Below are 57,671 nucleotides of genomic sequence, written 5' to 3' on the forward strand. Positions count from 1 at the left end.
GAAGGAGAACAGTGCGTAGGTGATGCCTTCAGTCCGGACACCGGTTTTCCATTCGCCGTACTCCACAGTGTCTGCTTCCAAGGCCCACACCACGATGTTGACGGCCATCACGCCAAGCATGCTCAGGAGCAGACCCGCGAATCCAACCCAGACGAGGGTGGCCGGAGCGAAGAAGACGATTGCGCCGCCGATGATAGCGAGGAAACCGGCAGCCACGTAGATGGTCTTCTTGCCGAAGTTTCGGACCAACCTCGGCATGAGCGGAGCGAGGGCAAAGGTCACCACAAGCTGGACGATGGAGAGGACAGCGTAAAGATCCAGCCTGCCGAGGACGTCGCGCAAGTAGTACAGCTGCACCGAAGACAGTGCCATGTAGCCGGTCAGGAAGAGGAAGGAGCTGAGGCACAGCATGAGCAGGGGACGGTTTGTCTTGAGCGTCGCCATGCTTTGCTTGAAGGAAACTTTGGGTACCGCACGGTGCACCCGCTCCTTGGCGGTCAGGAACGTGAAGAAGTACAGAGCCGCGCCGATCGCGACGAAGGCCAGAGTAATGATGGTGAACGTGGACTGCAGGTTGGCGCCGGGCTTGATCAGCGGAGCTACGAAGATGCCCAACGCGGAACTGACCAAAAGGGCGCCGACCATGCGGGCGGATCCGAGCTTGGCTCGCTCCCCCGGCTCCTGGGTCATCGCGCCCGCTAGCGAACCGTACGGGATGTTGACCAGCGAGTAGGCCAGGCCCAGCGCCGCATATGTCACGTAGGCATAGAGCAACATCCCTGTTTCGCCGACCTGTGGAATGGAGAAGGCCGCGACACTCAAAAGCAGCAATGGGATGGAGCCGAACATGATGAACGGGCGGAATTTTCCGAAGCGCTTGCTGTAGGCGCGGTCAACCAATCGTCCGGCGAAGACATCGGCGAAAGCGTCGAAGATCCTGACCGTAAGCAACAGGGTGCCGGCGGCCGCCGCGGATATGCCAGCGACGTCGGTGTAGTAGACAAGCAGGAACATGGTGGCGGTAGTGAAGGCAAGGTTGTTGGCGGCGTCGCCAGCCCCATAGCCTAGGATGCTGAGTTTGCTGAGCTTATTCATTGCGGGCTCCTTTACCCTTGCCGGTACCCCATGCCCCGGCTTGCGATGATGGAAAAGCTTCGGCCGACTAGGCCAGAAATTGTTGAAGCTTGATGTAATTCTAATCACCCTGGCAATCATTCGGCAAGCGGTTGCCAAATGTTTCCATAGAAACTTTCCAACTTCTGAACACATTCAAGATGTGAGCGAGCGATGCCGAAAAGGCCGTCAAAGATGAGCGAGCGTCAGGGGAAAGTGCCACATATCCGAGCGAGCGTCAGTTCCGGCGAACGCCCGCTCACATATGACCCGACTCCGGCGAACGCCCGCTCACATATGCCGGGCCAACGACGACGGCGCCCGTCGCCTTCACGGGGAAGGCAACGGGCGCCGTCGAAAGTACCTGGCGGATTAGCTGAGGTTGCCGGCAGCCGCGAAGGACTCGGCCAAACCCTCAACAAGGTCCACGATCGCCCTGTCTTCAACCAAGTCCGGATCCACGAGGCCGAGCAAAGCCTCGAGCCGGGCACGGCCAGTGAGGAGGTTCGCGGCGGCGATCCCTGCCGCCTGCGGGTCCTGGAGACCTGTTGCCGTGGCAGTGTAGGCGGTCCAGGCCGCGATCATCCGCGCAGCGGCCTGGCCGCTGCGGCCGGCTGCGCGCTCGGCGCGGAGCACAGGCACTGCCCGCATGCGCAGCTTGGTGCTGCCGTCCATGGCGATCTGGGCCAGGTGGTGGGCGATCCGGGAGTTCCCGAAGCGTTCCAGCAGGGCGGCCCGGTACTCGGGGATTCGCAAGTCCTCACCAGGCAGGTTGGAGGCGGCCTCGTCCCAAAAGTCCTCCACGGCCCGTCGGCAGGAATCATCAGCGAGGGCTTCGGCCACTGTCTTGTGTCCACGCAGCTGCCCGGCATAGGCGAGCAGCGAGTGGGCGCCATTGAGGAGCCACAGCTTGCGGTTCTCGTACGGCTCGATCTCGTCCACGAAAACGGCACCCGCGTCCTCCCAGTGCGGTCGCCCAGCGGGAAAGTCCCCGCTCAGGACCCAGTTGAGGAACGGCTCGGCGACCACGGGCGATTCGTCGCGGTATCCGCAGGCGGAAGCGACGGCGTCGATGTCGGCGTCCGTGGTCCGCGGCGTGATGCGGTCAACGGAAGTACTGACGAAACTGACATTGGCGTCGATCCAAGCGGCGAGCCCGGCGTCGAAGGCCTTGGCCATCCCCATCACGGCGCTTCTGGCGACGGTCCCGTTGTTGGAGAGATTGTCGCAGCAGACGACGGCGAGTGGGCCGGCGTCGGCATCGCGCCGTGCGGCGAGGCCCACCACCAGGCGGCCCAGCGGCGTCGTCGGCTTGCCGGAGGCAGAAGCATCAGCGAGCACGGCGAGGTCCGCGACGACGTCGGGCGCTTGGCTGTCCAGCTTGCCGTCGGCCCCAAGCCGGTAGGCGGCTTCGGTGATGGTGAGCGTGATGAGCGAGGTCAGCGGCGCCGAGACAAGCTCGACAAAACGCTCGACGTCGGCACCGTCGACAGCTTCGACGATGCTGCCAACAACCTCGAAAGAATCACCGGCGTCCGAACGCTCCACCACCGTGTACAAGCCGTCCTGGGCGGCCAGGACCTCCGCGGCATCCGGGCGGCGGCCCGTGAAGGAGGCAATGCCCCACTCGGCCGCGTCGCCTGCATGCTGGGTGTACCACGCCTGGTGGGAGCGGTGGAAGGCCCCCAGTCCCATGTGCACAATGCGTACCGGGGCCTTGGCGATGGGCCTGACGGAGCGGCTCAAGCGGGGAAGCTCCGCAGTTCGCTCGGGTTCGTTGCTCACAGCTTGAAGACCCTTCGGGGTGAGGAGTCGACGACGTCGACGATGATTTCGTGGGCTCGGTCCTCGCTGACACGATGTTCGGCGACGAGGCGCGCAAGGAAGGATGCTTCGATCCGGCGGGAAGCGTCGTGCCGGGCCGGGATCGAGCAGAACGCGCGGGTGTCGTCGATGAACCCCGATGACCGGGAGAAGCCGGTGGTCTCGGTGACGGCGGAGCGGAACCGCAGCATGGCGTCCGGTGCATCGAGGAACCACCAGGGAGCGCCGAGGTACACGGAGGGGTAGAACCCTGCCAGGGGCGCCAGCTCGCGGGAAAACACGGTCTCGTCGAGGGTGAACAGCACCAAGTGGAAGTCCTTGGCCGTGCCGAAGTCCTGGAGCAGGGGGCGGATGGCTTCGGTGTAGTTGGTGGCGAACGGGATGTCGTGTCCAGTGTCCGCTCCGTAGGCCGCGAAGGTGGGCTGGTGGTGGTTGCGGAAGGAACCCGGGTGGATGGTCATGACCAAACCGTCTTCCACCGACATCCTGGCCATCTGGTACATCATGTGGGCTTCGAACGTGTTGCGGTCCTCGGCCGTGGCCTTGCCGGCACGCGCCAGTTCGAAGATCCGCTCGGCTTCGGCCCGGTCCAGCTTGAGCGTCGCCGGGGTGAGGACGCCGTGGTCCGCGGAGACCGCGCCATGGTCCACGAAATAACGACGGCGGTTTTCCAGGGCTTTGATGTAGCCGGTGTAGCCGCTAGCGCCGTCGGCGGCGGATTCGACAAGCCGCTCGACGTTGGCACCCCATGCCGGGTGCGCGATGTTCAGGTAGGCATCCGGACGGAAGGTCGGCAGCACGCGGCCGTTGAAGGAGGGGTCCTCGGCGATCGCCTTGTGGCTGGCGAGACTGTCCAGGGGATCGTCCGTGGTGGCCAGGACCTCGATGTTGAAGTCCTTGAAGAGCTGGCGGGGACGGAAATCGGGCTCCACGAGCTTGGCGGCAATGGCGTCGTAGCTGGCATCTGCGGACATCTCGCCAAGGTCCGCGCCGAGCTTGAACACGCTGTCGAACTGCGTGCGCAGCCAGTACCCGGACGCCGTGCCTTCGAAGAGGGGCCACGCTTGGACGAACGTCCGCCAGATCTCCCGCGATTCGGACGCGTTGGCGCCTCCCGAGAGCAACTTGTCCATGGGGACTCCGCTGGCGTGGATCAGCCTCGTGACGTAGTGGTCCGGGCTGACCAGGAGCGCGGCCGGATCGGGGAACGGCGTGTTGTGCTCGATGACGGCGGCGTCAACGTGGCCGTGCGGAGAGATGATGGGCAGGTCCTGGACGCGCTCCAGTAGGGAGCGCGCAATGCTGCGCGTCCCGGGATCCGCGGGCAGGAGCCGGTCAGGATTGGCTGCGATCGACTGTGACATAGGTCAATTTTCGGCCGGAAGAATCAATCTGTCAACCGGTTGCCAACTATTGCCACCGCGTTGCATCTTCCACCGAAGATCACTTGAAACTACGCGATCAGCCGCCCGCTGGAACCGCGCACCACGAGCTCCGTGTCCACCCGGACGGCTTCCGCGGGCCCTTCCTGGCCTAGCAACATGTCCAGCAGGAGGGCGGCAGCGCGGGAACCGCACTCCCCCAGCGGCGACCTCACGGTGGTAAGCGCCGGCGTCGTGAAGTCTGCCCCGAAGATGTCGTCGAAGCCCACGATGCTGATCTGGTCCGGAACGTGCATTCCGGCGGCCTGGAGCTCCTGCATGAGGCCTATGGCAAGGAGATCGTTGTAGGTGATCACCGCCGTCGCACCGCTCGCCAGGACGTCGCGCGCTACTTGGCGGCCGCCGTCGACGGTTGGCTTGGACGATTCCAAGCGGACGGCTCCCAACTTGTACCAATCGCAGGCAGCTTGGACGCCTTCCCAGCGGCGGCGCGACATCCAGGACTGCGGCGGCCCCGCCACATAGGCGAGCTGCTGGTGGCCGTTGGCGGCTAGGCTCCGCACGGCCTGGCCAATCCCCTTGTTGACGTCCGGGACTACGCACGGCACGCCCTCTATTTCGCGATTGATCACGACTACCGGCTTGTCCGCAGCCAAAGCCCGGATCTTTTCGTCGTCCATGCGGGGGCTCGCCAGTATGAGGCCGTCCACCGTGCCCAGCATCCTGCGGGCCGCAATCAGTTCGGTGTCAGGCGACTCCGCAGACTCGGCCAACACCAGGGTGTAGTCCCGGGCCGAACCGGTGGTTTCCGCACCGCGGATAATGTCGAAGAACGTCGGGTTGGTGATATCCGCGACGATCAGTCCGATCGTCTGGGTACGGCCGGTGGGAAGCGCCCGGGCGAAGGGGTTCACCTGGTAATTCAGCTGCTCGGCGGCATCCTCGATGATTTTCTGGGTCTTGGCACTGACCCTGCCCGGCTTGCTCAGCGCGCGCGAAACCGTGGAAGGGTTGACTCCCGCAAGCCTCGCGATGTCGTAGATGGTGGGCGAGGATTTCTCCCCGCGTCCGCGCCTGGCGGGGGAAGTTACTGCTCCGGAGTTCGTCGCTTCAGTCACGGCTCAATCGTAATCTGGCTTGGCAACAAAAGCAGGACGGTTGCCAAACCATTCGGCCGGCGACCGCCCTGCTTAAGTGCCCTACTCACGCGCCCTGCGAGCTAGGAGCGCTCGGCGAACTTGCCTTCTTCGCTGATGCGCTTGTTGAGCTCGCGCATGTACTCCTCCTCGTCGAAGTCCAGGGAGACTTCCTTGCCGGTCCAGCTCGACAGGTGGATGGCGTTGGCCAGCCGGACGCCTTTGATGCCGTCCGAACCGGGTGCCAACAACGGAGTGCCGTCGAGGATGTTGGCCGCGAAGTTCTCCAGGACGCCGGCGTGTTGGCCGCCCCAGGCCGACTCGAACTCGATCACCTCGGTGGTGTAGTAGTCCTCGGCTTTCAATTCGCCCATGAAGAGCTTGCGGACATCGTCCATGTCCATGCCGTCGCTGAGTTCGCGCTCGGGTTTGACCAGGCGGGTGACCGTGGCGGTCTTGCTGTTTTCCACCACGATCTTGCCCTGGTCACCCAGGATCTCGAAGCGGTCCGTGCCCACAAGGTCGTGCGTGGCCGTGACGAAAACTCCGGTGGCACCGTTGCCGTAATCCACGACGGCGGTGACCTCGTCTTCCACGGCGATGTCCCGGCGGAATCCGTACGCCACCTTGGAGTAGACGGACTTCGGCACGCCGCAGATCCACTGCCACAGGTCGAGCTGGTGGGGTGCCTGGTTGACCAGGACGCCGCCGCCTTCGCCGCCCCACGTGGCGCGCCATTCGCTGGAGTTGTAGTAGCCCTGCGGGCGCCACCAGTTGGTGATGATCCAGTTGGTGCGCCGGATGGCCCCGATCTCGCCGTTGTCTACGATCTCCTTGAGCTTCTTGTACAGGGGGTTGTTGCGCTGGTTGAACATGATCCCGAAGGAAAGCTCGGGCTTGGAAGCCGCGAACTCATTGAGCCGCTTGACTTGCTTGGTGTAGACACCAGCGGGCTTCTCGACGAGGGCGTGGATGTTGCGCTTGAGCGATTCGATGCCCATTTCCGGGTGCAGGTAGTGGGGCACGCACGTGACGATCGCATCGACGTCGCCGCTTTCCAGCATCGCGATGTAGTCGTCGTAGAACGGCGCACCTGGGTACAGGGAGGCTGCCAGTTCCTTCTTTGCAGGATCGGTGTCGCAGATAGCGCCGATCACCATGTTCGGAACCAATCCGTCAGTGATGAACTTGGCGTACGTGCCGCCCTGCTGGCCCAGGCCGATGATGCCAAGGCGTACTTTCTTGCTCATGAGTAGATCTCCGTTGTAGTGGGATTAGAAGAGGTCGGCGTGACCCATGGCCACCAGGTTGTCGTATGAAGTCTGCAGGGCTTCCCACACCGTTCGGCCATAGAGCTCGTCCTGCTCCACGAGCAAGTACTCCGCGCCGGCAGCCTGGGCCGCGTGAATGATGGACGGGAAGTCAAGGTTGCCTTCGCCCACTTCGGCAAACTGGATCACGTTCTTGAACTCGGCCATGAAGCCCGCGAGGTCCCCCGTTTCCAGGAGCCCGAAGGCCGATTCCGGCAACTCCCCTATCCGGTAGTCCTTCAGATGCACCATGGCCGTGCGTCCGGCGTATTTGGCCAGGGTCCGGACGGGATCCAGGCCGCCGCGCTGCACCCAGTGCACGTCGATCTCCATGCCCATGGCCGGGGAGTTTTCGGCGATGATGTCCAGCATGTATGTGCCGTCGAACTTCGCGAACTCGATGTGATGGTTGTGGTAGTACAAGCCGATGCCGTGTTCACGGAGGCTTTCGGCGTATTCGTTGGCTTGCTTCGCGAAGTCCACCACGGCGTCGATCGACTTCATCGCCGGGAAGGGCATCATGCCAATCCGCAGGAGGTGGGTGTCCAGCCGCTTTGCGTCGTCAACGATCTTGTCGAAGTGGTCCTTAAGTGAGTCGCCGGGCATGCCCTTGGGCGTCTCCATGGCGACCGAAAGCGCCGCGATGTCCATGCCCAGTTCGCTCCGGGAGCGATCCAGTTCGGCAACGTTTTCCGGCGTCATCGGGATCTGCGAAATCTCGACGGCGTTGTACCCGATCGCGGTGACCTTGCGGAGCGTTTCAAACGCCCCGGCTTCGGCAAAACTACCCTTCAGCATCATTGCCTGTACGCCGATTTTTGCCACTTTTGTCCTCCGTTGGTTCCGGGCCTTTATGGGCCGCGTGGTTAGCCCACTTGCCCGGAAATGTCCGGGTAGCTTTGGGCGTAGATGTCTTTGACGATCCTGAGTGATTTTTCGGCTTCCGCAGGGCTGATCCAGAAGGGAGCAGGATCCCCGAGCTTGGCATAGAAATCCTTGATCAGGAGTTCGTGGGATACGCCCCAATACGCGCGCCCACCCGATTCCAAGGCACGTTCCGCGATGGTTTCCACGGTGCCGTCGGCATAGCTGACAACAAGGTCGCCCCGGAGGCTGAGCGTGGCCTTTTCGGTCACGATGTCCAGCGTCACCGGTGCGTTGGTGGCATTGGCCAAGGTGGCGTAGAAGACGCTGGTGGCACCGTTTGCGTGCCCGGCGATGAATTCCGCCGTATCCTCCACCTCGATCACGCCGCCAAGCGAGCGCGTGGAGGCGTGGCCCTCCACCTTGGTCACGTCGCCTACCAGCCACTGGAGCAGGTCCACCGTGTGGATGGCCTGGTTCATCATGAGGCCGCCGCCTCCTTCGGCCCAGGTACCGCGCCACGGCCTGTCACGGTAGTACTCGGCCGTCCGGTGCCACATCACGGTTGCCGAGGCGCCGAGAACCTGGCCCAGCCCGCCGTCGTCGAGCAGTCTCCGCATGGCCTGCGACGTCGCGTTGTAGCGGTTCTGGAAACATACGGCGATCTTCGCCGTACTCCGTTCGGCCGCCTCAACCAGCCGGCGTCCCTCTTCCAGGGTGTGGGCGAGCGGCTTCTCGACAATCACGCTGACGCCGCGCTCAAGGCACTCCGCGGCCAGCGAGGCATGCAGGTGGTGCGGAGTGCAGATATGCACGACGTCGGGCCTCACCGATTCGAGCATCTCCAGGTAGTCCGCGTAACCCGGCACACCGTAGGCGGCCGTTGCCGCCTGGAGGCGACCGGCGTCGGTGTCGCAGACCGCCACGAGTTCAACGTCGTCCATTTTGGCGATTGCTCCGAGGTGCACACTCGATACATCGCCGCAACCGATGACTGCTGCTGTAGGCATTCTTCTCCCTCGAAAGATGTTTTCCTTTGAACCTACAGGCCCTCAGGCGAGGGCAACACCGTTCTTGGCTGCGAGTGCCGCAAAGGCGCGCGCTGCGGCGCCGAAGGCGACGGGTCCGGAGAATCCGCCCAATTCGTGTGTGCTTGCAAGGTGGGGTTCGAGCGAAACGAAGCCGGCAAAGCCATCGGCCTTGAGCGCGGCAATAGTGGCGTCCAATTCGCCGTCGCCTTCGCCTGCAGGCACCACTTCACCTGTCCCGCTGATTGCATCCTTGATCTGGAAGTACTCCAAGTAGGGGCGCAGCACGGCATAAGCCTCGGTGTACGGCTTGACGCCCACCTGGACAAAGTTGGCGCTGTCCCAGGCAACGCGCAGCGCGGGTGAATCGACAGTCTCCATGATGTCCAGGACGCGCTCGGGCGTGTCGCCGTAGATGCCCTTTTCGTTTTCGTGCAGGAGGACGACGCCGGACGCTGCCGCCTCGTTGCTAAGTGCGGTCAGGCGCTCCATGACTGAGTCGCGGATGTCTTCCGGGCTCTGCCCTTCGGCCCGGTAGAAGGAGAAGATGCGGATGTATTTGGTGTCGAGCACCTTGGCCACCGAAATGATCTGGCGCAGCCGGGCGAGCTCATGTTCCACCGGAACACCGACGTCAACCTTGCCGATGGGGCTCGCGACGGCGGAAACCTTCAGGCCCTTCGCGTCCAGGATCGCCTTGAGCCGCCCGACCTCTTCCGGTTCGAATTCCGAAACGTTGGTGCCCCACGCGCTGCGCACTTCGATATGGCCGGCACCGAGCGCCAGCAGGACTGCGGCCTGGACCGCGGGATCGGGATCCACTTCGTCGCCGAAACCGGACAGGCTCCACACGGCATTGGTTTCAGTCACGGAATTCTCCTTTGGATCCGTTCGCCCGCATGGCGACAAATGGCACCAAATCGTAGTTCACGGGCATGCGTTCGCCTCGAGTCTAGCCACCTTGGTGTCGGATTGACAACCGATTGCCATATATTGGCAACTTGTGGATGCGCATCGGCCGGACTAAAACGGGACGCCTGGTTTGTTTTCCGGAAGCAGTGTCCGTATCCCCTCAAGCTTTCCTGGTGTCGGGCTTGACCGGGCCTTGCCGCTTCTGTCCGAGATCGTACAACGCCCCGAATGAGCCGTCGTCAGGCCTGCGCCCCCGGGGCCCGGCCGCCAGGAGATCCACTGCGATTCCCTATGGCACTGAGGCCCACGTGCTGCCAAGATGGGCACCATGGACCCTCTGGACATGGCGACGACCCCTCTGTCCGAACCCGTTGTGCTGGTTGTCATGGGTGTTTCCGGCTCAGGGAAATCCACGGTTGCCGCACTCCTGGCGGGGCGGCTTGGCTGGGCCTTCGAGGAAGGGGATGCCTTGCATCCCCAAACAAACATCGACAAGATGGCAGCGGGGCATCCGCTGACGGATGAGGACAGATATCCCTGGCTGGAGAAGGTCGCCGAGTGGGTCGACCAGAGGCTGGATCACGGGGAAAACGGCGTCATCACGTGTTCGGCGCTCAAACGGTCCTATCGAAGCATTATTAATCGCCGAGGTTCAGGCGTCGTCTTCGTTTTTCTGTCCGGGACGCCCGAGACTATCAGCGCACGGCTGGCCGAACGCCACGGTCATTTCATGCCCGCCAGTATGTTGGGGAGTCAGTTCGCGGATCTTGAAGAGCTGTCTCCGGGTGAGCCCGGAATCCGGATCGACGTTGGCCCGGCTCCAGGAGTGATTGCCCAACAAATCATGGACAAGTTCGGCCTGCGGCCGAGCGGAACAGGACGAGAACCATGAACGGAATCTCCATCCTCAGCAGGCCCCTCGCCGGGGTAGCCACGGACGCCACTACGGATGCGATGCATCAACCTTGGACCGGCCACGACACCCAAGTACTTGTTGTGGCGGCCATCGGCATCGCGATAGTCGTCTTGCTGATCGTCTGGGCAAAGATGCATGCTTTCCTGGCATTGAGCATCGGCGCCCTCTTCGTCGGCATTGCTTCGGGCATTTCCTTGGACAAGGTGACAACCTCCTACGAAAATGGCGTCGGCGGCGTGCTGGGCTACGTGGGTGTGCTCATCGCCTTGGGAGCCATGCTGGGCAAGCTGCTGGCTGATTCCGGCGGCGCGGACAAGATCGTGGACACGCTCCTCCATGGCCGGCCTGCAACGCTGCCCTGGAAGATGGCGCTCATCGCCGGCATCATCGGCATACCCATGTTCTTCGAGATCGGGCTCGTGCTGCTCATTCCCGTGGTGATGCTCGCTGTGCACCGCTCCAAGGGCCCGGCAATGCGTCTTGGCATTCCGGCCTTGGCCGGTTTGTCGGTCCTCCACGGTTTCATCCCGCCGCACCCGGGCCCGTTGGCCGCGATCGGCATCCTGCACGCCAATGTCGGTGTGACCCTCGCGTTTGGACTACTCATAGCCATTCCGACCGTAATCATCGCAGGTCCCCTCTTTGGTCGTCTCGCCGCACGGATCGTGCCGATCGGAGCCGCCGGCGCTGGCCTCGCCGTTACCGTTGGAGCCGGCGAGAACGCCGAGACGGCCAGATCGCAAGGCCCCGGCGCGAAGGCCGCCAGTTCGCGCGGCGACGCGCCCGTCGGCAAGGCGCAGGATCCGCAAGCAACGCGCAGCCCGTCCTTTGGCTGGACCTTGGTGACCCTGCTGTCACCGTTGGTGCTCATGCTGATCAAAGCCGGGGCAGACATTTGGATGGACAAGAACGCGCCGCTCCGGCCTCTGCTGGACTTCATCGGCGACCCGGTCTTTGCCCTGCTCGTGGCGGTGCTTTTGGCAATGGTGACTTTCGGTACGAGGGTCGGCTTCTCAGCCTCCATCTTGACGAAGAAGATCGGCGAGAGCCTGTTGCCGATCGTCGGGGTCATGCTTATCGTCGGCGCGGGCGGCGGCTTCAAACAAGTACTCGTCGACGGCGGCACCGGAACCGCGATCGCCAAGATCGCGGTCGCTGCCAGCCTGTCGGCACTGGTGCTGGGTTGGATCATCGCAGTGCTGATTCGTCTTGCCACCGGCTCGGCGACTGTTGCCACAGTGACGGCCGCAGGAATCATCGCACCGCTGGCAACCGGCTTGTCCCCGGCTCAGCTGGCGCTGGTTGTGCTCGCCATCGGTGCCGGATCGCTGTTCTTCTCCCATGTCAATGACGCCGGCTTCTGGCTGGTCAAGGAATACTTCGGACTGACGGTAGGCCAGACGATCAAGACCTGGTCAGTCATGGAAACGATAATTTCCGTCGTCGGATTCGGATTCACGCTGCTGCTATCCGTTTTCGTCTAGTCAGGACCGGCACAACGAAGGCTCTCCGAACCTGCGATTCCGCAGTTCGGAGGGCCTTCGCTTCGTCCCGCCGCCGCGATCTGCTCTAGAGGGAGGCACGCGCCTCATCGGCGTTCAAAAGCCTTCCACCAAGCCCGCCATTCTGGTGAAGATCGCCTCGCATCAACTCGAGCCTGCCGGCCGCCTCGATTCCGCCGGCTTTGACCGGGTCAAAGCCAGCGACACGAATGAGCCGCTCCACCGTTTCGGCCGCAGCGTCGTCGTCGGTTGCGTAAAACAGAACTGCCCGCCCGGATGGCCGGTTGGCTGCCGAACCCAGCGCGTCGGCACCCAATGTGCCGAAGGCCTTCACGAAATGCGCGCCATCAGGGTGAAGGTCTGCCACGATCGATGCTGCTGATTGGCCCTCCGGCAGCGTCGTGGTGTAGCCGCCGTGGCCATCAGGCCCGATCGGGTTGGTCGGGTCGATGACGACCTTGCCGACCAGGGCGTCTGACAGTTGGGAGATGAGTTCCTTCTCGGTGTCCAGCCACACGGCCATCACGACAGCTTCAGCCTGTGACACGGCATCGCCGACGCTCGCCGAACTCGCCAATGCACCGAGCTCAGCGGCCAACGATTCAGCATGGGATTGATCGGGGGCCGCCAAGACCACCGGCTCGCCGCCTTGAACAAGATGGCGGGCGACACTGGACCCGATGGTGCCGGTTCCAATAATTGCAGTTGTCACGTCAACCTCCAGATCATGGTTATCGAGAATTGCCCTGTTCTGATCGTACGCGCGGCGCAAATTGCCAACCATAGGCTGCTTGTCTGCGAGATGAGTCGGCACCCTCTGCTGTTCTCACCGGGCGGGGATCCGACGTCGGTCAGCTGCGGGCCTACGGCGTCTCCGGCACGTCTGCGGGCCGGACGCTGCGCCGGATGATGCCCAGCTGCTCGAGCTGGGCCGACATCCCTGCACCGTCCGGAGAGTAAATCCAGGGAATCCCCGGCGTGGGCTGAGCCGCGGACTTTGACCGCCCGCCCGCGAGCACCGCTTCCCCGACGGAAAGCTGGCGGATCGCGATTGCCCTGACGTTCTGCGGATGGCGTTGGGCGAACTCGGCGTAGATCGCTTCGTCGTGCTGTCCGTCGTCACCTACCAGCAGCCACTTGACGCCGGGGAACTCCGCCGCGAGACGTTCCAACGAACTCCTCTTGTGCTCCTGTCCGCTGCGGAACCAGTGGTCCGGGGTGGGGCCCCAGTCGGTCAGGAGCTTGGGACCGGCGGGATATAAATTGCGGGACAGGAAGCGTGACAGTGTCGGAGCGACGTTCCACGCTCCGGTCGACAGGTACACCACGGGGGCCGACGGCGCCGTCCTCACGATCCGCTCGTACAGCACAGCCATGCCCGGCGTCGGGGTCCTCGCGTGTTCGTCGAGTACGAAGGTGTTCCAGGCGGCTAGGAATGGACGGGGCAGCGCCGTGACCATCACGGTATCGTCAATGTCGGAGACGACACCGAAGTCTGCGTCGTCCGCGACGATTTGCACAGGGGCTTCCACGATCCTGGATCCGCCGGATTGCACGGTGATCGTATGCCAGCCGACGTCGAGGGCTGCCGGGATTTGGGTGTCGACGACACCTCCGCGGTCGGCTTCGACGTCGTGGTCGATGCCCGCAATCGTCACCCGCACGGTGGCATGTGCCACGGGCGCGCTCGTGAAATTGCGCCAACCGCGCATGCCATCTTTCAGCGGTTTGAGCTTACCTGCCTGGGTGCCGCTCCCGCCGTCCCGTGGTTCACTGCGGACAATGCGCGCCAAAACCCGGACCCATGAGGTGGTGCCGTAACCGGTGTAAGGGATGACGGTCTCCACCCGACCGCGCCGGATCGCGAGACGCGTCTGGAACCTGAGCCAGGCATCGTCGATCCTCAGGGCCAGGTGGCGGCCTGCACCGCTCGACGACGTCGGGCCCACGCTCTCAACGCTGTTGGACAGAGCGCGCGGCTTCACAGGGAGGGGACACATGCGTCCAGTCTGACATGGCGCTCCCCAAGCCTACGCACGGGCCGTGCCGGCCAATCCGCTGGTTTGCGCACACGGAGCCGGGCCGCCGACCTGGATCCCTGCCCGTACACCGTGCCAGCCGCGCGCCGGACTCTTTCTCCCAACGTGAATCCGCCGTAAAGTCCCCGGTAGGCTCCGTCCTGGACCGCGCAAACGAACACTTGGAGGTTTTTCTCATGTCGCGCATCATGCGGTTCGACCACGTCGGCGTCACTGTTCAGGACCTCGACCACGTGGCGGCGTTCTTCGTGGGACTCGGGCTCGAGATCGAGGGCCGGACCTTTGTGGAGGGCGAGTTCATTGATACGGTCACAGCGATCCCGGACTCCCGCACCGAGATCGTCATGTTGCGGACACCAGGCGGAGGAACCGGGGTGGAGCTATCCAGCTTCGTCAGGCCAGATCCGCAGCCGGGATCGCCCGCCGCCATGGCCAACGAACTCGGGCTGCGCAGCTTGTCTTTCGAAGTCGACGATCTTCAAGCGAGGGTCGACCGGTTGGCTTCGGAGGGGTACGGGTTGGTCGGTGGCATCGGCCAGTACGAGGGAGCCTGGCGCATGGCGTACGTTCGAGGTCCAGAGGGGATCATTGTGTCCCTGGCTGAGCGGATGAGCTAAGGATCGGCACGACCAAGGCCCTCCACCCCTACGTTTCCGCAGGTCAAAGGGCCTTCACTGTGGAGCTAAGGAGATTCGAACTCCTGACCTCTTCTCATGGGACGGCACATTTCGTTGTCTGCCAAGGGTTGCCCTCTCCAAACGCGCGAATGCTGCATCTTCGTCTTCGGCGCCGTCCTTCCGACGCAGATCGTCTACCCCCGATGGACCCCTCAGTGGCTCGGATCCGAGGAACACGAGTATCATGGCAAAAAGTTCACCAAATTCACCCGGATACCCAAATTCACCAAATTCACCCAAATTCACTTGAGGAACGTGGCGTGCTCAACATGGACAACCCGTTCCGGCCTACGGCCGGAGCCACCCCACCGGAAGTCATCGGCCGCTCCGGACTCCTGGATGAATTCGAATATGGCCTTCAGCTCGGTTCCGGAGCCCCTGGACTCCTGTCCATCTTCACCGGTGCCCGCGGCATCGGCAAGACGGTCATGCTGGGAGCTGCCCATGACCTTGCCCAGGAGCACGGATGGGCAGTGGTGGCCGAGACCGCGACCGGAACCTTCATGGGTCGGATCGGCGAAAAGATGCGCCGACTCATCCAGGAGCTTGACGACCAACCCGAATCCAGCCGTCGTATCACAGGGATTTCGATTGCCGGGTTCAGTGTCACGTCCCAACTTTCGCCCGAACGCCAGGTGGACTGGTGGGAACTGGGGGAAACACTCCTGAAGCTCCTCGACGAACGCGGGACCGGGCTCCTCATCACCGTCGACGAGATCCATGCCGCCGACCGAGCCGAACTGGCCCAGCTGGCGGCCAACGTCCAGCACTTCATCCAAGACCGGCTGCCCATCGCACTGATCTTTGCAGGCCTTCCCTCTGCCGTATCGGATCTCCTGAACGAGGGCGTGGCAACATTCCTTCGCAGAGCCGACAAGATCGATCTCCATGCCGCCGCGGTACGCGATGTCGAGACATCCTTCACGGAAACCTTCGCCGCCGCCGGGATCACCATCGACCCGGACCTGGTGCACAAGGCAGCGACAACCACCGGAGGCTACCCCTTCCTCATCCAACTGGTCGGCTACTTCCTCTGGCGCGAGGCCGAGAATAACAACGGCGGCCTCTCCTCCGCCGCCGTCGACCGGGCAATTGCCGCCGCCATCCGACGCAACGAACGCGTCGTCATTGAAGCCGCCCTCGCCGCGGCATCCGCCAAAGACCAGGAGATCCTGCACGCAATGGCCATCGACGATGGACCCTCCACGGCCGGGGACATCGTCCGGCGGACCGGTTCACGGCCCACTCTCGTGGCCAAATACCGGACCAGACTCCTCGCCGCAGGCCTCATCGAATCAACCGGCCACGGAAAAACCGACTTCGCCATCCCCGGACTGCGGGAATACCTCCGCAAAAATCAGCCACACTGACCGCTGCCGGTCGGCGACGGACCTCCTCCACCCACCCGGCAGAGACTTCCAGCAAGCGGGGCTCAGACCCGCTCGAGTTTGCGGAGGCGCTCTCCCGCAAACGGCATGACCGAGAGCGTTAAACAGGTTCTCGCTGTGGTGCCGGGGCCAGGAGGATATGGCCGTCGGGTAGGTTCAAGACTCGCTACGAGAAAGGCCCTCCACCCCTACGTTTCCGCAGGTCAAAGGGCCTTCACTGTGGAGCTAAGGAGATTCGAACTCCTGACCTCTTCGATGCGAACGAAGCGCTCTACCAACTGAGCTATAGCCCCTGGTCAACTGTGCATTGCCAGTGTCCCTAGGCTACAAACTATCTTCGCGCTTTGCCAACCACGACTCGAACGTGTCTGTCCCGGTCCGCTGGCTTGGCACCAAATTCAGTCCGTTCCGAAGATATTTGCCCATCGCTCCGGGCAACGGCACCTCTACGATCCGTCCAGAACGCCCGGTCGCCTTGAGCCAGATCTCAGCGAGTTCACGCACGGTCCGGATGTCCGGTCCGCCGATGGTTCGTGTCCGGTGTCGCTCAGCGGAAGGTTCCCCCATGGCCTCGGCAAGCAACTCCGACGCCACGTCCAAGGGCGAAATCGTTTGAAAGCGGGCACCCTTGAAGACCGGGATGAGGCGAATTTTCGCCGCGGCCTGGAAAACCGCCGTCAGGAGGCTGTGGAACTGGGTGGCCCGCACAACAACCGTCTCAAGCGCAGAATTCGCGTAGACCCGTTCTTTGTCTGCCTTGGAGACATAAAACGCCGCGTTGCTCTGGTCGCAGTTGATGATCGAGAGGACAACAGCCTTGCGGACACCGGCACCGGAGGCCGCGGCGAGCAGGCGCGCGCCGCCGTCGGCGAAATTCTTGAGGGCTTTCCCGAACTGCCCTTCCAAGCAATCGATCACGACGTCGGCCCCGTGCAGGGCTTCTGCCAGCCCGGCCCCTGTGGTGACGTCAGCCTGAAAGTAGCGGGCGCCGTCGTGATGGGCTGGCGACGTGCCCGACGGCGGCCGGCGGCTCAGCACCGTCACGTCGAGTCCGGCGTCGAGCGCCAAGCGGACGACTTCACGGCCCACCTGTCCCGTGCCACCTGCGACGCAGACGGTAGTCAAGGGAGGCTATGCCCGGCGGCGCTGCAAAACGTCGTCGAGGTTGCTGAGGGCACTCTGGGGCTTGCCGTGCTGTACCTGGACCGACGGACCCTCGGACGGCGCGCTGGCCGGCTTCAACGTCGGCTTGCCGAGCGGCTTGGGGGCCTCAGGCAAGTCGAGGGGTTCGGGCGCCGGTCGAGGCGCCTTGGCGGCGTCGACGTATGTTGGTTTGGGTACGTCCACCGGCCGCCATTCAGACTCTTTGGATTCCGCCGTAAACCGGACTGTGTTGTCGCCGGCGGCGACGGCAACGTTAAGGGCGGCCTGACGGAGCTCGACGGCGGTCAGTCGGGTGGCCTCACGGGCGTGGGCTTCGGCGTCGAAGATCTTGGTCGCAGGCCGGTCCGACGCCGGCGCACTTTCTCGGGGGCTTTCGACCGCGGGACCCATTGCATTGCGGAAGGCCCTGTTCATCTTCGCCCGGCGGTCCCTGATGGCGAGCCGGCGAAGCAGGAAAACGGTCCCGACCACACCGACGATGGATGCCAGCGGCAGCCAACCCGAAACGAGGCCAAGAATGCGAAGAACGCCTGAAACGGCCGCCGTGAGCAGCAGGAGGAGACCGCCGAGTGCAAGGGCGCAGCGCCCGTATCTGACTTTGAAGACCGCCGCATCCGATGCAGCATCACGCCGTTCGCCGGCGCCGGCCGATACCTCGGGCAATGCGGTTGCGGTGCTCTGCATGGTTTCCATTGCTTTCTCCTGCCGAGGGGTGATTGACAGAACCACCCCGGCTTGCAGTTCATGAGCGTCTTCGTCGATGACATCTGCCGGGATGTCACCGGCCATTTGGACGTGGTTGTGACGATTCCGCAGTATGTATGGCGCAACCCAAACAATCCACAGCGCGACAGCAATGACCAGTATCACCGAGCTGCTGAGAGGGAAGTCCACAATCAAAACCGTAGAAGGAAATGCGCAGAGGCCGCCGCATTGCCCACGGTGTGTCGTCGGAGAGTCGGCAAATCAATGGATTTACCGGCTCTCATCCGCCTGGACGGACTAGTTGGCTCCGCGTCTCAGCCAAGCGGCCAGCAAACCGCCGGGGACCTCTTCCGAGGTCAACGCAAAGCTTCGGTGGTCAGCCCATTCCCCGTTGATGTGGAGGAAACGCTCACGGCGGCCTTCGTCACGGAATCCCAGCTTCTCAACGACGCGTAGGCTCGGCCCGTTCTCGGGCCTGATGTTGATCTCCATCCGGTGCAGGCCCAGAGCCTCAAAGCAATGGTCGGTGGCCATGGCAACCGCGGTGGGAGCTATTCCGCGGCCGGCCCGCGCCTGGTCGACCCAATAACCAAGCGTGGCCGTCATCGCCGACCCCCACATTATCGAGGAGACCGTGAGCTGCCCGACGATCCTGGGCTCCGGGAACCCGGGAATGCGCTCCGTGATCACGAACGGAAGGGCACTCGCTTGCCGAGCCTGGGAGTTGAGGGAAGCCACCATCTGCCGATAATTCGGCAGGCGACCGCCAGGGGCCGGGTTGGAGGCCTCCCAAGGCGCCAGCCAATCACTGTTGCGTGAGCGGACCTCGGTCCATTCCTTCTTGTCCCGGTAGTGAATGGGACGCAAGATGAGGTCGCCACTCTCCAACGTCACCGGCCAAATGGCCGATCCCCACACGATGAGCTACTTGCTGAGGCCGGCGGCGAAGCCGGGCAACCACTCACGCAGACCGGGACCGAGGTCTTCGCTGTCGCACGCCAGCTGGACGCAGGCTTTGAGGTAGCTCAGCTTGTCCCCGGTGTCGTATCGACGGCCACGGAAGACCACTCCATACACGCCGCGGCCTTCGCCCTCCTCGGCGGCCAGGACCTGGAGGGCATCCGTCAGTTGGATTTCCCCGCCGCGTCCCGGCTCGGTGTGCTCAAGGACGTCAAATACGGCGGGGTGAAGCACGTAGCGGCCAATCACGGCCAGGTTTGATGGAGCTTCATCTGCGGCTGGCTTTTCCACAAGCTGCTTGATCCGGACGTAGCCGTCTTCGCCGATATCCTCGATGTCAGCGCAGCCATAGGAACTGATCTGGGAGGGTTCCACCTCAATGAGGGCTACGACGGATCCGCCGGTCTTCTGCTGGACCTCAATCATGTCGCTGAGGAGAGTGTCCCGGGCGTCGATCAGATCGTCACCGAGAAGAACCGCGAACGGCTCATAGCCGACGTGCTGCTTGGCACGCAGCACCGCATGGCCCAAGCCCTTGGGGTCGCCTTGGCGAACATAGTGGATGTCGCCCAGGCCGCTCGTGGCCTGTACAGCGTCCAATTTGGTGATGTCTCCCTTGGCCTCAAGGGTCGCTTCAAGCGCCGGGACACGGTCAAAGTGGTCTTCCAATGCGCGTTTGTTGCGTCCCGTGATCATCAGGATGTCGTTGAGGCCGACGCCCACGGCTTCCTCAACCACGTATTGGATGGCCGGCTTATCGACAACCGGCAGCATTTCCTTGGGCATGGCCTTTGTAGCCGGCAGGAATCTGGTACCGAGCCCGGCAACTGGGATCACGGCCTTGCGGACGGCGCAGCTATTGGAAGTCACCGGACTAATCTAACGGAAGGAGCTGGACATTGGGCAAAAGAGTCCCGGGGCGCACAGCGGTGAAGCTCCCTTTCCTGCCCATCCCCGGGCCGCACAGCAGCAAGAACTGGAGCAAAGATGACTTTGAAGGACGATATCCGCCGGGACAACCGCAAGCGCAGGCTCACCTTGACCGCGCAACAGCGTGCTGACGCTGGAACGGGGATTGCCCGCCATGGCCTCCTGTGGGCGGATGCGGTTACCCAAGGGAATCCGTCGACTTTCGCGGCTTATGTCGGCGTGGCTGCCGAGCCGCCGACAATGCCCTTGCTCGCTTCGCTCCACGCCGCCGGGCACCGGGTCCTCCTTCCCGTCTGTGAACCGGAACGGCATCTGAGCTGGGTCTATTGGACACCGGAAACGTCTTTTGTCCGCTCGAACTACGCCCCGATTGACGAGCCCATTGGCGAACGATTCGACAGTGGCGTCATCAAGGATGCGGCTGGAATCTTCCTTCCGGCCACCGCGGTCGATGAAAGCGGAAACCGTATCGGGCAAGGGGGCGGTTACTACGACCGGCTCCTCGACAAGCTCGACGCCGACGGGCAGCGTCCGCCGACTGTCGCCGTCGTATATGACCACGAAGTGCTGCCCGCGGGGACGATCCCCGCACAATCGTTCGACAAGCCCGTGGCCGAGGCACTTACCCCTTACCGGGTTGTACGCCTGGTTGCGGCGGCTTGACCGAGTTTGAGGTCTGTCTACTCCGCCACATTCCGTAGTAGCGGCCTCGACTCCGGATGATAGAATTGGCACTCAGGCCCTGCGACTGCTAATGGACGGAACAATCCGCCTTGGCAGCACAGGACCTGCAGTTCGTCCCGGAGGAGGATCACCAGTGCCCACATATGCCTATGCCTGCAAAGACTGCGGACATGCCTTTGACATCGTTCAGGCTTTCACGGACAGCTCGCTGTCCGACTGCCCTGAATGCCAAGGGTCGTTGCGTAAGAAGTTCAACAGCGTGGGCGTCGTCTTCAAGGGATCGGGCTTCTACCGCACCGACTCCCGGGATTCCAAGGGAAGCACCGTTTCGGCCGCTCCCGCCGCACCAGCTGCGTCTCCGGCTCCGGCGTCGGTTCCGGCGGCTGCCGCGAGCTGATAGCCGTTTCCGGCTGCCCCCGGTTTTCCACATAGCTCAATAGGGCCCTGCCACGGGACCTGCGTGCCCCGTTAGCGTGGCACCATGCCAAAAATCCCGAACGTATCCCCGGGCCCTGTGCCTGCCGGATCTTCGTCGCTCCCGCGCGATAGGATCCCGTCGCCGATGAGCATGGCCCGTACGCGTCGCCTTCAGGTTCTTCCTTTCAGGGCGGGCGGGCGCCTCGGCGCTCCCACGCGACAATCCGGGCATCGACGCTTCGCTGGCTGGCTAAACCACAACCGCCGCCTCGTGGTGGCCCTTCTGCTATGCGTGGCCGCCGGGATCGCGGTCCACCAACTGACTCCCCCTTCGGAGCAGCGAGTCACGGTCCTGGCCGCCGCGCGGGATCTTCCTGCCGGGTCCACTTTGATGGATTCCGACCTCAAACCCCTCGAAGTCCTTCCAGATGGAGTACCCGCGGGGGCGCTCTCCCCCAAAACCGGATACGGCGGGAAGCAGCTTGCCTCGCCCCTGCGAAAGGGGCAGATCCCCACGGACGCCCAACTCCTGGGACCGGGCCTGCTCACCGGCACCGCACCCGCGACGGCGGCCGTTCCACTTCGCATGGCCGATCCCGCTTCAATCCAGCTCATCTCGCCGGGCCAGGTGGTCGACGTTGTGCTCACCGCAGCAGATGGGCCTGAAGGGCCCGGCAAGAAATCCGAACTCCTGGCATCTGCGGTCCCGGTCTTGTGGACGTCCGGGCAGGGAGGCAAAGCCACCCAATGGTTGGGCACGAACGAGGCGGACGGCCTTGTGGTTGTCGCCGCCAATCCGCAACAGGCCGAAATCCTCGCCGGAGCTTCCACGCGAGGGAAACTGTTCTTTGTCCTCGTCAATCCCTCTGACAACCGGCAATCCCGAGCCCCGGCCGGATAACCACGAGCAAATGGAGGGTTCAGCCCCAGTGCGGGGGCCTTTGCTCCTTCAGCCAGGCGTCGTGGTCATAGCCAGGCTCATCGCCCCAACGGCGTGGATCATCCTCGGAGGCTTTCTTGGGCAGAATACTCTCTCCTGCCGGCTTCCGCTCCGGTGCGGGCTTCACTTTTGTTTTCTCCTGCTCGTCCAACTCCGCGTCAGGGCCCAGCGCATCGGCACTGGTGTCCGCAGCGCGCTTGGATTGAGTGCTTTTGCTTTCCGCCATTGCGCTTCCTTAGGGGATCGCCGGTCCCGAGCCAGTGCCTTGCGTACCGCGGGGGCCTTGCCTACCATCAGGCCCGGCCGTGGCCTGGTCCGCCTGACTGTTCAGTTCCAATTGTTCAACATCAACATCCAGGAATCCATCCTGGACGGCACCATACGAGGGTGCCGTCGGCTTCTCCAGCCCCAGATAGGAACCGATGCGGTCGGCGCAGGACGAAGGATCCGTGAATACTTCAATGGTCCACAAGGACATGTAACGCCAACCCAGGCGTTCCAGAAGTTGGGGCCGGAGCCTGCTGCGCTCCCTGACGCTCATGCGGCGGTACCGTTCCGTGCCATCCGATTCAATGGCCACCGGGGTGGGCATTTCGGTGTCATCGCGACCTATGGTGTGCACGGGATCGGCTGCCGCGGCAATGTCCAAGGCTCCATCGTAGTGGTGCCACACCCGGGCTCCGCGTGCACGGAGCCGCTCGCCCAGATCCGCCACCAACGGATCCTCACCGAGCGCCTGCTCGCTGGCAGCAGCCCTGGTGGCGGGCGTCCCCAGGTCCGAATTCCCGGACAATTCACGGTCCAGGAGTTCATGGAAATCAACGGCGCCGTGAGCCAACCTGTCCAGGTCGAGGTCCTCCGGACGGAAGCAGCTCAGGACGTGCAACGACCTCCGGGATCGGGTCATTGCCAAGGCAAACTTGTTTCGCCCGCCTTCGACGGAGAGCGGTCCGAAACTGTGCAGAGCCCGGCCATGCGGGGTGCGCCCAAAGCCCAGGGAGAAGATGATGTGGTCGCGGACCAGTCCTTGTGCGCGCTCCAAATCCACCACGCGGAAGGACTCCGCTCCGGCATTGAAGAAACCCGACAACAGCGGATAGTTGGGGAGCTGGAGCCTGATGGCCTCGCCGATCCTTGCCGCATGGCGCAGGCTTGCGGTGACCACGGCGAGCGAGGTCCGCGGCCTAAGACTGGCGTGTTGAAACACCAGGTCAACCACACGGTTCACTTCGGCGGCGACCGATTCGACACCTTCGTGATCCGCCCCGGGAAGGCCAGTACCATCCGGGATGTACTCAACTACCACCGAGCGGTCCAACCCGGTTACGGACTGCCCGTCCGGCAGCCGGCGAAGGCCACCGTTGTAGTAGTTCTTGCTCAACTGCAGCACGAGATCTTCGTCGACCGCGCGGTACACCCAGTTCAACTGCCAGGTGGGCAGGACCCGGGCCAGGGCATTGAATGCACTGTCCACCGTGTCTTGGCTTGCGGCTCCGGCCATGGGTGGCTCCACGGCGACGCTGAAAGTACGGGCATTGGCGATCTTCGCGTCGCCAAAGGCAACCACTTGCTGGGCCCGGGCAATGGCCGGCAGGACGGCCTGCAACGATGTGCTCTCGGCATCGAGAATCACCACCGCGTCGAATTTTTGTTCTGCGGGCAAGAGGCTCGTCAGCAGGTACGGACTGATGGACCACACCGGAACCAAGCGGGACACAAGGGCGGGCGCCTGGGCACTGAGCGCGGAGAGGGTAACGCGGCCGTCTTTGATCAGGTTCCGCAGGAGCTCCGATTGGCGGGGGTGTTCGGCGATTCCAGCCCGCCACATTTCGGCAAGTTTCCATCGCAGGCGCGCGGCCCCGCTGGCAATGTGCGCGTGGTCCGCCAGGCGGTACTCCGCTTCGAGGCGGCGAAGGGAATCGCCGTCGGACATCGCGAGGTAGTCGTCACCGCTGATCATCGCTTCCAGGGCGGACTGCCACCAGGCGAGGTCCAGTTCCGCGGCAACAGATTCGGCAGGCACTTCGCGTTCAGCCAGGTCAGCAAGAAGCTCGGCGAGTCCGTGCTCGCGCATGTTCTCGACCAGAAGCGTGCGCTCCGGGAGTGTCTCCAAAGTGCCGGTATCCGCCACAAGGCGCTCAAGCCGCTCCATGAGATCCTCGTAGCGCGTCGCGTGGAGGTCGCCGCCGGCCGCGGTGTGTTGGAGGCAATCGCCCAAGCGGCGGAGATCCCGGTCCAGTTCGCGGTAGCTCGCGCCGAGGTCGGCAAGTCCGGAGGGCACTGCCGGATGGCGCTGGGTGGTCGCGTACTGGGCCCACAGTGCCCGCTGTTCCTGAACGAGCGCCAAGGAGCTGTGCAGATCCGCAATGTGGACACCGGGGCGGACATACTCCTTTGCCACACGACGCAAGCGGGAGCGCTGCATCGAAGGCATCTCGACTCCCCGCTCACGGCGCCAAGCGGAGGTAGCGGTGGCCGAAATCAGGTCGTGGACCGGCCGGTCAAAAATGTCCGGGGTGAACTTGTCCAGGCTCTCCCGGACCGCCATCAAGAGTTCAAGCTGCGCGCCCCATTCGGCGAAGTTCGCCCCAAGCCGGATTTCGGAGTGCTCCGCAACCTGGTTCATCCGTTCACGCAACCGGGGAAGTTGTTCGGCGGCACTGCTGGCCAGTTGCTGGGCTTCCTCGGTTTCCTTGCGCGTGACCAGGCGGGCCCCGTACCAAGGGCTCGACGTCGATTCACGGCTGAAGCTGCCAAGCTCCGCAGCGCGGCGCAGTCTCTCGGCCAACTCGGCCCGGTCTTTGATGTTGTCCAGCACGCTGCGCTTCAAGCGCACCGTCGTAGCGGGGGCAGGGTGGATCGAGGTGAGCTCCGCGAGCGACTGCATTGCCTGGTAGGGCGAGCACCCCCAGCGCTGCCGTACGTTGTGCAAAGACGCGACGTGGTCCATGAGTGCATGGCGGTGCTCGGTCAAGGTCTTGTGGAGATTCGCGAGTTGCGGCTCCAGCGACTTCTCGTTGCGGATAATCGCGCTGACCAATTGACCCTTGAGCTGCTGGGGCGTGGCACCGTTGCCTGGCCTGAACAGCATCGATTCAAGGCCAAGGGCTTCAAAATGGCCCGCCAGGCCGTTGAGGCTCGCCCGCCGGTCGCCCACCACAAGCACCGACTTCCCCTCGTTGACGAGGGCACCGATGGCGTTGATCGCGGTTTGGGTCTGGCCGCTGCCTGGTGGGGTGCTCACCACCAGCGAGTCCCCTGCCCGGACGGCATCCACGACGTACTGCTGATCCGAGTCCGCGTCCAGGAGCAGCGATTCTTCGGCGGGGTCGCGCTCGTCGAGGTTCGGGAACCGTCCGGACTTGATGGGTTCGGGTTCCACATCGCCGCCGTTGGCGGCTTCAAACAGGGAGGCAACGACGCTGCTGTTCTCGTTGATCCAGGGGTCGTCCAAGTTCCCGGACAGATCCGCCAACGTCGTGATGAGGAGATTGGGGGTTACTTCGGCACCGTGGATCGGTTGTACCAGTGTGGCAAGACGGTCGAGGACCGGCAGCGGGTCAAGGCGCGCGGTGTTGTAGGCCATGCGGCTCACGGCGTTGACGTCAAAGACGATTCCATGGACGGTCTTCAAATGCCGGACCAACGCGGGGTTGATGCCCGCTTGCTCGGTCAGTTGCAGCTCGTAGTCGTCTTCGCCCGGCCGCGCCGTGAGTGAGATGGCTGCCAACATGACGGGGGCGGAGACTCGTTGGGGTTTCCCTCCCACCGCCGACGTCCACACGACCGTGCCGCAGGAGAGATAGCCGGCGTCGATTCCCCGGTCATTTCCCAGTTCGAAAATCTTTGAGCGAAGGTTCCTGGCTGCACGCGCGGCAACAAGATACTGCTGGCGATCCCGGATCAAGGTGGAAAGACGGGTCCGACGTCCGGCGAGGAGCTGTGCCAGGCCTGAAGGGTGGCCGTTGCTTAGGTCTATCGACCCTTCCGGCGTCTTGACGAAGCGCAGCATGGTGTCCGCGCCAGTCACGGGCTTGAGCCCCGACAGCCATTTCCGAAGCTCTATGGAGCTCTCTTCGTGGCTTTGACCTACTGACACCGCTGCCTTCTTTTCTGTTATAGCTCGAGACGACTTGGACCAAATCGGCATACTTTCGAGGGTAGCGGGAATCGACCGGCAGTCCGCACCGCAACACTGGTGGAAAGGCAAATTGGCGCTGATTTCAGGGGAAAAACAAAGTGACCGGCCCCTGGAACAGAGGCCGGTCACTCAGAATGCTATTCCCACTCGATGGTTCCCGGCGGCTTGCTGGTGACATCAAGTACCACGCGGTTGACGCCATCAACCTCGTTGGTGATCCTGTTGGAGATCCTGGCGAGGAGGTCATACGGAAGCCTCGACCAGTCGGCGGTCATGGCGTCCTCGGACGAAACCGGACGCAGCACGATCGGGTGTCCGTAGGTGCGGCCGTCGCCCTGCACGCCAACGCTGCGGACGTCGGCCAGCAGCACGACAGGCATCTGCCAGACGTCATTGTCGAGTCCGGCCGCCGTGAGTTCAGCCCGCGCAATCGCGTCCGCCTTGCGAAGGAGGTCGAGCCGTTCCTTGGTCACGTCGCCGACGATGCGGATACCGAGGCCGGGTCCGGGGAACGGCTGGCGTCCGACGATCTCCTGCGGCAAGCCGAGCTGCGCGCCCACGGCACGAACCTCGTCCTTGAACAGCGCGCGGAGCGGTTCAACGAGTTCGAACTGCAGGTCCTCGGGAAGGCCGCCCACGTTGTGGTGGCTCTTGATATTCGCGGCACCTTCGCCGCCGCCGGATTCGACGACGTCCGGGTACAGGGTGCCCTGGACGAGGAACTTAATGCTCTCGCCTTCGGACGCAGCCTCGGCGATGATGGCCCGCTCTGCTTCCTCAAACGCACGAATGAACTCGCGGCCGATGATCTTGCGCTTGGTTTCGGGATCGCTGACCCCGGCCAGGGCGGACAGGAAACGCTCCTGCTCGTTGGCGACGTAGAGTTTGACGCCGGTAGCAGCAACGAAGTCACGCTCGACCTGTTCGGCTTCGCCTTCGCGCAGCAAGCCATGGTCCACGAAGACGCAGGTCAGCTGATCGCCAACGGCGCGCTGCACGAGGGCTGCGGCAACGGCCGAGTCGACGCCGCCGGAGAGGCCGCAGATGACCTTGGAATCGCCGATCTGCCGGCGGATCCGGTCCACCTGCTCGTCCAGGATGTTGCCTGTGGTCCAGTTCGGCTTCAGGCCTGCCCCGTTGAACAGGAAGTTTTCCAGAACCTGCTGGCCGTGGACGGAGTGCTTTACTTCCGGGTGCCATTGAACGCCGTAGAGATGCTTCTCTTCGTTCGCGAAAGCAGCCACAGGTGCTCCGGCGGTGGTCGCCAGGACCTCGAAGCCTTCAGGAGCCTGGTGAACGGAGTCTCCGTGGCTCATCCAGGTGTTCTGGGAGTCCGGGACACCTGCAAGGATGGAGCGCGCCTCACCGACGGTGGTGGCCTCGGTGGCGCCGTACTCCCGCAGACCGGTCTGAGCGACCTTGCCGCCGAGCGCATTCGCCATGGCCTGGAAGCCGTAGCAAATACCGAAGACCGGGACGCCGGCCTCGAAAAGGTCCGCGCCAACCCTCGGGGCACCCTCGGCATAAACGCTTGAAGGTCCGCCTGAGAGGATGATCGCTGCCGGGTTCTTGGCCAGAAGCTGCTCGGTGGTGAACGTGTGCGGAACAATTTCCGAGTACACATTCGCTTCACGGACGCGGCGGGCAATCAGCTGCGCGTACTGGGCACCGTAGTCAACAACCAGCACCGGCTTCTGGGAAGTCTGAGCTTCAGAACTGAAGGGTGCGGTGGGAGTAGTCACCGTAACAGCCTACTTTGCCGGGATGCCCCGGTGCACCTTGAAGCCGGTCGTGAAGCCCGGAAATCAGCCCCGGAACCAGTCCGACGTTAGCGATCTCACAGTGACCGCCGGACCACGCCCGTCAGTAGCGCTTGGAGGCCTGCGGATTCGCGGCGAGTTCCATCTCTACCTCAGAGTGGAACTTCTTCTCCACGATGAAGGACATGAGAGGGACGACGCCGCCCAAGGCGAGCAGGACGAGCTTGGTGAACGGCCAGCGCATGAGCGACCACAAGCGGAAATCCGAGATGAGGTACAGCACGTACATCCAACCGTGGACGATCAGGACCCCCACGGAAACGTTGACCCCGCCCAGGACCGCCTTGGACTCGGCGTCGGCGAATCCGAAACCGAAAGGCTGACCGGTGATCGCGTTTGTACCGCCGGCGAAGAGATACACGCCGAACACATAGCGCGCAACGAGTTCGGCGCACAGAAGCAACAGCATGGTGCCGGTGAGGTAAGCCATGACTTTGTAGAACTTCAGGGCCGAGCGGATCTGCGCCGTCGTTCCGCCAAAGCGGCGCTTCTTGGCCGCCCTTGGCTTCGCGGCGGATTCTCCGGACTGTTCGGGCTGGATGGCCGGTTTGGGCTCAATCATGGCTTTACCTGTTCTGGCTTGGTAATTGCTGGCAAATCGTCTGACGGGTGTTCGTCGTCGGGCTCTTCCTCGTCGTCTTCAAGGGTGCGCCGGTAGTCATCGGCCACCATGCGCCACCAGATGTAGAGGGCGAATCCTGCAAAGACAACCCATTCCACGGAGTAGAAAAGGTTGAGCCAGTTGATCTGTTGGTTGGGTGGTTGGGCCGGGATATTCAAGGGCTTCAGCTGCGCTGGAAGTGCGAGGGTCTTGCCCGCGGATACTTCCGACGTCGCGGCGACGAAGCCGGGATAGCTCGAGACGTCCCACGTGTTGATGAGTTCCGCGACGGAGACCGCAGAGGCGCGTCCCGCTCCGGCGTCGACGTTTGGCACCGGCGCCTCGGACGGCAGGAGCCGTCCGGTCAGTTCAATGGTGCCCGACGGCGGCGGCCCGGCTTGGGCGGGATCGGCGACCCAGCCGCGGGCCACGGGGATCCACGTCTTCCCGGTTGCGCCGACGCCGTGGAGGACAGGTGCTCCGTCGACCGCAAACGCGGTCACTACCCAGTACCCTTTTTGCCCTGCGAGCAGCCGGCCCTCCACGAGGACCTGCTTGGTGGGATCGTAACTACCCTCGGCACTGACCATTTGGTCCGACGCCGAACCCGGAAAAAAGGTTCCAGGCTGCAATTCCCCGGTAAGCGGCTTGACCTGCTCCACAGCGGGGTCGTCAACCGGGGCGTCGCTCTGGGTGGATCTGCCGAACTGCCACTGGCTGAGCAGCACAAACACCCCGGAGAGCAGGAGCGCAAAGACAAGTCCTGCGATCCAGCGGGGCTTCAGAGCGGTTTTCAACACCCCTTAACCGTACTTCGTCAAGCTGTAGAACAGCTAAACGGGAGGGCCTGCCCCTTCCTCAGTGGTCGAAGAAAACCAAGCTGGAGTTGATCAGTTCGGCGATGACTTCGGGATCGTGGGCGCGCCGGAGGGATTCCCTGAACGATTCCTTGGACAGCGAGCGGGCCAAGGTCGCGAGGACTTCCAGGTGGTCCGAGAATGAGCTGGCGGGCGTAGCGATGAGCAGGACCAACGTGGCCGGTCCGTCGCTGGCGCCGAAGTCCAACGAATGACCGAATTTCGTGACACCAACAGCGATGGAGACCCTGGAGACATACTCGCTGCGGGCATGCGGAAGGCCAATGCCGCCCGGCAGCCCGGTAGCAAGTTGGTGCTCGCGCGAGTTGACGACTTCGAGAAAGCCCTCAAGGTCCGTGATGCGCCCGGCTGCGTACAGCCGTTCCGCGAGCTGGCCCGCGGCATCTGTTTTGTCTACCGCTTCCATCTCAAGGATGACGGTCTCCGGCGTGGTTAGTTCGGCATCATACGGGTCCAGTGGTTCCGCCAAGTCGTTTTCCCTCCAGTGTGGCCAGCCAACCCGGGCCGCTCAGCGGAGGGGAACGATGTCATCGACGCCCATGCGCGCAGCATCGGCCGATTCATCGTCGGGCTGCTGTTGGCTGAGCCGTTCAGCTTCCACCCGGGCCAGGTAGTGCTTGATTTCGCTTTCCCGCTGCGCATCGCTCCAGCCAAGAATTTCTCCCATCAGCTTAGCGACAACAGGGACCGCGGAAACACCTCTGTCCCACGACTCGATCGAGATGCGGGTGCGCCGGGTCAGGACGTCATGGACATGCCGGGCACCCTCATGGGTCGCGGCATAGACGACCTCTGCCGCCAAATAGTCGTCTGCCCCCGGCAGCGGCTCCGCCATCGCCGGGTTGTCCTTGATGATGGCGAGGACTTCCGGGGTCATGGAGCCGTAGCGGTTGAGCAAATGTTCCACCCTGGCAACGTGGACCCCGGCCTCGTCGGCGGTTCTTCCCCGCCTGTTCCACGCGGCTTTGAATCCCTCGGCGCCCAGGAGGGGGATGGTATCGGTGCAGCTCGCCGGCACGCGCTCGTCCATGGCCCGGGTCGCTTCGTCCACCGCGTCCTTCGCCATGACCCGGTACGTGGTGAACTTTCCACCCGCAACCACCACCAAGCCTGGAACCGGGTGCGCCACCACGTGTTCGCGTGAAAGTTTGGCCGTGGAGTCGCTCTCCCCCGCCAGCAGCGGACGCAGTCCGGCGTAGACACCTTCGACATCCTCACGGGTCAAGGGCCGCTTCAAGACACGATTGACGTGTTCAAGAACATAGTCGATGTCCTTGGTAGACGCTGCAGGATGCGCCTTGTCAAGCTTCCAGTCGGTGTCCGTTGTGCCGATGATCCAGTGCCGCCCCCAAGGAATGACGAACAGCACGGATTTTTCAGTCCTCAGGATCAATCCGACCGTGGACTGGAAGCGGTCGCGCGGGACCACAAGGTGGATGCCTTTGGATGCACGGACCTTGAGCTGGCCGCGATCCGTCACCATGGCCTGGGTCTCGTCCGTCCAGACTCCGGTGGCATTGACCACTTGCTTGGCGCGGACTGCGATGATGCTGCCGTCTTCCTGGTTTTCCACCTTGGCGCCGACCACGCGTTCGCCCTCCCGCACGAACGACACCACGCGCATCCTGTTCACGGCATGCGCTCCGTAATGTGCGGCCGTGCGGACGACATTGACCACCAGCCTGGCGTCGTCGACCTGTGCATCGTAGTAGCGGATGGAGCCGACGAAGGCATCGCTCTTGAGGCTGGGTGCTGCCCGCAGTGTTCCGCGCCGGAAGAGGTGTTTGTGCATGGGTACGCCGCGGCTGTGGCCGGAGGTGAGGCCAAGCGTGTCGTAGAGGAAGATGCCGGCACCAACGTAGGGCCGCTCCCAGAAACGCCGGGTCAGCGGATACAGGAACGGAACCGGGCGCACGAGGTGTGGGGCGATTTGCTGGATCAGCAAACCACGTTCCTGGAGGGCCTCCTGGACCAACGCAAAGTCGAGCATTTCCAGGTAACGCAAGCCGCCGTGAATCAGCTTCGAAGACCGTGACGACGTGCCGGAAGCCCAGTCCCGGGCCTCGACAATGCCCACCGACAAACCGCGGGTCACCGCGTCCAGCGCCGCACCGGCCCCCACTACGCCTCCCCCGACGATGAGGATGTCGAGTTCCTTGCCAGGCTCCGTGGTTCCCCTGAGGACTTCGATGGATCTTTCCCGCGCCTCCGGACTCAACGCACCGGTTGATGCATCAATCCTTTGCGAACCATCTGCAACACTGCTCATTGGACGCCTCCCATCGCACAAGCCCGTAGTTCCCCACACTACTTCTTGTCCAGCGGCTTGGGCAGGGTTTTCGCCTGCGCTAAAGCGGCCCGAGCGGGAGCTACTGGCCCGAGTAAGGCGAGACGACGACGTCGACCCGCTGGAACTCCTTCAGGTCCGAATAGCCCGTGGTCGCCATGGAGCGGCGGAGCGCGCCGATCAGGTTTGACGTGCCGTTGGTGTGGTGGCCCGGCCCGAAGAGTACTTCTTCGAGGGGACCGACGGTGCCGACGTTGACCCTGTCGCCGCGGGGCAGCTCAAGGTGGTGGGCTTCCTGGCCCCAGTGCCAGCCCTTGCCCGGGGCCTCTTCGGCACGGGCCAAGGCGCTGCCGAGCATGACGGCGTCGGCGCCCATGGCGATGGCTTTGACGATGTCACCCGAAGTACCCATGCCGCCGTCGGCTATCACGTGCACGTAGCGTCCGCCGGATTCATCCATGTAGTCGCGGCGGGCGGCGGCGACGTCGGAAATGGCGGAAGCCATGGGCGAATGGATGCCGAGGGCGCGCCGCGTGGTAGTCGTTGCGCCGCCGCCGAAGCCCACCAGGACGCCGGCCGCTCCGGTACGCATGAGGTGCAAAGCCGGGGTGTAGCCGGCAGCCCCGCCGACGATCACGGGGACGTCGAGCTCATAGATGAACTGCTTGAGGTTCAGGGGCTCATGGTTCTTTGAGACGTGCTCGGCCGAGACCGTGGTGCCCCGGATGACAAAAATGTCGACGCCGGCGGCCACCACTGTCTTGTAGTGTTCCTGGGTGCGCTGCGGTGTCAGCGAGCCGGCCACTGTCACGCCCGATGCGCGGATTTCCGCGAGCCTGGTGGTGATCAGTTCGGGCTGGATGGGGGCCTTGTAGAGCTCCTGCATGCGCCGGGTGACCGTCGGGCTGGCCGTTTCATCCGCAAGGGCAGAGATCTCGTCCAGCACGGACTGGGGATCTTCGTACCGCGTCCACAGGCCCTCGAGGTCCAGAACGCCCAAGCCGCCCAGCCGCCCAAGCGCGATGGCCGTTTCAGGCGACATCGCGGAGTCCATGGGTGCGGCGATCACGGGCATCTCAAACTTGTAGGCATCAATCTGCCATGAGACCGAAACGTCCTTGGGGTCGCGCGTCCGGCGGTTGGGGACGATCGCGATGTCATCCAGGGAGTAGGCACGACGCCCACGCTTGCCACGGCCAATCTCAATCTCGTAAGTCACTGCTCTAGGTTATCCCAGTGCGGCGCGATGTTCCGGCAGGGTGACGCAGACCATGACGACAGGCAATGCCTGATAAATAAGTGAGCCCGCCGCCCCCATAGTGGAGGTGGCGGGCTCGCTTGGAACTGCCTGGGATAGGAATTTACGCCTAGCGGGAACCGTAGTTCGGAGCCTCGACGGTCATCTGGATGTCATGCGGGTGGGACTCCTTGAGTCCGGCCGCAGTGATGCGCACAAACTTACCGCGTGCCTTGAGTTCGGCGATGGTCGGGGCACCCGTGTAGAACATGGTCTGGCGCAGGCCGCCGACCAGCTGGTACGCCACCGAGGAGAGCGGGCCGCGATAGGCGACGCGACCTTCGATGCCTTCCGGGATGAGCTTGTCATCACCGGAAACGTCCGCCTGGAAATAGCGGTCCTTCGAGTAGGACGTGTTCTTGCCACGGGACTGCATGGCACCCAGAGAACCCATGCCGCGGTAGCTCTTGAACTGCTTGCCGTTCACGAAGATCAGCTCACCCGGCGACTCGTCGCAACCAGCCAGCAATGAGCCGAGCATGACGGTGTCGGCACCGGCCACGAGGGCCTTGCCGATATCGCCCGAGTACTGCAGGCCGCCGTCGGCGATCAGCGGAACACCGGCGGGGATGGCCGCCTTCGAGGACTCGTAGATAGCCGTGATCTGGGGAACGCCCACACCGGCAACAACGCGCGTGGTGCAAATGGAGCCCGGGCCCACGCCCACCTTGATGCCGTCGGCACCGGCGTCGATCAGTGCCTGGGCGCCTTCGCGGGTGGCGGCCTGGCCGCCGATGATGTCAACGTGGGCAGCGACGGGATCCGACTTCAGGCGCGTGATCATGTCCAGGACACCTTGCGAGTGGCCGTTGGCGGTGTCCACGAAAAGTGCGTCGACACCGGCGTCGATCAGGGCCATGGCCCGTTCCCAACCGTCGCCGAAGAAACCGATGGCTGCGCCGACCCGGAGGCGGCCTTCCTCGTCCTTCGTCGCGAGCGGGTACTGCTCGGCCTTGGTGAAGTCCTTGGTGGTGATCAGGCCCTTGAGGCGACCCTGCTCGTCAACGAGGGGCAGCTTCTCGATCTTGTTGGTGGCCAGTTTGTGCGAAGCCTCTTCGCGGCTGATGCCCACGTGGCCCGTGATGAGCGGCATCTTGGTCATGACGTCGCTGACCAGCCTCAGCGGGAAGTCGGACTCCGGCACGAAGCGGGTGTCGCGGTTGGTGACGATACCGAGTAGACGGCCGTCCGTGTCGATCACGGGCAGGCCGGAAACCCGGTAACGCGAACACAGTTCGTCCAGTTCCTGAAGGGTGGCCTCCGGGTGGATGGTCAGGGGGTTGGTGATCATCCCGGACTCGGAGCGCTTGACGCGGTCGACGTGGTCGGCCTGGTCTTCGATGGACAAGTTGCGGTGGATGACGCCAAGGCCACCCTGGCGGGCCATGGCAATGGCCATCCGGGACTCGGTGACAGTGTCCATGGCGGCGGACAGCAGCGGGGTCTGGACCGAAATCCGCTTGGAGATCCGGGAGGAGGTGTCAGCTTCGGACGGAATGACGTTGGTGTGGCCCGGCAGCAGCAGGACGTCGTCATAGGTCAGGCCAACAAAGCCAAAGGGATCGTGTTCGGGCTGGGTCATGAGTGCGCCTCTTACCTTGGTTCTTGGGGGTTGCTCTGGTAGGGGTTGCAGCTGATGACCAGCCCGTCATTACGGGACTGGCCTGTGCAGAAAGGTTCTGAATAAATAGTAGAACCTCGCCGCCGATCCCCATATTCCGCGAGGGCAATGTGAGCAACAGCACCCGGCATCCGCCGTCGAGCCGCTGGACAACCCAACTCTGGCCGCCTAGCTCCACCCGGTCGCGGCCATGAACGCCTTCTCGAAGTATGGGGTCAGGGTCTTCATGTAGGTGGCGGTCACGTGGTTGTCGTCCTTGTAGACAATCACGTTGCCGATCACTGCAGGACAATTCGCATCGGGGCAGAAGTACTTCGAGAGGTCCAGGAATTTCGTGTCGGGCATTGCCGCGGCGACGGCCCCCGTCGGGGAATCTTCCGAATAGATTTCGGCACGCTGGGAACCACAGGCAACATACGCGCCGGGGTTCTTCTCAAGGCAAGCGGGAACTGGCTGCGCTGCCCGTGGTGTGTCTCGGAAGGCGACCACTTGGATTCCGGCGTCGTTGAGGGTCTTTACTTCCGTGACCCAGGAAGGATCGAGCCGCTCCGGGACGTTGCTCTGAGCATTGGTGCGCGTACTGGTCGTCACCACAACATCCGGCTTCATCTTCAGGACCTCTGCGAGCGTGGCCTTGTTGAAGTCAACGCATGCCTGCGTAATGTCTGCCGCGGTGTCCTCGCCAAGCGGGCAATATCCCTTCGTGATGGACATCAGGCTCCAATTGTTCTTTGCAGCCATCGTAAGCAGCGGCGTGTTCAGCACGTGGGCGTGGGAACTGCCTATGACCACCACGGACTTCGTCCCGTTCTTGATCCCGTTGGTGCATCGGTTGACGAACTCCTGCGGGTCCGCGGTCCCAGTGCAGGCGGTCGGGAAAACCGGCCAGTCCCCATCAACGGCAGTCATGCTTGGAACCAAGGGCACTCCTGGATCGGGGGTGTACACGAAGTCCCCGCCCACGGCCGCCGCTCCGGGGTTGCGGGTATCCATGTTTGCAACCAAGGCACGGTTTGTCTGCTCGATCTGCAGGGGCCAACCCGCCAAGGGCAAAATAGCCACGGCCCCTACCGCAACCAGCGAAATCGCGCTTCTGCGCCGGTTGGCCTCGGGCCACTTCCAACCCCGCAACGGCTTCTCGATGAACCTGGTGGTCAGGACAGCCAGGAGGAAGGCACCAACAATGATCACTGTGCCGGACAACCAGCCGGCGTGGGTCTTGCCGGACCAAGCCAGATAGATGACCAACATGGGCCAGTGCCAGAGGTAGAGGGCGTACGAATTGTTTCCCATCCGCACGAGCGGCTTGGAACTGAGGATCCGGTCGATTCCGAACCGGCTCTGGGTCTGGCCTGCCGCGAGGATACAGGCTGCGGCCAGCGTTGGCCACAAGGCCAACCACCCGGGGAAGACCCCCTCGACGTCGAGGATGAGCCCGCAGCTGAGCATCGCCAGGATACCGAGCCAGCCTAAGACGATCCTGGCCGACCTGGGTATTTTGACCGAAGGCAGGAAAAGTGCCAGAAGAGTTCCCAGGGCAAACTCCCACAGCCTGGCCGCCGTCGAGAAGTACGCCGCCGATTGGTCCGAAGCGGTGTAGAGGACCGAATACACCAGGGAAACCAGGAAGACTAATCCAAAGATGTAACGCAGAAGGGGAACGTACGCGAGCCTGAACCTCCTCGCCACCCAGCCAGCGCCCACGAAGATGATCGGCCAGACAATGAAGACCTGTCCTTGGATGGACAGCGACCAGAAATGCTGTAGCGGGCTGGCCAGGCTGTGGTCCGCGGCGTAGTAGTTGACTGCCTGCGACTGCAGCAGGAAGTTCTCAACGTAGAAGAGTGAAGCCCAGCCCTGCTTGATGGTATCGACCCAGCGGGTGGCCGGCATGAAGAGGAAAGTGGCGGCCAGCGTTCCAACGATCACCGTCACGGCTGCCGGCAAGAGCCTCCGGAAGTGATGAAGGTAGTGCTTGATCAGCTCAGTCTGCCGCCCGCCGGCATACCGCCGTATGAACTGCGCCGTCATGAGGAATGCAGAGACCAGGAGGAAAATATCCACCCCGCCGGAGACCCGGCCGAACCAGATGTGGTACGTGACAACCATGAGGACGGCAACAGATCGAAGCCCTTGGATCTCAGGACGGAACGTTGATTTGGGGGCCGATTTCTGCGTCTCGCCGCTAGTTCGCCGTAGCGCAATCGGGCGCGTGGTTGTCAAAGTCTTGCCTCCAGGGTGCTACTCAAACCGTCTACCCTACTGATTCGAAATGTTCGTCGTCAATTGAGACCGCGTTCAACCAACTTCCTATGATCCATTAGGACACAAGGGGCTGGGAGCTTCCGGAGCGTTGTCTGGGTCAATCCTCCATGCCGTTTTCCGGGCAACGCGGGGTCACTTACGGCCCATCCGGCAGCACCCAATGGGCCGTAAGTGACCCCGCGTTGCTTTAAAAAGAAAAGGCCCGGCCCCCTCAAGGGGACCGGGCCTTCTTTCACACAGATGGGCCCACACCGCCCGGGCTCCCTGGCCGAAGCGAAGCGAGGCTAGGGAGGCGGTGGGGACTAGTGGCTGTGGCCTGCGTGCTCGTCTTCCTCGGCCGGCTTCTCGACAACCAAGGTCTCGGTGGTGAGAACCAGGGCTGCGATGGATGCGGCGTTCTGGAGTGCGGAGCGGGTGACCTTGACGGGGTCGATCACGCCGGCGGCGATCAGGTCCTCGTACACGCCGGACTTCGCGTTGAAGCCGTGGTTGGCTTCCAGCTCGGCAACCTTGGCCACGACGACGTAACCGTCGAAGCCGGCGTTCTGGGCGATCCAGCGAAGGGGCTGGGTCAGGGCACGGCGGACGATGCCGACGGCGGCAGCCGCGTCGCCTTCCAGTGCCTTGACGGCAGAGTCCTCGTCCAGTGCCTTGAGGGCGTGGATGAGGGCGGATCCACCGCCGGAGACGATGCCTTCTTCAAGGGCAGCACGCGTGGAGGACACTGCGTCCTCGATGCGGTGCTTCTTTTCCTTGAGCTCGACCTCGGTGGCTGCGCCGACCTTGATGACGCCGATGCCTCCTGCCAGCTTCGCAAGCCTTTCCTGCAGCTTTTCGCGGTCCCAATCGGAGTCGGTGCGGGTCAGCTCTGCACGGATCTGGGCGACGCGCGCTGCGACGTCCTCAGGCGTACCGGCGCCGTCAACAATGGTGGTGTTGTCCTTGGTGACGGTGATCCGGCGGGCGCTGCCGAGGACCTCGAGGCCAACCTGGTCCAGGGACAGGCCGAGCTCCGGGGAAACAACCTGGGCGCCGGTCAGGGTGGCAATGTCCTGCAGCATGGCCTTGCGGCGGTCGCCGAAGCCCGGAGCCTTGACGGCAACGACGTTCAGGGTGCCACGGATACGGTTCACGATCAGCGTGGACAGTGCCTCGCCGTCGATGTCCTCAGCAATGATAAAGAGGGGCTTGGCAGCCTGCAGGGCCTTCTCGAGGAGCGGCAGGAATTCCTGCAGCGAGGAGATCTTGCCCTGGTTGATCAGGATGAGGGCGTCTTCCAGAACAGCTTCCTGGCGTTCCGCGTCAGTGACGAAGTACGGGGACAGGTAGCCCTTGTCGAACTGCATGCCCTCGGTGAGGACCAGTTCGGTCTGCGTGGTGGAGGACTCTTCGATGGTGATGACGCCATCCTTGCCGACCTTGCCGAAAGCCTCGGCGAGGAGCTCGCCGACCTCATCGCTCTGGGCAGAGATCGCGGCAACGCTGGCAACCTGGGTGCCTTCAACTTCGCGGGCGTTCTCCAGGAGGCGGGCAGCCACGGCCTGGACGGAAACCTCGATGCCGCGCTTGATTTCGCCAGGTGCGGCTCCGGCGGCAACGTTGCGCAGGCCTTCCTTGACGAGTGCCTGTGCCAGCACGGTGGCGGTGGTGGTGCCGTCACCTGCGACGTCGTTGGTCTTGGTGGCGACTTCCTTGGCCAGTTGCGCACCAAGGTTCTCATACGGGTCGTCGAGTTCGACTTCGCGGGCGATCGTCACGCCGTCGTTGGTGATGGTGGGAGCTCCCCACTTCTTGTCCAGAACGACGTTGCGGCCACGCGGGCCAAGGGTGACCTTGACGGTATTGGCGAGCTTGTCAATGCCTGCTTCGAGCGAGCGACGGGCAGCGTCGTTAAACGCAAGCTGCTTTGCCATGGTTGTGTCCTTTCAAGACGGAAAACCCGCACCGCTGATTCGACCGGAAGAAGTCCGACTCGATCTGCGATGCGGGATCCAGGGAATTACTTAACGACGATCGCCAGAACGTCGCGGGCGGACAGAACGAGGTATTCGTTGCCGCCGGTCTTGACTTCAGTTCCGCCGTACTTGGAGTAGATGACGACGTCGCCGACGGTTACGTCGACGGGGACGCGGTTGCCGTTGTCGTCGAAGCGGCCGGGGCCAACTGCGACAACTTCGCCTTCCTGCGGCTTTTCCTGTGCAGTGTCCGGGATGACCAGGCCGGAAGCCGTGGTCTGCTCTGCTTCGAGCGGGCGGACAACAATGCGATCCTCGAGAGGCTTAATGGAGACCGACACTCGGATCTCTCCTTTACGTGAGGTAGTACATGGACTATCAAACCAGGGATGCCGTGGCGGGCTTACCGTCGTCGCGGTGCCGGTAAGTGCCTGGCGGCATGATTAGCACCCGCCTAGGGAGAGTGCTAATCAAGACTCTATGTAAGCATTAGCACTCGGTCAAGGCGAGTGCCAGAATTCCGTCATGGGTGAACGCCCGAAGCGCCACTTGCGGCTCGAGTAGCTCATTGACCGGCGAGGTCGTCGAAGTCGACGTCCTCGCCGTCGTCATAGTCTTCCTTCGGCGCGTTTCCGCGGTTCAGGTAGAGCACTACGCCGCTGGCGAGCGCGACGACGCCGAACACCACCAGCCCGACGATCGCTGCGATGCGGGCACCGGTGTAGGTGTCACGGATGTCCCGGGCCTCGTCGGTGGCGTCCTGGACGCTCTTTCCGGTCATGGAGTAGGTGGCCGCGTTGAAGGAGTCGAGGAAGAAAATAATGATCAAGAGCGCAATGCAGACAACGGCAATCAAAACACCGACGATGAGTGCGGGGCGGGCATACTTGGAGAGATTTCCGGCGAAGGGACGTTTATCGGGGGCAAAGGGAGAACCATTGGCGTCGTCAGGCTGGCGTACTGGGTTGTCTTCCATGGCATCAACCCTATCCGCCCGGGTGGTCGCGGTTCCCCCTCCGCACTCTATGACGGGCGAGCATTAGGCTGGTTCCCATGGCTGACACACCCCAGGACCAGATTGCCCCTTTGCTGACAACGGAAGGTTGGGAACTCCTGGCATCCTTGGGACCATACCGCGACGGCGAAGCCTTCGCCCTCAACGCGCGCCTGCGCAAAGACGGCCACTCCCCCGCGCTCGTGGCCGCCGTCCTCACCCAATCCAGGCTCCGCACCCGGGCCGAGGCCAAGTTCGGAGAATTCGCCCGGCAGATGCTCTTCACCCAGGCCGGCCTGGAACAGGCCACCCGCCTCAATGTTGCAGCCAGGCACGCCGAGCGATTCGCCAAGGCAGGCACGCGGCACGTGGCGGACCTGGGCTGCGGGCTCGGAGCGGACTCCATGGCCATGGCCTCCATGGACATCGAGGTCACCGCCGTGGAGCTCGACGAGACCACCGCAGCCTGCGCCACCATCAACCTCATTCCGTTCCCGCACGCGACGGTAGTGCACTCCGACGCAACCTCGGTGCCCCTCGACGGGGTCGACGGCGTGTGGCTCGATCCGGCGCGACGCACGACGTCGTCGTCGGGAACCAAACGGATCTGGGATCCGGAGGCGTTCTCGCCGCCGTTGTCTTTCGTTGAATCATTGGCGGCGACCGGCAAGTCCGTCGGGGTCAAAATGGGCCCGGGCATGCCGCACGAATCGGTACCGGCCGGCTGCGAGGCACAGTGGGTTTCGGTGGGCGGGGACGTCACGGAAGTGACGCTGTGGTTCAACGACGTCGCCCGTCCCGGCATCCGCCGCGCTGCCCTGGTACTCGGGCCGCAAGGCGCAGCCGAGATCACCAGCGCCGAAGATTTCGACGGCGGTCCGGTGCCCGACGTCGGGCCCGTGGAGGGATACCTGTACGAACCGGACGGGGCGGTGATCCGTGCGGGCCTGGTGGCCGACGTCGCACTCCGGCTGGGCGGCCACCTGGTGGACCAGCACATCGCCTATATTTGCGCTCCGGAACTTGTGGAGACCCCGTTCGCCCGCGCCTACAAAGTCCTGGAAGTCATGCCGTTGAACGTCAAGGCCCTCAAAGCCTGGGTGAAGGCGAACGGCGTCGGCGTCCTCGACATCAAGAAACGCGGCACCTCCGTCACCCCGGAGGAGCTGCGGAAGCAGCTGCTCCCGGCAGGAAAAGGCTCGGCAAAAGGCCGCGGCAACAAAACAGCCACCTTGGTCCTCACCAGGATCGGCGAGGAAAAGGTGGCTGTTGTAGTGGAGCCCGTCGCGGCTGCCTGAGCTGGTCTCTGAGCTGTGGCGCCCTATTGGGCGCGCGTGAACTCCTCGGCCGCAGCGACTTGCTCCGGTGTGGGGGTGATGCCGGTATAGAGAACGAACTGCTCAAGCGCCTGGATGGTGGCCACCTCGGCGCCGGTGATCACGGTCTTTCCTGCCGCGCGGCCGGCTTTGATGAGCGGCGTCTCTGCGGGGAGGGCGACGACGTCGAACACGACCCTCGCGGCCGCCACCGCCGCTTCGGGGAAGGACAGGGAGCTGGACTCGGGTCCGCCGGCCATGCCGATCGGTGTCACGTTCACGAGGACGTCCGCCGTCGACTCCCCTACTTCGGCTTGCCAGCCGAAGCCGTAAAGCCCCGCGAGGGCTTGCCCGGGTTTTTCATTCCGGGCAACCACTGTAACGCGGGAGAACCCGGCGTCCCGGAAGGCAGCGGCGGTGGCCTTTGCCATGCCGCCGGAACCGCGGAGCAGCACGGACGACGCCGGGTCGATCGCGTTGCGCTCGATCAACTGGGCGATCGCCGTGTAGTCCGTGTTGTAGGCCGTCAGTACGCCGGCATCGTTCACGATCGTGTTGACTGAATCGATTGCTGCCGCCGAAGCGTCCATCCGGTCGACGAGGGCGATGACGTCTTCCTTGTACGGCATCGAGACGGCACAGCCGCGGATGCCCAGGCCGCGCACGCCCGCGATCGCGTTCGGGAGGTCGGTGGGAGCGAAGGCCTTGTAGATCCAGTTCAGGCCAAGCTCCTGGTAAAGGAAGTTATGGAAACGCGTTCCGTTGTTGCTGGGCCGGGCAGAGAGAGAAATACAGAGCGTCATGTCTTTATTGAGGATCGGCATAACGGGGCTTCCTTCGCGTAGCGGGTTCTCTGCCCAGCCTAGACGGGGAGCTAGCCTTGGCGCGCCTTGAAGCGCGGATTCAGCTTGTTGATGACAAAGGTGCGGCCGCGCCGGCGGACCACTTGCGCCCCGGGGACCTTCTTGAGGGCACGCAACGAATTCCTGACTTTCATGGGGTTCTCCTTCTCGTGTTTTCGCTTGGTTGATGGGGGCTTTGTTCCGCCTGGGCTGGAGCTCGGCTACAGGGTGGATTCGAGTTCAAAAGGGTCCTCGAGTCCGGCGAAGCCGAGCCTCATCTCGGCTTCGCTCAGCGCGCATGCATCCAGCAGGGACCGGATTTCTGCTGCGTCAACGTCGTCTCCCCTTCCGGTCACGGCAAGCACCGTCCCCCGGTCGCCGAAGCGCGGATGCCAGTCGAGGGCGGCGTCGACGTCGTGGAGTCCGTTTCCGTGCTTCAGGCCTTTGCCGCTGGGGACGCGGCCGATGCCGGCGTCCGCCAGCCACTCGCCCGTACTCTCGAGCCAGACGCGCGGCCCGATTCCCTGCACCGCGATCCGGACTTTGGCAGCCGAGGCAATCCACAAGCGGCCCCGCATCCAGTGGCATCCCCCGGCCAACTTGGGCAGCGCCTCCTGGAAGCGCCTCGGATGAAGGGGTCGCTCCACTTTGTGGAGCACGGTCCGGAAATTCCCCGACTCCTCCTCGAGCGGCACCCTCACGGAACCACGACGGACTCTCGCGAGAGCCTCGGCGCCGTCGTAGCAGCCGGGCCGGAAGTCGTCGTCGCCCGCGGAAATGGCTGCGTGCGGCGCGAGCTGCCCAAGAAGTTCCACGCCGTGGGTCCACGCCTCACTTGAATCCGGGCGCAATCCGGTGAGCTCTGCCCCAAGACCGGCGTGCACCATGACAGTATCCGCGTGGCCCAATTCCCCGATGAGAAATTCTCCGCTGGTGCGCTCATCCTCGGGCATGGCCGTAAACCCGGATTCATACAGCGTGTGTTTGTCCCAGATATGGTCTTCCAGCCCGGAGGGGTCAATCGCCAACACCGCGTTGTCGATGACGGCGGGCCGCTCCAGGCCGCGCTTGAGTTCGGCTACCGCCATCTCCACGGAGACACCCGGTGGCAGGCCCAGGACGATATGGTCGTGTCCCGACGCGGCGAGGCGTTCCGCCGTCGGGACAACGTCGAGACGGACCGTGCAGCTAAGGCAGCCGTGTTCCAAAGCGGTTTGAGCTTGCTCCACCAGTTGGCCGTTGCGGAAGATCCTTCGCAAGACAATGGACCCGTCCAGGAGGTCGTGCAGGACAACCACCGAATCTCGATGGGTCCGCCCAAGCCTGGCGGCGGCTGCTTCGCGGCATTGGCTGTCCAGTGAGCTGACAACAGAAAGATGCATGCCAATAATCTTAGATGCAAATCATTCTCATTAGCAAACGACTTTGTTTCCTGTTTTACCTCGCGGTTCCCATCATGCGGTACCGTACCGCCCCTGCATTAGACTTGAGCCAACCGCTGACGGCCCCACGGCGGGCATTGCTCAGGGCGTTTTTGGCAAATACCGAGGGGACCCACGTGCAGATTGATTTCGCTTCATCCAGGCAGTCGACCCTGGGGGTGGAATGGGAGCTAGCGCTCGTCAACGCACGCACCGGCGAATTGGTCTCGGTGGCGAATGAGGTCCTGCGGGGCGTGGCTTCGCGGCATCCGGATTTGAACGAAGACGACGAGCACCCGCACATCAAGCGGGAACTGCTCCTGAATACCGTGGAACTCGTGACGGGCGTGTGCAACACCGTCAAGGAAGCCAAGGAAGACCTGGCCCGCTCGCTGCAGGCCGTCAGGGAAGTCACCGACCCCATGGGCGTGGAGCTCTTCTGCGCCGGAAGCCATCCATTCAGCCCGCCGCAGCTCCAGCCGGTCTCGGACAAAGAACGCTACGCCAAACTGATCGACCGGACCCAATGGTGGGGACGGCAAATGGTCATCTACGGAGTCCACGTCCACGTCGGCCTGGACCGGAGGGACAAGGCGCTCCCCATCCTCGATGGCTTAGTCAACTACTTCCCCCATTTCCAGGCATTGTCCGCTTCGAGCCCGTTCTGGGGCGGCGAAGACACGGGCTACGCGTCACAGCGCGCCCTCATGTTCCAGCAGCTTCCCACGGCCGGATTGCCTTTCCAGTTCCCCAGCTGGGCCGAATACGAGTCCTACGTCCAGGACATGTTCACCACTGGAGTGATCGACACCCTGTCTGAAATCCGCTGGGACATCCGGCCCGTGCCGAACTTGGGCACCATCGAGATGCGCATTTGCGACGGCCTGGCAACCCTCGAGGAGGTCGGCGCCGTTGCAGCCCTGACCCAATGCCTGGTGGACGAGTTCTCCACGATCCTGGACAACGGCGGCAGCATTCCCACCATGCCGCCATGGCATATCCAGGAAAACAAATGGCGCGCCGCCCGTTACGGCATGGAGGCGATCATCATCCTCGACGCCGAAGGCAACGAGCAGCTCGTCACCGAGCACCTCAAGGAAACGCTGCTGCGCCTGGCACCTGTCGCGGAAAAGCTGGGTTGCTCGGCGGAACTGGCCGACGTCGAAAAGATCATCGCCCGCGGAGCCGGCTACCAGCGCCAGCGCCGCGTCGCGGCCCAGCACGACGGCGATCTCCACGCGGTTGTCCAGGATCTCGTAGAGCAAATGCGGTCCGTTCCGACCTCCTAGCGTTGCCGGCTAACCTCGAGACGGATTCCCGCGCCTACACCGAAACGGTAGTCACCGGCAGGGAGGAATCCGGAGCGAACGCGACGCCGCTGGGCGCGATTCCCGCCATGATGAGTTGCGAGCCCAAGGCCGCCACCATGGCGCCGTTGTCGGTGCACAGTGGCAGCGGCGGCACATGCAGCGTGATCCCGGCGGAGCTGCAGCGTTGCCCTGTCAGCTCACGGAGCCGGGAGTTGGCGGCGACGCCGCCGCCGAGCAGGAGATCCGTGATGCCGTTCTCCTTGCAGGCCAGCACAGCCTTGGACGTGATGACGTCCACCACCGCTTCCTGGAATGCAGCGGCGATGTCGGCGGTGGGAACCTCCTCACCGCGCGCTTCGAATTGTTCAACGCAGCGCGCGACGGCGGTCTTGAGCCCGCTGAAGGACCAATCGTAGCGATGCGGTCCGGGTTCCTCCGCGGTTCCCATGTACTTGGGTTGCGTCAGGCCGCGCGGGAAGCGGATGGCCTTGGCGTTGCCTTGCTTGGCGAGTTTGTCGATGGCCGGTCCGCCTGGGTAGCCAAGGCCCAGGAGCCTGGCCACCTTGTCATAGGCCTCGCCTGCGGCGTCGTCGATGGTGGAGCCGAGCATCTCGACGTCGTCGGTGATGCTGCGGATGCGCAGGATTTCCGTGTGCCCGCCGGAAACCAGCAACGCACCGAGGTTTTCGGGCAGCCGGCTGCCCGAGAGTCCCCCGGTGCCACCGCCGGCGGCCCCGTCAAGGAGCCCGACGCCGACATGCGCCACCAAGTGGTTGATCGCGTAGAGCGGCTTGCCCGTGGCAACAGAGAGGGCCTTGGCCGCGCAGACACCCACCATGAGCGCGCCGGCCAATCCGGGTCCGGACGTTACGGCGATGGCATCGATATCGTCAAGCGCCACCCCTGCCTCGTGCAAAGCTTCCTGCAGCGTGGGAACAAAAGCGTCCAGGTGGGCACGGGAAGCGATCTCCGGAATGACACCGCCAAAACGGACGTGTTCATCCATCGAAGAGGACACGGTGTTGGTCAGCAGCGTGGTTCCGCGGACAATCCCGACGCCGGTTTCGTCGCAGGAAGACTCTATCCCCAGCACGAGCGGCTGGATAGTGTGGGAGCGGTTCATTCCGGTGTTCCTTCAGTCAGTGTGAGCCTCATGATGAGGGCGTCCGTGCCGTCGCGGTAGTACCGCCGTCGGACGTGGATCTGCTCGAAGCCGAACCGCACGTACAGTGCCTGCGCTCGTGGATTGTCGGCACGGACCTCCAGGAGCACTTCCACAGCGCCACGCCGTCGGGCCTCTTCGATCAGTTCCGTGAGGATGGCCGAGCCGATTCCCCTGCCTTCGAATTCAGGAACGACGGCGATCGTCTGGACGTCCGCGATCGGCTCAATGCACATGAGCCCGGCGTAGGCCACAATCTGGCCGCCGGCTTCGGCCACTACGTAGCGGCGGGTATCAATCTGGGCGAGTTCATCGAAGAACATCTGCATCGGCCACGCGTCCACCGGGAAGAGCCGGCGCTCCAGGACCTCGACCGCCGTGACGTCGTTGGCGGTCATGTCGCGCAAGGTCACGCCCTCGAGCTTGAACTGATATGAGTGGTTCACAGGGCACGCTTCCTAGGGCCCGGCACTTGGGCGTCGGATTCCCGCAAATACAAGGGCGTGGAATCGGGCAGTTCCGCGCCGGCCAACAGGAGTGCCATGGCGAACTGGCCAAGCGACGCGGCGTCGGGCTGGGTGGCGCTGAATTCCTCGTTCGCGTTGACGACGTCCGCGTAGATGCCGCCGCCGGCACCGAAGACCGGGAGATCGGGCAACTCCGAGGCGAAACCGACGTGCGGACCGTCCACGAGTTGCGGGAGCTGGCCATCGTTGAGCGTGTAGCGCGCCCAGTAGACCTCCTTGCGACGGGCGTCCGTGGCCACGAGGAACTCAGCCTGTGCTTCCGTTGATTCGGCCACTTCCAAAGCGATCGCGTCCAGGCTCATGAGTCCGAATAGCGGCTTGTTCCACGCAAATGCCAACGTGCGGGCGGTTGCAATCCCTGAACGAAGCCCGGTGAATGGTCCGGGGCCAACGCCGGTGACGATGAGGTCGATGTCCGCGCCACCTACTCCGGCGTCGGCCAGGAGTTTCTCAATGCCGGGCGCCAGGACCTCGGCATGGCTGCGGGTGTCCTCGGTGGCGAAGGACTCCACCACGCCTTCCATGGCATCGTCCGAGATGAGTGCCGCACTCGCCACGGCCGAAGTATCAATGGCCAAAATCAGCATCAGGCGTTCTCCTCCAGTATTTCCGGCACCGTGCTCCACCGAGGGCCAAAGCCGCGGAAAACGATGGTGCGCGGTTCGTCGTCGTCCTCCGGGTCGAAGTCCAGCACGACGTCATGGCCGGCCTCCGGGCGGGTTGCAGCCCCTTCCGCGCCGCCCACCGTCCGGTGAATCTCGACGTCCAGGCGACTATCCGAAAGGTGTTCGACGCGCTCGCGCCCCCACTCGACCACTGTCACGGAGTTGTCCATGGTGTTTTCAAGGTCGATGTCGTCGATTTCCGCGGCGGAGGCAAGCCGGTAAGCATCAACATGGACCAGGTCGGGACCACCCGGCCGCGGCCCGTCCGGCAAGTTCGGGTGGATACGTACCAGGACAAACGTGGGCGAGATGACGCCGGCACGGACGCCCAGTCCTTCGCCGAGTCCCTGGGTGAAGGTGGTCTTGCCAGCACCAAGTTCGCCTGTCAGGACCAGCAGGTCACCGGGCTCAAGGACCCCGGCCAGCGCCGAGCCCAAAGCGTGGGTCTGCTCCGCCGTCGCGACCTTGACCGTGCGTTCCCACAAGGCCTCGCTCAACGGGGTCTTGTCAATCGAGGTCCCGCTCACCGGGCATCCGCCCCCGGGGTCTCATTGATATAGATGCGCGGCACGCGTGGGCTGACACGGGTGACAATCTCATAGTTGTTGGTTCCGGCGGCGGCGGCCCAGTCGTCCGCCGTCGGGCCGCCGTCGGCGCCGTCACCGAACATGACGGCTTCGGCACCCAACCAGCCGGCTTCGTCCGTCACTGCATTCCCAAGGTCGATGACCATCTGGTCCATGGCGATCCGGCCCACCACCGGGTAGTTGACGCCGTTGACCCTTACCGGTCCGCCGGTGGCGACGCGCGGCACGCCGTCGGCGTAACCAAGCGGGATCAGGCCCAAGGCGCTCTCGCTGGACGTCCGGTAGTTGAGTCCGTAGGACACCCCTTGGCCTTCGGGCACGCGCTTGCAGTTGGAAACGAGGGTGCGCACTGTCATGGCGGGGCGCAGGCCAAGTTCCGCGGAGGTTTGTCCTTCGAACGGGGACAGCCCGTAAAGCCCGAGCCCCACGCGGACGAGGTCGAAGTGGGCATCCGGGCGTGAAAGCGTGGCGGGAGTGTTGGCCAGGTGCCGGACTTCGGTGTCCACTCCGGCGTCCTCGGCCACGGCAATCGCTTCCCGGAATGCTGCCAACTGCTCATCGGTCTCGGGACGGTGGGGTTCGTCGGCCACGGCCAAGTGCGAGAAGATGCCCACCACGCGTAGGAGCCCCTCGTCCTGGTACTCCATGGCCTGGCCCACCACTTTGTCCCATTGGGCGATGGTGGAGCCGTTGCGGCCCAAGCCGGTATCAACCTTGAGGTGGATGCGTGCCGGCCGTTCCTGTTCGCGTGCCGCCGCGACCACCGCGTCCAGCTCCCAGCCCGAAATCCCGACGTCGACGCCGGCGGCAACCGCCGCCTGGAAGTTGCTTTGGGTGGTGTGCAACCAGGCCAGCATGGGGGCATCGATTCCAGCAGCGCGAAGCGCCAAAGCCTCCGAAATATGGGCAACGCCAAGCCATCGGGCGCCGGCTTCCAGGGCCGCCCGCGCCACCTGCACCGCGCCGTGCCCATAGGCGTCGGCCTTGACCACGGCCATAACGTTTGCGGGCGAGGCGATAGCCACGAATTGGCGTACGTTGTGCCGGATGGCATCCAAGTCAATGACGGCTGATCGTTCGAGGACCGTTGCCGAACCCGATGTCGTCGAGGGCTCGAAACTGGCAGCTGCTTCGTAAGTCACCCTCACGATTCTAGTGCCGCCATGGCCCGCGGGTTGTCCGGCTTGGTGGGGCCCCGCTCAGGCGTCGGAGTTGTGGGCGATCGTGGCCGTTGCACGACGTTGGGCCCCTGGCGGGACATCCGCCACAATGTCCTCGAGGAAAGCGAACCGTTTGAGCCACTGGCTGGACTGCCGCTCCCTCCGGGCGTTGGCTCGCTGCCACCAATCGGCGATGTCTCCCCAACCGGGCGCAGCCAGCGAGCCGCCCACTTCCTGAACCGCGAGCGACGCGCAAAGATTGGCAAAACGGAGCCGGTCCCCCAAAGGCCACCCGGCCAGGCAGCCCACGACAAATGCCGCACCGAAGCAGTCGCCCGCTCCTGTGGGGTCGTACGCCGTCACGGGAAGGGACGGCACCCATTCCTCCTCACCGGTTTCGGAATCCACGGCCATGGCTCCCTGCGCTCCCAAAGTCACCACAGCCACCGGAACGCGGTCGGCAAGTGTGTAGAGCGCAGACCATGGGTTGTCCTTGCCGGTGAAGGCCATTGCTTCGCGTTGGTTCGGCATGAAGGCGTGGAAATTGCTGAGCTGGTCCAGCCGCTTCGACGACCACGCTCCGGTCGGATCCCATCCGGCGTCGCCGAAGAGTTTGACGCCGGCTTTCCTCGCCGCCAGCATCCATGGCTCCGGCTCCTCGCCCAGATCCGCGACGGCGGCGAGCGCCTTGGGCGGATCGCCGATCAGTTCAGAGGCGCTCATGGGCGAGGGATGTCCGTGGGTGACCATGGAACGATCCTGATCCACGCACAAGGAGACCGTGACCGGGGAATGCCAGCCCTCGAACCGCCTGGACAGGGAAAGGTCCACATGCTCTTGGCTTTCCAGGATCCGCCAGTTGAAGTCCCCGTATCCGTCATCCCCGAAGGCCGCCGCGAGGCTGGTCCGCAGCCCAAGCCGGGCGGCCGCGATGGCTTGGTTGGCCACGCCGCCAGGGCAGGTCCCCATGCCTTGGCTCCACACTTCAGTCCCCGGTTCAGGGCTGCGGTCCAGTCCGGTAAAGATAATGTCCTGGAACACAGTCCCTGTCAGCAGGAGATCGCAGGCTGAATCGGCCGCGTCATCACGCGCTTCCCCCCGGATAGCGGCGAGGGGGTCGAATCCAATCCTGGGCGTTGCGTCCATGCACGGCAGACTACGCCGCGGCCACGATTGTGCAAAGCTCTTAGAGCTCCTGGTACATGACATGCAGCCCGACGTAGCCGAGAGTCGGGTGCTGGAAGGCATCGGGGATGGTCGCCAGGATACGGAAGCCCATGGACTGCCAGAGCCCTACCGCGCGCACGTTGCTCTCGACGACAGCGTTGAACTGCATCGCCTTGAACCCGGAGTCCCGGGCGGCAACCAAGGAATAGGCACACAGCGCCCGGGCGATTCCCTGCCCGCCGTGATCGGCATGGACCATATAGCCGGCGTTGGCCACGTGGCTTCCGCCACCACCCTGGTTGGCGTGCAGTTCACCGGTACCCAGCACGTCGCCGTCGCGCACTGCCACGAAGGTCAGCCCGGGCGCTTCCTTGAACCACTTGCTCCGTGCGGCTTCTTCGGTGGTGTCGCGGTCCCAGGTGAAGGTCTCCCCGGCCCGGATCACGGGTTCCAGGACGGCCCAGATCCCTGGCCAGTCGCTTGCCCGGGCGGCCCGGATCTCGTAGCCAGCGGCCGCCGGCGTTCCTGCTTTGCTGTTTGAGTGGCTCACGTCCGTTACGGTACCAGCCGTCGCTACCCTGCCGGCCCTGTAGGGCCGACTGCAATGCCAGGGAGCTCAGGAGTAGTGTTTTCGCTGGGACGCAGAGATTTTCACTTTGCGGGACTTGTTGAATTTGCATTGGATACAGGAGGTAGCGGTGTCGTTGATCCGTCGCGTGGCCTTCCTGTCACTCCACACGTCCCCCATGGAACAGCCGGGTTCGGGCGATGCGGGGGGCATGAACGTGTACGTCCGGGCGCTGGCCATGGCGTTGGCGGATCTTGGTGTGGAGGTAGAGATCTTCACGCGTTCGACGTCCGCCAGCCAGCCCGCCGTCGAACATCCCGGTCCCGGCGTCTGCGTCCATAACGTCCTGGCGGGCCCGCCACGGAAACTGCCCAAGGAGGAACTTCCCGAACTCCTCCACGCCATGGTTGCCGAGGTCGAGCGGATCCGGCAACGGCAACCGCACGGCCGTTACGACGCCATCCATTCCCACTACTGGGTGTCCGGTGTGGCGGGCCTCGAACTCTCCGCATTGTGGAACGTGCCGCTGATCCACACGATGCACACGATGGCGAAGGTCAAGAACCTGGTGCTCGAATCCGGCGAGCGGCCGGAACCGCGCCTGCGTGAAGACGGCGAACAGCGGATTGTGGATGGAGCCACGCGCCTCGTGGCCAACACTCCCGCCGAAGCCCAGGAGCTCGTTTCGCACTACAGCGCCGATTTCGACCATATCGACATCGCTCCGCCCGGTGTTGACCTGACCGTGTTCACTCCCGCGTTCCGGGCCCGGTCCCGCGCCGAGCTTGGCGTGCGACCCGGCAGTTTCCACTTGCTCTTCGCCGGACGCATCCAGCGGCTCAAGGGCCCGCAAGTATTCGTCGAGGCTGCGGGCATCCTCCGCAAGAGGCGGCCGGACATCGACCTCGAACTGACCATCCTGGGCGCCTTGAGCGGCGCCAAGGACTTCAACCTGCAATCCTTCATCACCGCCTCGGGGCTCGACGACGTCGTCACGCACCGCGCGCCGGTCAAGGCGCCCAAGCTGGCGGGCTGGTTCCGATCTGCCGACGTCGTGTTGATGCCCTCCTTCAGCGAGTCGTTCGGGCTGGTTGCCCTTGAAGCACAGGCCTGCGGCACTCCGGTGGTGGCCACCAACGTGGGTGGGCTGACCCGCGCCGTTGCCGACGGCCGGACGGGTATTTTGGTTGACGGCCACGATCCCGCTCGCTGGGCCGACGTCATCGAAGCCCTGTACGACGACCCCCGCACCCGCGAAGACATGGGCCGTGCCGCGGCCGTGCACGCGGAGGCCTTCGGCTGGCACCGGACGGCAGCCATCACGCTCGAGAGCTACCACGCAGCCATCGGCGCAGTCCTCGTCCGCCCAAGCTAGACCCCCGCTCACAAACAAGCCCCTCCCCGGCGACGCTCGCTCACCAATGAAGGCAATCCCGACGACGCTCGCTCACCAATGAAGGCAATCCCGACGACGCCCGCTCACCAATGAAGGGAATCCCGGCGACCCTCGCTCACCAATGAAGGCAATCCCGACGACGCCCGCTCACCAATGCGGACACGACTGATAGATTGTCGCGCACAGTGTTCCGCACGGATTTGAGGACAAGGATGTCTGAAAACAAGATCTTGAGCGACCTTGAAATTGCCCAGAATGCGGCGATGCGTCCCATCGAGGAGATCGCGGAGCATGCCGGGATCAACGTCGACGCGTTGGAACTCTACGGCCGGTTCAAGGCGAAAATCGATCCGGCCAAGCTCCGTCTCCCGGATGCCAAACGAGCGGGCAAGGTAGTCCTCGTCTCCGCCATGTCCCCGACGCCGGCGGGTGAGGGAAAGTCCACAACCACGGTAGGCCTCGCCGATTCTTTGGCGCGGGCCGGTCACCGCGTGATGATCGCGCTACGCGAACCGTCCCTTGGACCGATCCTGGGCATGAAGGGAGGTGCGACCGGGGGCGGCTATTCCCAGGTTCTCCCCATGGACCAGATCAACCTGCATTTCACCGGCGACTTCCACGCGATCACCTCGGCAAATAATGCCCTGATGGCCCTCGTGGACAACCACATCTTCCAAGGCAACGAGCTCAACATTGATCCACGCCGCATGACCTTCAAACGGGTTCTCGATATGAACGACCGCTCGCTTCGCGAGATCATCATCGGCTTGGGCGGGCCCGCACAAGGAGTGCCGCGACAAGACGGATTCGACATAACCGTCGCCTCCGAAATCATGGCCGTCTTCTGCCTCGCGACGGACTTGGATGACCTCCGCGAGCGCCTCGGCCGGATCACTTTCGGATACAACTATGACCGCCAGCCGGTCACGGTGGCCGATCTCGGCGTCCAGGGTGCCCTGACCATGCTGTTGAAGGACGCCATCAAACCGAATCTCGTGCAGACCATTGCGGGAACGCCGGCCCTGGTGCACGGTGGCCCGTTCGCCAACATCGCCCACGGCTGCAACTCGCTCATCGCCACACGGACGGCCCAACAACTCGCCGACATTGTGGTCACGGAAGCGGGATTCGGCGCCGACCTCGGTGCCGAAAAGTACATGGACATCAAGTCGCGCATCGCGGACGTGGCGCCGTCCGCCGTCGTCGTGGTCGCGACTATCAGGGCTCTCAAGATGCAGGGCGGCGTTCCGAAGGAGCTGCTCAAGGAGCCCAACGTCGAGGCGCTCGCTGCCGGCGTCGAGAACTTGAAACGGCACGTGCACAATGTCGAGAAGTTTGGCGTCACACCGGTTGTTGCAATCAACAAGTTCGCGACGGACACACGCGAAGAGCTCGAATGGCTGCTGGCTTGGTGCGCCCAGGAAGGAGTCCAGGCGGCGGTGGCGGATGTGTGGGGTCGCGGCGGAGGGGGCGACGGCGGTGACGAGCTCGCGGCGAAGGTCGCCGCGGCGGTGGCGGCAGCAACGCCGTCGGACTTCCGGCACTTGTACCCCCTTGGCCTGTCCGTTGAGGACAAGATCCGCACGATCGTGCAGGAAATCTATGGTGCCGACGGTGTGGAGTTTTCCGTCCCTGCGCTCAGGCGCCTCGCGGACATCCGGAGAAACGGCTGGAGCGGAATGCCCGTTTGCATGGCAAAGACGCAGTATTCATTCACTGACGACGCGTCCCAGTTGGGCGCCCCCAAGGGTTTCACGGTGCACGTCCGCGAGCTGATTCCCAAGACCGGGGCGGGCTTCATTGTCGCGCTGACGGGTGCTGTCATGACGATGCCGGGTTTACCTAAGGAGCCCGCCGCGATGCGAATGGACGTCGATGAGCACGGCAATCCGGTGGGTCTCTTCTGACCCTCGCTCAGCTATGGGCCGTATGTAAGAAACCCTCGCTCACCTATAGGGCACTTTCGCGGGACGCTCGCTCACCAGTGGCGCCGGAAGGCGGCCGGATCGTCGGCCGAATCCCGGGCCTGTGGATAACTTCTGCGGGCATCCGCCCCTTTGCGGCACAATGCGGGTATGCAAAACGAGCTCGCCCTTCCCGCCGAACTGCTTTCAGGACCGTTCACGCTCACCCAGGCCCAAGCCCAAGGTGTCCCGCGCGGCCGTCTGCTTCGCGCCGACGTCGAACGCGTCAGCCGTAGCCTCTACCGTCCGATCGGCTGGGACTTCGAACTTGAGTCCGCCGCACGTGCGTTGTCGGCTGCTACCCCGGGGGCCTGGATCTCGCACGTGACGGCAGCGCGCCTTCGCTCTTCCTGCCTTCCGCCGTGGCTTGCCGATTCTACGGAGCTGCACCTCAGCAAGCCCCGATCGTTGCCTGGAACCCGCCGCAAAGGCGTAATCGGGCACAGGGTGATCGCGGCCGAGAACGAGGTCGAATCGGTTGATGGAATACGGATCAGCACGCGCCCACGCACTTGGCTGGACATGGCCCGGCTGCTGCCTTTGAACGACCTCGTCTGTATGGGCGACGAGCTGATTCGAGTGCCCCGCCAGGCCCTGGAAGGACGGGACACGCCGTTCGCGACCCTTGAAGGACTGCGTGTTCTGGTGGAGCGCCATCCGAATTTGCAAGGCGTCGTCCGTGCCCGGCAGGCGCTCGAACTGATGCGCGTGGGCGCGGACTCGGCGCCGGAGTCCCTGCTTCGTTTGGCCATGCTGGACGCTGGAATCCCCGAACCCGAACTCCAGCTCAGCTTGCGAAGTGACGATCCGTTCTCGCCGTCGGCGGATTTGGGGTTCCGCCGACGGCGGGTCGCCATTCAGTACGACGGCGGCCATCACCTCGCGGAGGCCCAGACCCTCAGTGATCGACGCCGGAACAAAGCCTTCGAGGCAGCCGGATGGACCGTCCTCGTGTTCCGCAAGGACGATTTGGCAGATGGATTCGAGTCTGCCACCAAGAAGATCAAGAAGGCGCTCCGATCAGCGTGGGTCGATCCCGCCGTCGCATCCGGCTTTGCAAGCGCCGTGTAGCGAACGGGCGTTAAACGACGAACGCTCGCTCACCCGAAGGTGAGCGAGCGTCCGTCAAAAACCCGGCATAAGTGAGCGAGCGTCCGCCCAAAACCCGGCATAAGTGAGCGAGCGTCCGTCAAAAACCCGGCATAAGTGAGCGAGCGTTTAGCGCTCGACGTCGCCGCGGATGAAGGCCTCGACCTTTTCGCGGGCGATGTCATCGTTGAACTGCTCCGGCGGGGACTTCATGAAGTAGCTGGAAGCGGAGAGCAGCGGGCCGCCGATGCCGCGGTCCAGGCCGATCTTGGCGGCGCGGATGGCGTCAATGATCACGCCGGCGGAGTTCGGGGAGTCCCAGACCTCGAGCTTGTATTCCAGCGACACCGGGGCGTCGCCGAAGTTGCGGCCTTCGAGTCGGACGAACGCCCACTTGCGGTCATCGAGCCAGGCGACGTAGTCGGACGGACCGATGTGGACGTCGTCGGCGTGCAGGACGGCTTCGACGTTGGAAGTCACGGCCTGGGTCTTGGAGATCTTCTTGGATTCCAGGCGGTCGCGCTCCAGCATGTTCTTGAAGTCCATGTTGCCGCCGACGTTGAGCTGGTACGTGCGGTCCAGCGTGACGCCGCGGTCTTCGAAGAGCTTGGCCATGACGCGGTGCGTGATGGTGGCACCGATCTGGCTCTTGATGTCATCGCCGACGATCGGCACACCAGCGGCGGTGAACTTGTCGGCCCATTCCTTGGTGCCCGCGATGAAGACCGGCAAGGCGTTGACGAAGGCAACACCGGCGTCGATGGCGCACTGGGCGTAGAAGTGCGCAGCATCCTCGGAACCCACCGGCAGGTAGCAGACCATGACGTCGGCCTTGGCTTCGCGCAGTGCGGCGACGATGTCCACTGCCTCTTCCGGAGCCTCGACGATGGTCTCGCGGTAGTACTTGCCCAGGCCATCCAGGGTGTGGCCGCGCTGCACGGTCACGCCAGTGGAAGGGACATCGGCGATCTTGATGGTGTTGTTCTCGCTGGCGCCGATGGCGTCCGCGAGGTCGAGGCCGACCTTCTTGCTGTCGACGTCGAAGGCAGCGACGAACTGGACGTCGTTGACGTGGTACTTGCCGAACTCAACATGCATCAGACCCGGAATCGTGGCCTGGGGGTCGGCATCGCGATAGTAGTGGACACCTTGGACCAGCGAAGCGGCGCAGTTACCTACGCCGACAATGGCGACACGAATCGGATGTGAAGACACGGAACTCCTTTGAGAACTAACCTCAGGTGCCTAGCGCGTCAGTACCTGTATGTACGACGGCGTCTTAAAGGCACAGCGCCATTCGGCGCTCTTAGCATTGTAACCAACCTGAACGGGGCCGGCTTTGTTCCCAGCCGGCCCCGCAAGTGTATTAAGTTTTTCGAATCTACTTCTGCGCCCACAGATTGATGTCGGACTCGACGGCGAACTCGTCAATCGCTGTCAGTTCCTCCGACGTGAAGTCGAGGTTGTTGATCGCAGACACGGTGTCCTCCAGCTGCGCCACACTTGACGCGCCCACCAGGGCAGAGGTCACCGGCGAACCCTTCGGCTGATCGCGCAGGATCCAAGCGATCGCCATTTGGGCGAGGGTCTGGCCGCGTCCTTCGGCGATGGCGTTCAAACCACGCACCCGGCTCAGCTTTTCCTCAGTCAGCGCCGATTCGGACAAGAACCGTTCCTTGGCGGCGCGGGAGTCCGCGGGGATTCCGTTCAGGTACCGGTTGGTGAGCATCCCCTGTGCCAGCGGGGAGAAGGCGATGGATCCCGCGCCAACCTGGTCAAGCGTTTCGTAAAGGTTGGGCGAACCGTTCTCGGTCCAGCGGTTCAGCATGGAATAGCTGGGCTGGTGGATGAGGAGCGGCGTGCCCATTTCCTTGAGAATCCGGGCTGCCTCAAGGGTCTGCTCCGGGGTGTAGGAGGAGATTCCGGCATAGAGCGCCTTGCCGGAGCGGACAGCGTGGTCCAGGGCGCCCATGGTTTCTTCCAGCGGGGTTTCCGGATCGGGACGGTGGCTGTAGAAGATGTCCACGTAGTCCAGTCCCATGCGCTGCAGCGACTGGTCAAGGCTGGAGAGCAGGTACTTGCGGGAGCCCCATTCTCCGTAGGGGCCGGGCCACATGTAGTAACCGGCCTTGGTCGAAATGACGAGTTCGTCGCGGTACGGCTTGAAGTCGTCCTTCAGGTGGCGGCCGAAGTTCGTTTCAGCCGATCCGTCCGGCGGACCGTAGTTGTTGGCAAGGTCGAAGTGGTTGACACCCAGATCGAAGGCCCGGCGCAGGATGGCGCGCTGCTCTTCGAAACGCTTGTCGTCGCCGAAGTTGTGCCACAGTCCCAGCGAGATCGCGGGAAGTTTGAGGCCGCTGCGTCCGACGCGGCGGTAGGGCATGGTTTCATAGCGGTTTTCCGCAGCCGAATAAGTCATACCTACCATCCTGCCACCGCCTTCGAGGCTCGAAGCGCGATGTCCGTCATGTGGGCACGCTCACTTAAGGGCACAGTCACTCAAGGCGCACGACGGCGGCGCTCTCCCCCGGGAGGGTCAGCTCTCCGTTCCCGACGGCGGCCGCGGAGTCCGTGGCGAGCAAGACTTCACCGCCCATCGCCTTCGTCAGGGTCCGGTCCCCGAAGTTGCAAGCAACCCTCACGGCTCCCCTGCTGAGAACGAGCCATTTGTCCTCTTCGCTGAAGTCGACGTGGGTGTCGGTGAATCCACCGCCCGCAAGCTCCGGCGTCGAGCGCCTGAGGTTCGC

52 protein-coding genes and 1 tRNA gene (2 of these 53 running past the window's edge) are annotated in these 57,671 nt (G+C 63.7%); 12 read left to right on the forward strand and 41 right to left on the reverse strand.

What is annotated here, in order from left to right; translation table 11 throughout:
* From uidB to VLA65_RS05810, 8 genes are all read right to left on the reverse strand, one after another.
* Positions 1 to 1,095 carry the 5' portion of a glucuronide transporter gene (gene uidB / locus VLA65_RS05775; protein WP_332602001.1) on the reverse strand. Its footprint begins 318 nt before the window's first position, so the window shows 1,095 of its 1,413 coding nt (coding positions 1-1,095); its start codon is at positions 1,093 to 1,095; its stop codon lies off the left edge, out of view.
* A gap of 390 nt (positions 1,096 to 1,485) precedes the next feature.
* Positions 1,486 to 2,808 (reverse strand): mannitol dehydrogenase family protein, encoded by a 1,323-nt coding sequence (locus VLA65_RS05780; RefSeq protein WP_332602063.1) that lies wholly within the window; start codon positions 2,806 to 2,808, stop codon positions 1,486 to 1,488.
* 86 nt (positions 2,809 to 2,894) lie between these two features.
* Complete coding sequence (uxaC, locus tag VLA65_RS05785) at positions 2,895 to 4,301, reverse strand: glucuronate isomerase (protein WP_307052537.1); 1,407 nt, start codon at positions 4,299 to 4,301, stop codon at positions 2,895 to 2,897.
* Between the two features lie 89 nt (positions 4,302 to 4,390).
* Complete coding sequence (locus VLA65_RS05790; protein ID WP_332602002.1) at positions 4,391 to 5,437, reverse strand: LacI family DNA-binding transcriptional regulator; 1,047 nt, start codon at positions 5,435 to 5,437, stop codon at positions 4,391 to 4,393.
* Between the two features lie 101 nt (positions 5,438 to 5,538).
* A complete protein-coding gene (locus tag VLA65_RS05795) occupies positions 5,539 to 6,705 on the reverse strand; it encodes a Gfo/Idh/MocA family protein (protein ID WP_059387437.1) in 1,167 nt (388 codons plus the stop codon).
* Between the two features lie 24 nt (positions 6,706 to 6,729).
* Positions 6,730 to 7,590 carry a sugar phosphate isomerase/epimerase family protein gene (locus tag VLA65_RS05800; protein WP_332602003.1) on the reverse strand — a complete coding sequence of 287 codons (861 nt, stop codon included), beginning with the start codon at positions 7,588 to 7,590 and terminating at the stop codon, positions 6,730 to 6,732.
* 41 nt (positions 7,591 to 7,631) lie between these two features.
* Positions 7,632 to 8,639: a Gfo/Idh/MocA family protein gene (locus tag VLA65_RS05805; protein ID WP_332602004.1), complete on the reverse strand. Its 1,008-nt coding sequence runs from the start codon at positions 8,637 to 8,639 to the stop codon at positions 7,632 to 7,634.
* 42 nt (positions 8,640 to 8,681) lie between these two features.
* A complete protein-coding gene (locus VLA65_RS05810) occupies positions 8,682 to 9,527 on the reverse strand; it encodes a sugar phosphate isomerase/epimerase family protein (RefSeq protein ID WP_332602005.1) in 846 nt (281 codons plus the stop codon).
* Between the two features lie 385 nt (positions 9,528 to 9,912).
* On the opposite strand from VLA65_RS05810, the gene VLA65_RS05815 reads away from it, so the two are divergent.
* Complete coding sequence (locus tag VLA65_RS05815) at positions 9,913 to 10,461, forward strand: gluconokinase (RefSeq protein ID WP_332602006.1); 549 nt, start codon at positions 9,913 to 9,915, stop codon at positions 10,459 to 10,461.
* The gene (locus VLA65_RS05820; protein ID WP_441432546.1) at positions 10,458 to 11,969 is read left to right on the forward strand and encodes a GntT/GntP/DsdX family permease; all 1,512 of its coding nucleotides are present in this window, start codon (positions 10,458 to 10,460) and stop codon (positions 11,967 to 11,969) included. Before VLA65_RS05815 ends, VLA65_RS05820 begins: the two co-directional genes overlap by 4 nt.
* Before the next feature lie 85 nt (positions 11,970 to 12,054).
* Here VLA65_RS05820 and VLA65_RS05825 read toward each other — a convergent pair whose 3' ends face one another.
* Both VLA65_RS05825 and VLA65_RS05830 read right to left on the reverse strand, forming a co-directional pair.
* On the reverse strand, positions 12,055 to 12,771 hold the full coding sequence (locus VLA65_RS05825) for an NADPH-dependent F420 reductase (RefSeq protein WP_332602007.1): 717 nt from the start codon (positions 12,769 to 12,771) through the stop codon (positions 12,055 to 12,057).
* Between the two features lie 79 nt (positions 12,772 to 12,850).
* Entirely contained in the window at positions 12,851 to 13,987 is a 1,137-nt protein-coding gene (locus VLA65_RS05830) for an App1 family protein (protein WP_332602008.1), read from the reverse strand.
* Positions 13,988 to 14,202: 215 nt separating this feature from the next.
* Here VLA65_RS05830 and VLA65_RS05835 point away from each other — a divergent pair, with 215 nt between their 5' ends.
* Both VLA65_RS05835 and VLA65_RS05840 read left to right on the forward strand, forming a co-directional pair.
* Positions 14,203 to 14,643: a VOC family protein gene (locus tag VLA65_RS05835; RefSeq protein WP_059387432.1), complete on the forward strand. Its 441-nt coding sequence runs from the start codon at positions 14,203 to 14,205 to the stop codon at positions 14,641 to 14,643.
* Positions 14,644 to 14,972: 329 nt separating this feature from the next.
* Positions 14,973 to 16,073: an ATP-binding protein gene (locus tag VLA65_RS05840; protein ID WP_332602064.1), complete on the forward strand. Its 1,101-nt coding sequence runs from the start codon at positions 14,973 to 14,975 to the stop codon at positions 16,071 to 16,073.
* Between the two features lie 238 nt (positions 16,074 to 16,311).
* On the opposite strand, the gene VLA65_RS05845 is transcribed toward VLA65_RS05840, so the two are convergent.
* The 5 genes from VLA65_RS05845 to galU form a co-directional block, all read right to left on the reverse strand.
* Positions 16,312 to 16,384: transfer RNA gene (locus VLA65_RS05845), tRNA-Ala, on the reverse strand.
* A 31-nt stretch (positions 16,385 to 16,415) separates the two neighbouring features.
* The gene (locus VLA65_RS05850) at positions 16,416 to 17,216 is read right to left on the reverse strand and encodes an SDR family oxidoreductase (RefSeq protein WP_332602009.1); all 801 of its coding nucleotides are present in this window, start codon (positions 17,214 to 17,216) and stop codon (positions 16,416 to 16,418) included.
* Between the two features lie 6 nt (positions 17,217 to 17,222).
* Complete coding sequence (locus VLA65_RS05855; RefSeq protein ID WP_332602010.1) at positions 17,223 to 18,044, reverse strand: hypothetical protein; 822 nt, start codon at positions 18,042 to 18,044, stop codon at positions 17,223 to 17,225.
* Between the two features lie 213 nt (positions 18,045 to 18,257).
* A complete protein-coding gene (locus tag VLA65_RS05860; RefSeq protein ID WP_284991345.1) occupies positions 18,258 to 18,878 on the reverse strand; it encodes a GNAT family N-acetyltransferase in 621 nt (206 codons plus the stop codon).
* Positions 18,879 to 18,884: 6 nt separating this feature from the next.
* Positions 18,885 to 19,790 (reverse strand): UTP--glucose-1-phosphate uridylyltransferase GalU, encoded by a 906-nt coding sequence (galU, locus tag VLA65_RS05865; RefSeq protein ID WP_059387427.1) that lies wholly within the window; start codon positions 19,788 to 19,790, stop codon positions 18,885 to 18,887.
* A 117-nt stretch (positions 19,791 to 19,907) separates the two neighbouring features.
* Here galU and VLA65_RS05870 point away from each other — a divergent pair, with 117 nt between their 5' ends.
* From VLA65_RS05870 to cpaB, 3 genes are all read left to right on the forward strand, one after another.
* Positions 19,908 to 20,513, forward strand: coding sequence for a 5-formyltetrahydrofolate cyclo-ligase (locus VLA65_RS05870; RefSeq protein WP_332602011.1), 606 nt, complete (start codon positions 19,908 to 19,910; stop codon positions 20,511 to 20,513).
* 154 nt (positions 20,514 to 20,667) lie between these two features.
* Entirely contained in the window at positions 20,668 to 20,931 is a 264-nt protein-coding gene (locus VLA65_RS05875; protein ID WP_059387425.1) for an FmdB family zinc ribbon protein, read from the forward strand.
* Between the two features lie 165 nt (positions 20,932 to 21,096).
* On the forward strand, positions 21,097 to 21,852 hold the full coding sequence (cpaB, locus tag VLA65_RS05880) for a Flp pilus assembly protein CpaB (RefSeq protein WP_172465467.1): 756 nt from the start codon (positions 21,097 to 21,099) through the stop codon (positions 21,850 to 21,852).
* 19 nt (positions 21,853 to 21,871) lie between these two features.
* Here the strand turns inward: cpaB and VLA65_RS21980 are convergent, their stop codons facing one another.
* From VLA65_RS21980 to VLA65_RS05940, 13 genes are all read right to left on the reverse strand, one after another.
* Positions 21,872 to 22,117, reverse strand: coding sequence for a hypothetical protein (locus tag VLA65_RS21980; protein WP_370872179.1), 246 nt, complete (start codon positions 22,115 to 22,117; stop codon positions 21,872 to 21,874).
* A gap of 9 nt (positions 22,118 to 22,126) precedes the next feature.
* The gene (locus VLA65_RS05885) at positions 22,127 to 26,041 is read right to left on the reverse strand and encodes an AAA family ATPase (protein ID WP_442880196.1); all 3,915 of its coding nucleotides are present in this window, start codon (positions 26,039 to 26,041) and stop codon (positions 22,127 to 22,129) included.
* Between the two features lie 128 nt (positions 26,042 to 26,169).
* Entirely contained in the window at positions 26,170 to 27,774 is a 1,605-nt protein-coding gene (gene guaA, locus VLA65_RS05890; RefSeq protein ID WP_332602012.1) for a glutamine-hydrolyzing GMP synthase, read from the reverse strand.
* A 121-nt stretch (positions 27,775 to 27,895) separates the two neighbouring features.
* On the reverse strand, positions 27,896 to 28,414 hold the full coding sequence (locus VLA65_RS05895; protein WP_059387423.1) for a DUF3817 domain-containing protein: 519 nt from the start codon (positions 28,412 to 28,414) through the stop codon (positions 27,896 to 27,898).
* Entirely contained in the window at positions 28,411 to 29,253 is an 843-nt protein-coding gene (locus VLA65_RS05900) for an SURF1 family protein (protein WP_332602013.1), read from the reverse strand. Before VLA65_RS05900 ends, VLA65_RS05895 begins: the two co-directional genes overlap by 4 nt.
* Positions 29,254 to 29,311: 58 nt before the next feature.
* Positions 29,312 to 29,800, reverse strand: coding sequence for a PTS sugar transporter subunit IIA (locus VLA65_RS05905; protein ID WP_059387422.1), 489 nt, complete (start codon positions 29,798 to 29,800; stop codon positions 29,312 to 29,314).
* 39 nt (positions 29,801 to 29,839) lie between these two features.
* A complete protein-coding gene (locus VLA65_RS05910) occupies positions 29,840 to 31,600 on the reverse strand; it encodes a glycerol-3-phosphate dehydrogenase/oxidase (RefSeq protein ID WP_332602014.1) in 1,761 nt (586 codons plus the stop codon).
* Between the two features lie 100 nt (positions 31,601 to 31,700).
* Positions 31,701 to 32,837: a GuaB3 family IMP dehydrogenase-related protein gene (locus VLA65_RS05915; RefSeq protein ID WP_306958937.1), complete on the reverse strand. Its 1,137-nt coding sequence runs from the start codon at positions 32,835 to 32,837 to the stop codon at positions 31,701 to 31,703.
* 148 nt (positions 32,838 to 32,985) lie between these two features.
* Positions 32,986 to 34,497, reverse strand: coding sequence for an IMP dehydrogenase (gene guaB / locus VLA65_RS05920; protein ID WP_284991334.1), 1,512 nt, complete (start codon positions 34,495 to 34,497; stop codon positions 32,986 to 32,988).
* Between the two features lie 207 nt (positions 34,498 to 34,704).
* Positions 34,705 to 36,759, reverse strand: coding sequence for an acyltransferase family protein (locus VLA65_RS05925; RefSeq protein WP_332602015.1), 2,055 nt, complete (start codon positions 36,757 to 36,759; stop codon positions 34,705 to 34,707).
* 344 nt (positions 36,760 to 37,103) lie between these two features.
* Positions 37,104 to 38,714: a chaperonin GroEL gene (groL, locus tag VLA65_RS05930; RefSeq protein ID WP_284991332.1), complete on the reverse strand. Its 1,611-nt coding sequence runs from the start codon at positions 38,712 to 38,714 to the stop codon at positions 37,104 to 37,106.
* A gap of 86 nt (positions 38,715 to 38,800) precedes the next feature.
* Positions 38,801 to 39,097: a co-chaperone GroES gene (gene groES / locus VLA65_RS05935; protein WP_028265041.1), complete on the reverse strand. Its 297-nt coding sequence runs from the start codon at positions 39,095 to 39,097 to the stop codon at positions 38,801 to 38,803.
* Between the two features lie 224 nt (positions 39,098 to 39,321).
* A complete protein-coding gene (locus VLA65_RS05940) occupies positions 39,322 to 39,732 on the reverse strand; it encodes a hypothetical protein (protein ID WP_284991330.1) in 411 nt (136 codons plus the stop codon).
* A gap of 77 nt (positions 39,733 to 39,809) precedes the next feature.
* On the opposite strand from VLA65_RS05940, the gene VLA65_RS05945 reads away from it, so the two are divergent.
* Positions 39,810 to 41,048, forward strand: a complete 1,239-nt coding sequence (locus tag VLA65_RS05945) for a class I SAM-dependent methyltransferase (RefSeq protein ID WP_284991328.1) — start codon at positions 39,810 to 39,812, stop codon at positions 41,046 to 41,048.
* Positions 41,049 to 41,071: 23 nt separating this feature from the next.
* Here the strand turns inward: VLA65_RS05945 and VLA65_RS05950 are convergent, their stop codons facing one another.
* From VLA65_RS05950 to VLA65_RS05960, 3 genes are all read right to left on the reverse strand, one after another.
* A complete protein-coding gene (locus VLA65_RS05950) occupies positions 41,072 to 41,890 on the reverse strand; it encodes a shikimate 5-dehydrogenase (protein ID WP_332602016.1) in 819 nt (272 codons plus the stop codon).
* A gap of 50 nt (positions 41,891 to 41,940) precedes the next feature.
* Positions 41,941 to 42,063, reverse strand: a complete 123-nt coding sequence (ykgO, locus tag VLA65_RS05955; RefSeq protein ID WP_059387417.1) for a type B 50S ribosomal protein L36 — start codon at positions 42,061 to 42,063, stop codon at positions 41,941 to 41,943.
* 66 nt (positions 42,064 to 42,129) lie between these two features.
* Positions 42,130 to 43,290 carry a GTP-binding protein gene (locus VLA65_RS05960; RefSeq protein ID WP_332602017.1) on the reverse strand — a complete coding sequence of 387 codons (1,161 nt, stop codon included), beginning with the start codon at positions 43,288 to 43,290 and terminating at the stop codon, positions 42,130 to 42,132.
* A gap of 176 nt (positions 43,291 to 43,466) precedes the next feature.
* Here VLA65_RS05960 and VLA65_RS05965 point away from each other — a divergent pair, with 176 nt between their 5' ends.
* Complete coding sequence (locus VLA65_RS05965; RefSeq protein ID WP_306958941.1) at positions 43,467 to 44,618, forward strand: glutamate--cysteine ligase; 1,152 nt, start codon at positions 43,467 to 43,469, stop codon at positions 44,616 to 44,618.
* 34 nt (positions 44,619 to 44,652) lie between these two features.
* On the opposite strand, the gene tsaD is transcribed toward VLA65_RS05965, so the two are convergent.
* The 7 genes from tsaD to VLA65_RS06000 are packed head-to-tail and all read right to left on the reverse strand — an operon-like array spanning position 44,653 to position 50,457.
* Positions 44,653 to 45,762, reverse strand: a complete 1,110-nt coding sequence (gene tsaD, locus VLA65_RS05970) for a tRNA (adenosine(37)-N6)-threonylcarbamoyltransferase complex transferase subunit TsaD (RefSeq protein WP_332602018.1) — start codon at positions 45,760 to 45,762, stop codon at positions 44,653 to 44,655.
* The gene (gene rimI, locus VLA65_RS05975) at positions 45,759 to 46,199 is read right to left on the reverse strand and encodes a ribosomal protein S18-alanine N-acetyltransferase (protein WP_059387414.1); all 441 of its coding nucleotides are present in this window, start codon (positions 46,197 to 46,199) and stop codon (positions 45,759 to 45,761) included. Before rimI ends, tsaD begins: the two co-directional genes overlap by 4 nt.
* A gap of 44 nt (positions 46,200 to 46,243) precedes the next feature.
* Positions 46,244 to 46,915: a tRNA (adenosine(37)-N6)-threonylcarbamoyltransferase complex dimerization subunit type 1 TsaB gene (tsaB, locus tag VLA65_RS05980; RefSeq protein ID WP_059387412.1), complete on the reverse strand. Its 672-nt coding sequence runs from the start codon at positions 46,913 to 46,915 to the stop codon at positions 46,244 to 46,246.
* The gene (gene tsaE / locus VLA65_RS05985) at positions 46,915 to 47,490 is read right to left on the reverse strand and encodes a tRNA (adenosine(37)-N6)-threonylcarbamoyltransferase complex ATPase subunit type 1 TsaE (RefSeq protein WP_332602065.1); all 576 of its coding nucleotides are present in this window, start codon (positions 47,488 to 47,490) and stop codon (positions 46,915 to 46,917) included. The genes tsaB and tsaE overlap by 1 nt, the downstream gene beginning before the upstream one ends.
* A gap of 26 nt (positions 47,491 to 47,516) precedes the next feature.
* Positions 47,517 to 48,722, reverse strand: a complete 1,206-nt coding sequence (gene alr / locus VLA65_RS05990) for an alanine racemase (protein ID WP_332602019.1) — start codon at positions 48,720 to 48,722, stop codon at positions 47,517 to 47,519.
* Positions 48,723 to 48,779: 57 nt separating this feature from the next.
* Complete coding sequence (locus VLA65_RS05995; protein ID WP_306958945.1) at positions 48,780 to 49,886, reverse strand: carbohydrate kinase family protein; 1,107 nt, start codon at positions 49,884 to 49,886, stop codon at positions 48,780 to 48,782.
* A 40-nt stretch (positions 49,887 to 49,926) separates the two neighbouring features.
* Entirely contained in the window at positions 49,927 to 50,457 is a 531-nt protein-coding gene (locus tag VLA65_RS06000) for a GNAT family N-acetyltransferase (RefSeq protein ID WP_059387411.1), read from the reverse strand.
* Positions 50,458 to 50,605: 148 nt separating this feature from the next.
* Here VLA65_RS06000 and mshA point away from each other — a divergent pair, with 148 nt between their 5' ends.
* The 3 genes from mshA to VLA65_RS06015 all read left to right on the forward strand — a co-directional run bounded on the left by mshA (position 50,606) and on the right by VLA65_RS06015 (position 54,906).
* On the forward strand, positions 50,606 to 51,850 hold the full coding sequence (mshA, locus tag VLA65_RS06005) for a D-inositol-3-phosphate glycosyltransferase (protein ID WP_284991313.1): 1,245 nt from the start codon (positions 50,606 to 50,608) through the stop codon (positions 51,848 to 51,850).
* Between the two features lie 233 nt (positions 51,851 to 52,083).
* Positions 52,084 to 53,778, forward strand: coding sequence for a formate--tetrahydrofolate ligase (locus VLA65_RS06010; protein WP_332602020.1), 1,695 nt, complete (start codon positions 52,084 to 52,086; stop codon positions 53,776 to 53,778).
* 168 nt (positions 53,779 to 53,946) lie between these two features.
* Positions 53,947 to 54,906: a DUF559 domain-containing protein gene (locus VLA65_RS06015; protein WP_332602021.1), complete on the forward strand. Its 960-nt coding sequence runs from the start codon at positions 53,947 to 53,949 to the stop codon at positions 54,904 to 54,906.
* A 147-nt stretch (positions 54,907 to 55,053) separates the two neighbouring features.
* On the opposite strand, the gene VLA65_RS06020 is transcribed toward VLA65_RS06015, so the two are convergent.
* From VLA65_RS06020 to treZ, 3 genes are all read right to left on the reverse strand, one after another.
* A complete protein-coding gene (locus tag VLA65_RS06020; protein ID WP_059387408.1) occupies positions 55,054 to 56,139 on the reverse strand; it encodes an inositol-3-phosphate synthase in 1,086 nt (361 codons plus the stop codon).
* Positions 56,140 to 56,305: 166 nt separating this feature from the next.
* Positions 56,306 to 57,343, reverse strand: coding sequence for an L-glyceraldehyde 3-phosphate reductase (gene mgrA / locus VLA65_RS06025; RefSeq protein ID WP_284991854.1), 1,038 nt, complete (start codon positions 57,341 to 57,343; stop codon positions 56,306 to 56,308).
* A gap of 76 nt (positions 57,344 to 57,419) precedes the next feature.
* Positions 57,420 to 57,671 carry the end of a malto-oligosyltrehalose trehalohydrolase gene (treZ, locus tag VLA65_RS06030; protein WP_332602022.1) on the reverse strand. 1,506 nt of this gene lie beyond the right edge of the window, so only the last 252 of its 1,758 coding nucleotides appear in the window; its start codon lies off the right edge, out of view; its stop codon occupies positions 57,420 to 57,422.

It is taken from the genome of Arthrobacter sp. S2(2024) (genome assembly GCF_036662515.1).
Taxonomy (GTDB): Bacteria; Actinomycetota; Actinomycetes; order Actinomycetales; family Micrococcaceae; genus Arthrobacter.

Excerpts from the sequence above, each read along its gene's own strand:
- cpaB (WP_172465467.1), top strand. The coding sequence starts at position 21,097 with ATGAGCATGGCCCGTACGCGTCGCCTTCAGGTTCTTCCTTTCAGGGCG.
- VLA65_RS05830 (WP_332602008.1), bottom strand. The coding sequence starts at position 13,987 with ATGTGTCCCCTCCCTGTGAAGCCGCGCGCTCTGTCCAACAGCGTTGAG.
- tsaD (WP_332602018.1), bottom strand. The coding sequence starts at position 45,762 with ATGAACCGCTCCCACACTATCCAGCCGCTCGTGCTGGGGATAGAGTCT.
- VLA65_RS05950 (WP_332602016.1), bottom strand. The coding sequence starts at position 41,890 with ATGCCGATCCTCAATAAAGACATGACGCTCTGTATTTCTCTCTCTGCC.
- VLA65_RS05995 (WP_306958945.1), bottom strand. The coding sequence starts at position 49,886 with ATGGACGCAACGCCCAGGATTGGATTCGACCCCCTCGCCGCTATCCGG.
- rimI (WP_059387414.1), bottom strand. The coding sequence starts at position 46,199 with ATGACCGCCAACGACGTCACGGCGGTCGAGGTCCTGGAGCGCCGGCTC.
- tsaB (WP_059387412.1), bottom strand. The coding sequence starts at position 46,915 with ATGCTGATTTTGGCCATTGATACTTCGGCCGTGGCGAGTGCGGCACTC.
- VLA65_RS05815 (WP_332602006.1), top strand. The coding sequence starts at position 9,913 with ATGGCGACGACCCCTCTGTCCGAACCCGTTGTGCTGGTTGTCATGGGT.
- mgrA (WP_284991854.1), bottom strand. The coding sequence starts at position 57,343 with ATGACTTATTCGGCTGCGGAAAACCGCTATGAAACCATGCCCTACCGC.
- VLA65_RS05940 (WP_284991330.1), bottom strand. The coding sequence starts at position 39,732 with ATGGAAGACAACCCAGTACGCCAGCCTGACGACGCCAATGGTTCTCCC.
- ykgO (WP_059387417.1), bottom strand. The coding sequence starts at position 42,063 with ATGAAAGTCAGGAATTCGTTGCGTGCCCTCAAGAAGGTCCCCGGGGCG.
- VLA65_RS21980 (WP_370872179.1), bottom strand. The coding sequence starts at position 22,117 with ATGGCGGAAAGCAAAAGCACTCAATCCAAGCGCGCTGCGGACACCAGT.
- VLA65_RS05835 (WP_059387432.1), top strand. The coding sequence starts at position 14,203 with ATGTCGCGCATCATGCGGTTCGACCACGTCGGCGTCACTGTTCAGGAC.
- VLA65_RS05855 (WP_332602010.1), bottom strand. The coding sequence starts at position 18,044 with ATGGCCGGTGACATCCCGGCAGATGTCATCGACGAAGACGCTCATGAA.
- guaB (WP_284991334.1), bottom strand. The coding sequence starts at position 34,497 with ATGACCCAGCCCGAACACGATCCCTTTGGCTTTGTTGGCCTGACCTAT.
- groL (WP_284991332.1), bottom strand. The coding sequence starts at position 38,714 with ATGGCAAAGCAGCTTGCGTTTAACGACGCTGCCCGTCGCTCGCTCGAA.
- VLA65_RS05910 (WP_332602014.1), bottom strand. The coding sequence starts at position 31,600 with ATGAGCAGTGTTGCAGATGGTTCGCAAAGGATTGATGCATCAACCGGT.
- VLA65_RS05895 (WP_059387423.1), bottom strand. The coding sequence starts at position 28,414 with ATGATTGAGCCCAAACCGGCCATCCAGCCCGAACAGTCCGGAGAATCC.
- VLA65_RS05780 (WP_332602063.1), bottom strand. The coding sequence starts at position 2,808 with ATGGGACTGGGGGCCTTCCACCGCTCCCACCAGGCGTGGTACACCCAG.
- VLA65_RS05945 (WP_284991328.1), top strand. The coding sequence starts at position 39,810 with ATGGCTGACACACCCCAGGACCAGATTGCCCCTTTGCTGACAACGGAA.
- VLA65_RS05825 (WP_332602007.1), bottom strand. The coding sequence starts at position 12,771 with ATGGTTGGCAATTTGCGCCGCGCGTACGATCAGAACAGGGCAATTCTC.
- VLA65_RS05820 (WP_441432546.1), top strand. The coding sequence starts at position 10,458 with ATGAACGGAATCTCCATCCTCAGCAGGCCCCTCGCCGGGGTAGCCACG.
- VLA65_RS06010 (WP_332602020.1), top strand. The coding sequence starts at position 52,084 with ATGTCTGAAAACAAGATCTTGAGCGACCTTGAAATTGCCCAGAATGCG.
- VLA65_RS06015 (WP_332602021.1), top strand. The coding sequence starts at position 53,947 with ATGCAAAACGAGCTCGCCCTTCCCGCCGAACTGCTTTCAGGACCGTTC.
- VLA65_RS05840 (WP_332602064.1), top strand. The coding sequence starts at position 14,973 with ATGGACAACCCGTTCCGGCCTACGGCCGGAGCCACCCCACCGGAAGTC.
- uxaC (WP_307052537.1), bottom strand. The coding sequence starts at position 4,301 with ATGTCACAGTCGATCGCAGCCAATCCTGACCGGCTCCTGCCCGCGGAT.
- VLA65_RS05795 (WP_059387437.1), bottom strand. The coding sequence starts at position 6,705 with ATGAGCAAGAAAGTACGCCTTGGCATCATCGGCCTGGGCCAGCAGGGC.
- VLA65_RS05885 (WP_442880196.1), bottom strand. The coding sequence starts at position 26,041 with ATGCCGATTTGGTCCAAGTCGTCTCGAGCTATAACAGAAAAGAAGGCA.
- VLA65_RS05805 (WP_332602004.1), bottom strand. The coding sequence starts at position 8,639 with ATGCCTACAGCAGCAGTCATCGGTTGCGGCGATGTATCGAGTGTGCAC.
- VLA65_RS05870 (WP_332602011.1), top strand. The coding sequence starts at position 19,908 with ATGACTTTGAAGGACGATATCCGCCGGGACAACCGCAAGCGCAGGCTC.
- VLA65_RS05960 (WP_332602017.1), bottom strand. The coding sequence starts at position 43,290 with ATGCATCTTTCTGTTGTCAGCTCACTGGACAGCCAATGCCGCGAAGCA.